Below are 55,587 nucleotides of genomic sequence, written 5' to 3' on the forward strand. Positions count from 1 at the left end.
GAACGGTGCCTTTTCGATGCTCGACAGCCTACTGGCACCCGGTGCCAACAGCGGCGAACAAACCATGAGCGATCGCGCCGAACAGGCCGGTTTTGTACTGGAAGGCGAGCTTACGCTGTGGGTCGAAGGTGAAAACGACTGCGTCACTCTCGGCCCCGGCGACAGCTTCCACCTGGCCAGTTTCGCCCATTGCCGCTACGCCAACCTGACCGACCTGCCCGCCCGCGTGCTGTGGGTTTACAACTAGGAGCTACACCCGTGAAAAGCCATTCCTCTGCGTTGCTGGCCGAAGTACGGAGCTTTCGTCAGAACCATCCCGATGTGCGCTACGTCGACCTGATTGCCCTGGACATTCCCGGGCATTTCTACGGCAAGCGCTACCCGGTGGAGATGCTGGAAAAAGTTGCCGCCGGCAGCCCATTGAAGCTGCCGCAGAACGCTGTGCTGCTGGGGGTCCAGGGTGGGCTGTTCAAGATTGGCGACTACTGCTTCAACGACGGCGACCCGGACGCCAACCGGCGCCTGGTGCCCAGCACGCTCAAGCCGGTGAGCTGGGAATCACAGCCCCTGGGGCAGATGCTGATCACCTCGGATGGCACCGAAGCGCCCATCGAATTCGAACCCCGCGAGGTACTGGCCAAGGTATTGGAGCGTCTGCATCACAAGGGCATTCACCCGGTGGTGGCGTTCGAATTGGAGTTCTACCTGTTCGATAAAAAACTCGCCGACGGCCTGCCGCAATTCGCCCGCGACCCGCTGAGCGATGACGCCGACGACCAGCCCAACCTGCATATCGAACGGCTGTCGCGTTTCAGCGAGGTGCTCGACGACATGGCGCAAACCGCCAAGGACCAGGGCATCGACATCACCGTGATTACCGCCGAGCTGGGCCCCGGCCAGTTCGAGATCAACTTCGGCCACCTCGACGACGGCCTGCGCGCCGCCGACTGGGCCGCCCTGTTCAGCCGCAGCACCCGCGGGGTGGCGCTCAAACACGGGTACCGCGCCAGCTTCATGGCCAAGCCATACCTACAATACCCCGGCAGCGGCATGCATGTGCACGTCAGCCTGTATGACGGCGCCGGCAATAACCTGCTGGCGGCGCACCAGCAACAACCGCTGCGCCACGCGGTGGCGGGCTGCCTGGAGTTGCTGCCGCACTGCATGCCGATCTTCTCGCCCAACCACAACGCCTTCCGCCGCCTGGGCGGCACAGTCAACGCGGCGACCCGTGCCAGCTGGGGTTTCGAAGACCGCGACGCGTGCGTGCGCATCCCCGACTCCGATCCACGCAATCTGCGCATCGAACACCGCCTGGCCAGCGCCGACGCCAACCCGTATCTGGTACTCGCGGCGATCCTGGCAGGTTTGGAACATGGCCTTGAAACCCAGCGCGAGCCCTTCGCCCCACTCAACGAAGACCGCAACAGCGGCGCCGACTTCCCCCTGGAAATGCTCGAGGCCGTACGCGCCATGAGGCACCAACCGGTATTGCGCGATAAGCTGGGCGCCGAATTCGTCGACGTGTACTGCGAGAACAAACGCCAGGACCACTTGGCTTTTCAGCAAGAGATCCATGCGCGGGAATACCGCTGGTTTCTCTAACCCCTCTGATGGAATCACCGATGACCGAGCAAAGCGCCCCAGCCCTCAAGGAAATCTTCAACGTCGAGCGCCTGCAACACATCGCCAGCGAAATGACGGCGGTGTACCCGGCATTCGACGCCAAGGGTTTCCTCACGCACGCCACGGCCGGGCTGGCCGAGTTGTCGGTGTTGCAACGCATGGCGCGGGTCAGCGAAAGCCTGCATGCGGTAATCCCACTGGCGTACCCGCAAACCCTTGAACTGCTCTACGCCCTGGCACCGCGCCTGAACAGCAGTTTTGTCAGCCTGTTCCTGCCGCACTTCGTGGCCAGCTACGGGCAGGATGACTTCAAGCGCTCCATGGCCGCACTCAAGTATTTCACTACCTTTGGCTCCTCCGAATTCGGTATCCGCCAGTTCCTGCTGCGCGACTTCCCGCGCACCCTCGCAGTGATGCAAACCTGGTCGCAGGACGCCAACGAGCACGTACGCCGCCTCGCCAGCGAAGGCTCGCGCCCGCGCCTGCCCTGGTCGTTCCGCCTGGCCGAAGTCCAGGCCAACCCTGAACGCTGCGCGTCGATCCTCGACAACCTCAAGGCCGACCCCAGCCTGTACGTGCGCAAATCGGTGGCCAACCACCTCAACGACATCACCAAAGACCACCCCGACTGGGTACTCACGCTGATCGAAGGCTGGTCGCTGGACAACCCCCACACCGCCTGGATCGCCCGCCACGCCCTGCGCAGCCTGATCAAACAAGGCAACACCCGTGCGCTGACGCTCATGGGCGCCGGGGCGAAAGCCGAGGTGAAGCTGCACCAACTGAGCGTGACCCCCGCGGTGATCAACCTGGGTGAGCGGATCAACCTGTCGTTCAGCCTGGAATCCACCGCCGACACCGCGCAGAAACTGGTGGTGGACTACGCCATCGACTACGTGAAAAGTGCGGGGCACAGCGCAAAAAAGGTGTTCAAGCTCAAGGCGTTCACCTTGGGCGCGGGTGAACAGCACAGCCTTCGGCGCGAGCAACATATCCGTGAGCTGACCACTCGCAAGCACTATCCGGGACGGCATGTCGTGCACGTGTTGGTGAATGGGGAAAGGCTCGGCAGTGCCGAATTTGAATTACGTGCCTGAACAAGTTGCTTAGAGAAATGCCTCTGAAACAGGCGTTCCAGACAGCACCAGCGACGAACATCCAAACAAGGCGCAGAAAACGTTCAAGTTTGTATCATCAGTAATGGCATTTAGCCTTTAATCTGAGGCATTATCCCAACCATATATAAGGTTATTGGAAGGGAGTTCTGTTATGGCCTGGTCGCTGGCACTCAATTTGGATGAGCAGGTCTACCCGCTTAGGATCGTGCAGCGCGTGGTCTATAGCCTCGCCAAGGATTTCTCCTTTTTGGTGCGCCATGAGCATACGCAATGGGTGCTTGAAGTCACGCCGAATGATTCATCCAATCTGCTGGGCTACGCTGCTGACACGGCCAGAGCCATGATCCTTCGCCATCTGAATGATTTCGCACTCCGCGACCAGATTGCACTGGAAACCCGCGGTTTAAGGGAGCTTCTCGCCAGTGTCGCCTTGAAAGAGTGCGGCTACTGAAATGTCTGTCGCCCTGATTGCCAAGCAAACCGATTACCGATTGCTCCCGTTTCGTTTCATGCGAATGCCTGAAGTCGGCGACTCACAAGTACTGATCACGGCAGACACGGGAGAGTACCTGTTTGTGAAAGACAGTGACCTGCCTGGGATCGTACATAAACGTCTCGATCGTCAGTCAGCCTTGTATAAAGACCTACTCGCACGTCATTTCATTTACGAGCCGGAAATACACACGCCCTTTCCAGAAATGGCCGCGCAGATTCGCAGCCGCAAGAACTTCCTCTTCGGAGGCCCGGCACTGCATTTGTTTGTGGTCACTTTGCGATGCAATCACACCTGCCAGTACTGCCAAGTATCCCGCGCCCCGCTAGGCGACCATGCACATGACATGTCTGCCGAAGATGCCATGCACGCAGTCGATCGATTATTCGAGTCTCCCTCGCCGGTGCTCACCGTAGAGTTTCAGGGCGGCGAGCCCCTTCTGGCATTTGACCGGGTCAAACAGATCATCGAGGCCGTGAGTGCTCGCAATGAAACCGAACACCGCAGTATTCAGTTCATTATCAGCAGCACGTTGCATCACCTCACAGACCCGATCCTGGCGTTTGCCAAACAGTACGCTGTGCAATTTTCAACGTCCCTGGACGGCCCGGCTTTTTTGCACAACGCCAACCGCCCCACCCCGGAAAAAAATGCCTATGAGCGCACACTTGAGGGTATCCATCGCATACGCGATGTCCTAGGCCATGACGCCGTGTCAGCACTCACCACACTGACCTCAAGAAGTCTGGAGCACCCGAAGGCAATCATCGACGAATACGTCAAGCAAGGGTTCAAGAGCATCTCCCTCAGGCCGCTGAGCCCCTACGGATTTGCCAAGAAGTCCAGCGAGCGCTTGGACTATTCGATTGACCAATACTTGAGTTTTTATACCGAGGCGCTGAGTTACCTGATTCAACTCAACAGCGAAGGAACCTACTTGAGCGAGGGCTATGCCTCGTTATTGCTCGGCAACATGCTCACGCCGTTCTCGAGTGGCTATGTCGATTTGCGCTCACCATTGGGCGCCGCGGTGGGAGCATTGGTCTACAACTACGACGGTGACGTATACCCCTCTGATGAGGCACGTATGCTGCTAGAGATGGGCGAAAGCGGATTGAAGCTGGGTACTGTCCGCCAGCCGTTGAGTGAACTGTTGCACTCGCCGGTTGTGAAGCAACTCTTGGACGCCGGAATAGCAGAGGCATTGCCGGGCTGTTCCGATTGCGCATTGGTGCCTTATTGCGGCGCAGACCCTATCGAACACTTCGCCCGCCAGGGGGACCCGATAGGGCATCGATCCTTCAGTACGTTCTGTCAAAAAAATACGGCACTGCTTACCCACCTGTTCGGGTTATTACGCAATGGGGATCACTCGACCCAGCGAGTACTGATGTCGTGGCTGGCACGCCGCTCATTCAGTGATCTAGCGCAGCCAGGATACGGAGGCTGAGATGCTCAGACTGGATACGCAATTTGAGATTCAACACCTCGACACGGCACGCCTGCTCAAAGTCATCAGCGTTAACGAGTTGATCGAAAAAGGCACAAACGGCTGCGCCGGCGAAGCCAGCTTCAACGACCTGCTGCTATGGCTGACACTCGAAGAAGTGCTTGAGCAACCCACACTGCTGACACTGCCAGTCGCTGGCATCTTGCTCGTCGATGGCGCGCTTGCGACCGATTACCCAGGAATCATCCTCACGGCCCCCAAAGACAAGCGAGTGGTTCAACCAGGGGATGTGATTGCGCTGTCACCGGCTTCGAATGTCGTCAGGGTGCTTTATAGACGCAACGCCAACAGCAACCTGCTGTTCATCACCGACAGATGCAACAGCCAGTGCCTGATGTGCTCGCAACCCCCTAAGGACGTCGACGACTACTGGCATGTCGAAGAAAACCTGCGGCTGATTGATCTGATGGATAAAGGCGATGAACAAATAGGTATCAGCGGTGGCGAACCGACGTTGTACGCCGACGGCCTCCTAGCACTGATCAAAAAAGCCAGTGAGGTCTTGCCGGAGAAATCGCTGCACATTTTAAGTAACGGACGCCTGTTGGCGCAGGCAGGCTGGCTGGCCTGTCTCAACGAAATCCAACACCCACGCCTCACGTGGGGTATCCCGCTGTATGCCGACAATGCGGCAGACCATGATCATGTCGTGCAAGCGCCCGGGGCGTTCAGCGAGACCATGAAGGGGCTGTACAACCTTGCTCGTGCCGGTCAAAACATCGAAATCAGGATTGTACTCAGTCATTTGACGACATCACGGCTACCTGAGCTGGCGCATTTCATTTTCCGCAACCTGCCGTTCGTGCAGCACATCGCAATGATGGGAATCGAGAATACGGGGCTTGCAAAGAAGAATTACGACGTCTTATGGATCGACCCGTTGGACTATCAAGACACACTCGCAAGCGCCTGCCATTTCCTCGATATCCGGGGGCTGAGTGTGTCGATCTATAACTTGCCGTTGTGTGTACTGGATCCATCGCTGAAACGGTTCTACCGGCAAAGCATTTCCGATTGGAAGAATCTGTTTATCGACACCTGCAAATCCTGCACAGCCAAACACTACTGTGCCGGTTTCTTCAAATCTCACTCCCTTCGCTGGCAGAGCCGAGGCATTCGCCCGCTCAATCTGAACGAAGGCATCGACTACGCAAGGAGCGCTTCATGACACTGATGGACCGTTGGAAAATGCTGATCAGCCAAGGCGTCGCGCTGGTTCCCGTCGCATTGAGCCCCTTGGCCTATGCCAATCAAGTCGCATTGACCCAGCCTGAATGGACGACGACAGATAAATCACCTGTCTTCAACAACACACTCAACGCCCCCGACGCCGTCAATATCTACGCGGCACATCGCTCCCACAGCTCCCACAGGTCACATAGTTCCCACAGCTCGCACTACAGTGGCTCGGGTGGTTACAGCGCCCCACGCAGCTACACGCCACCGGCTTCGGCCTACAGCGCCCCCTCTACGACAACCAACCGTTTCAGCGGATCAAGCGGCCGTGCTGCGTCTACAACACCTTCAGCAGCGCCAGCCAGAACATCTGCTACACCTGATCGAAACCAGTTGGTCATGCGCGTGCAGACGGCATTGATGGTCAAGCGGTATTACAGCGGCAGCATCGATGGTGTTTTAGGCAATAGTACCCGCGGAGCATTGATGGCTTTCCAGGCGGACTCGAACTTGCAGAATCATGGCCGAATGGACACGCCGACGCTGAATGCACTGGGGATTGCGATTCCCTAGTCGATTTCGAAATACCAGACGCAGGAATGCTCAAAAGAAGGCTCTAGAACGGGCCTTTCAGCAACATTGATTGTCGAACAATCCTGGCCTTCCCCGTTGCGATCCATTATCATCCGGCGCCTTCTCGCTACCTGCCAGGTAGCTGTTTCAATGTGTCACCCGAGGCGCCCATGTACCGTTTTTTGTTTCACCGCCCTTTGATTGCCATCAGTCTGGGGCTTGTTACCCCAGCCGTTTTTGCCGCATTGCAACCCTTGGCCGAAGCCCCGCTGGCCAGCGACACTGAGCTGCATTGCCACTTCAATCGTGACGCCAGCACCGACTGCACCACCACTTACCAGTACACCATTCTCAAGCCCAGCGGTCGCGAGATGCTCTCGCGGATCGACTTCGATTACTCCGAAGGCGATACCTTCGAAGTACTCGGCGCGCAATCCACCCAGCCCGGTGCCAAGCCGGTCGCCCTGGCGGACACGCAGATCGATACGCGCACCGCGCCCAACCCGGACCAGGGTTTCAGTCGCGACAAGCAGACCTCCCTGGCCTTCCCCAACCTGCGCGTTGGCACTCAGATTCGCTACACCGTGCGCGAGCATCACCCCGCCAAGCCGCTGATGACGCAGTTTCATTACGCCCTCAAGTTCGGCCCCAGCGCAGCCCGGCGCGACCACTTCAAGGCACGCTTTACTGCCGAGCGGCCGATCCAGTGGCGCAGTGAAGGGTTCGACGGTTTCCAGGTGACGCCATCAGCCAACGGCAAGACCCTGGACGTGGTGCAAAAAGCCCCGACTTTTCTGAACTACATCAACGAATCCCCCAACGCTGCGCTGCTGCACATCCCACGCATCGAGGTGGGCAGCGCCCTGGAACGCCAGGCGTATTTCGGCGATCTGGGCCAGCGCTACAACCAGATCCTCGGAGCCAACCTGCCGCCGCAAAGCGCCGCTGCCGTCGCCGCCGTGCGCAACCTGGCGCCGGCCGAGCAGGTTGCCCGGTTGATGCAGCACATCAACGATCACTATCGTTACCTCGGCGACTGGCGCGCCACGGAACGCGGTTATGTGCCGTTCAACCTGGCAGAAATCGAGCAGCATGGGTATGGCGACTGTAAAGACCTGGCGATCCTGTTGACCGCCCTGCTCAAGGCCAGCGGCATTCACGCCGAAACCGCCTGGGTCAGCCGCGGTGATCTGGCCGAGTCGTTGCTGATCCCCGGCACCCACGCGCCAAACCACGCCATCGTGCGCGCCCAGGTGGACGGCCAGGTCTGGTGGCTGGACCCGACCAACCCGGTGTTTGCCCCAGGCCAGACCATGCCCGACCTCCAGGACCGCTGGGTGCTGGTCAATGACGCCCAGGGCCAGGTGCGCGAGGAACATATCCCGTTGGAACGTGCCGAAACCACCCTGCGCCTGAATAAACAGGTGCACTACGACCAGCAGGGCAACGCCACGATTCAAGCAACCCTCGCCTTCAGTCGCCTGCCGCTGATGCAACTGAGTGTCGCCGACCGCCAGCAAGGCGCCACCGCCACCGACCAGAACATCTGCGCCAACTTCGGCCACGAGATCAGCGACTGCCGCGTCTCCCGCGCAGCCACAGGTTTTGTCGTACACGACGGGTATAGCATCACGGCCAACATGAGCGACCAGCGTGCCCTGGAAAAACTGGGGAACGACTACGTCTACTCCGATGAGTCGCTCAAAGGCCGCTGGGATACCTTCATCGACTACCGCCGCCAGGGGCAGCAAGCCGACCTGGACCAGGGCAATCCGCAAACGAACGACTACACCATTACCCTGAGCGGCGGGCAGATGGAAAAGACCATTCCCGGCTGCCAGGTACGCTCGCCGTGGTACGACCTGGACCTGGAAGGCAAGCGCGAGGATGGCGTCTTGCGCTATCACTATCGCCTGAGCCAGAAAATGCGCTGGCTGACCCACGATGAAATTGTCAGCGCGGCGTTTGGGAAGATGGTCGACGATGCACGGGCCTGTGCGGAGCAGGTGCATCAGGTGGTGAAACTCTAAACCGTCCTGACACACCAAAATCAAACTGTGGGAGCGGGCTTGCCCGCCCCCACAGGTTTAATCCGGTTTCAGTCAGTTGGTTTCGCCGAGCAGCAACCCTTGCTCCCGCGCGCACAACTCCACCACGTAATCCCACAACACCCGCAGGCGCACCGACTTGTGCAGCTCCCGGCGCGAACTGATCCAGTAGCTGCGCTGGATGTTCTCTGCCGGCAACAACGGCACCAGGTCCGGGTCGCCAGCCGCCATGAAACACGGCAACACGGCGATCCCCAGCCCCGAACGCGCCGCCTGGTGCTGGGCGATCACACTGGTGCTGTGAAACACCACCTTGGGGTTGCGGCAGAAGCTGCTGAGGAATTTCAGCTCCTGGCTGAACAGCAAGTCGTCCACATAGTCGATCCACGCGTGCGCCGCGAGATCTTCACGCTTTTCAATCGGCGGACTGCGGTCCAGGTACGCGCGACTGGCGTAGAGGGCCAGGCGATAGTCGGTGAGTTTGCGCGTGACCAGTTGATCGACACTGGGGCGTTCCAGGTGGATGCTGATCTCCGCTTCACGGTTGAGGATGCTGACAAAGCGCGGCACGGCCACCAGCTCCACTTCCAATCCAGGGTAGCGATCAAACAACCCTCCCATGCGACTGGCGAGGAACATCACCCCCAGGCCTTCGGCGACGCCCAAGCGGATCTTGCCCAACGGCGCAGCGCTATGGGTGAGTTCGTCTTCGGCCAGCAGCGCGACGTTCTCCATGGCTTCGGCGTGCTTGAGCAGCGCTTCGCCGGCTGGCGTCAGCTCGTAGCCCTGGGCGTGTTGCACGAACAACGCGGTGCCGAGGCTCTTCTCGATGGCCTCGATATGCCGGGCGACGGTGGCGTGGGTGGTTTTCAGGCGCTGTGCGGCGGTGATCAGGCGGCCACTGCGTTGCAACTCGAGAAAATAGCGCAGGTCATTCCAGTCGAACATGACACCTCCATTGCATCAGCCTGGGCGGCGCTGTTTAAAAACGCACAGCAGCTGGGTAAAAACTAACATTTTTAAGACGAAAACTAACAACTAGGATGGGGGTAATAAGAAAAACAAGCGAGCCCTTCAGATGCCCACTGCAACTGCTGAATTCGACTACATCGTCGTCGGCGCCGGCCCCGCTGGCTGCCTACTGGCCAATCGTCTGTCCGCCAACCCCGCCCACCGCGTGCTGTTGCTCGAAGCCGGTGGCCGCGACAACTATCCCTGGATCCACATCCCCGTCGGCTACCTGTTCTGCATCGGCAACCCGCGCACCGACTGGTGTTTCAAGACCGAAGCCCAGGAAGGCCTGCAAGGCCGTGCATTGAGTTATCCACGGGGCAAGGTGTTGGGTGGCTGCTCGTCGATCAACGGCATGATCTACATGCGTGGCCAGGCCCAGGATTACGACGGTTGGGCGGCGGCAGGCAACCCGGGCTGGGCGTGGGACGATGTGTTGCCGCTGTTCAAGAAAAGCGAAAACCATTTTGCCGGCAGCTCGCCATTTCACAGCGATGGCGGTGAATGGCGTGTCGAACAACAGCGCTTGCACTGGCCGATCCTCGATGCGTTCCGCGATGCAGCGGCGCAAAGCGGCATCGCCAACACCAACGATTTCAACACGGGTGACAACGAAGGTTGCGGCTACTTCCAGGTCAACCAGAAGGCAGGTGTGCGCTGGAATGCGGCCAAGGCGTTTCTCAAGCCGATCCGCCAGCGGCCCAATCTCACTGTGCTGACCGGCGTGGAAGTCGATCGCGTGCTCCTGGAAAACGGCCGCGCCTCGCAAGTGGTCGGCCGCCAGCTGGGCCAGTCGTTGAACTGGAAGGCACGCAAGGAAATCGTGTTGTGCGCCGGCTCAGTCGGTTCGCCAGGCATTTTGCAGCGTTCGGGGATTGGTCCTTCCAACGTGCTCAAGCCGCTGGGCATCAACCTGCTGCATGAATTGCCCGGCGTCGGCGGCAACCTGCAGGATCACCTGCAACTGCGCCTGATCTACAAACTGGAAAACGCCCGCACCCTCAACCAGATCGCCGGTTCCGTGTGGGGCAAGATGGGCATGGGCCTGCGCTACCTGTATGACCGCAGCGGCCCACTGTCGATGGCGCCCAGCCAACTCGGCGCGTTTGCCCGCTCGAGCCCGGAGCAGACCTCGGCCAACCTTGAATACCATGTGCAACCGCTGTCCCTGGAGCGCTTTGGCGAACCGTTGCACGGGTTCCCGGCGTTTACCGCCTCGGTCTGCGACCTGCGTCCGCAAAGCCGTGGCCGTGTGGACATCCGCTCGGCCAACCCGGCAGATGCGCCGCTGATCCGGCCCAATTACCTCAGCCATCCGCAAGACCTGCGGGTGGCTGCCGATGCGATCCGCCTGACCCGCCGCATCGTCGCCGCGCCGGCCCTGCGCCCGTTCAAGCCGGTGGAATACCTGCCCGGCGACGCACTGCAAACCGAGGACGAACTGCACGAAGCCGCCGCGCGGATCGGCACCACCATCTTCCATCCGGTGGGCACCTGCCGCATGGGCAACGATCCGGATGCCGTGGTCGACGCCCAACTGCGCCTGCATGGCGTACCCGGCCTGCGCATCGCCGATGCCTCGATCATGCCGCGCATCACGTCCGGCAATACCTGTTCACCCACGCTGATGATCGCGGAAAAAGCCGCACAGCTGATCCTTTCGCCGAATACAAGGAGCCTTGCCCCGGAGAGAGAACTGGTCCATGCAATCTGAATAGCGGCGCCACACCTGGCGCCGACAGTGGAACAACAATAAATAATCACTGTGAGGGCTACCCGATGTCAGAACATGTTCAAACCCTGGGCTCGGCGGCAGACGCGAGCACCGGTAACGATTCCAAGAAGGTCATCTTCGCCTCGTCCCTGGGGACGGTGTTCGAGTGGTATGACTTTTTCCTTTACGGCGCCCTTGCGGCGGTGATCAGCAAGCAGTTCTTTGCCGGGGTCAACGACACCACGGCCTTCATCTTTGCCTTGATGGCCTTTGCGGCCGGCTTTGTGGTGCGGCCGTTCGGCGCACTGGTGTTCGGTCGCCTGGGCGACATGATCGGGCGCAAATACACGTTCCTGGTGACCATCATCTTGATGGGCGTGGCGACGTTCTGCGTGGGCTTGTTGCCGACCTATGCGAGCATCGGCATTGCGGCGCCGATCATCCTGATCGTGCTGCGCATGCTGCAAGGCCTGGCACTGGGCGGCGAATACGGCGGCGCGGCGACCTATGTGGCCGAGCATGCCCCGGCGGGCAAGCGCGGCTTTCATACCAGCTGGATTCAATCCACCGCGACCATCGGCCTGTTGCTGTCGCTGCTGGTGGTACTGGCCTGCCGTTACTTCACCGGCGACCAGTTCGAAGTGTGGGGCTGGCGTATTCCGTTCCTGTTTTCCATCGTACTGCTGGGCATTTCCACCTGGATTCGCATGAGCCTGCACGAGTCGCCGGCGTTTCTGAAAATGAAAGAGGAAGGCAAGGCGAGCAAATCGCCGATCCGTGAGTCGTTCGGCAAGTGGGAAAACCTCAAGGTGGTGCTGATCGCACTGTTCAGTATCAACGGCGGCCAGGCGGTGACCTTCTACGCGGCGCAGTTCTATGTGCTGTTCTTCCTCACCCAGTTCCTGAAAATGGACCCGGCCCTGGCCAACATGTTGTTGATCATCAGCGTGGTGATTGGCGCACCGTTCTTTATCTTCTTCGGCTGGCTGTCGGACAAGGTCGGGCGCAAGCCCGTGCTGATGCTCGGCCTGCTGCTGGCGACCGCGCTGTACTTCCCGATCTTCAAGAGCCTGGCGCACTACACCAACCCGGCCATGGACCAGGCCAGCCAACAGGCACCAATCACCGTGCTGGCCGACCCGGCCACCTGCACCTTCCAGTTCGACCCGGTGGGCAAGGCCAAATTCGACAGCCCATGCGACAAGGTCAAGACCTTCCTCGTCAAGCAGGGCCTGCCCTACAGCAGCGCCGCCGCCCCGGCCGGCAGCCCGGTGCAGGTCAGCATCGGCGAAGTGCGCATCGACGGTTTTGACGAAGCGGCCCTGCGTGGCGCGGTGACCCTGGCGGGCTACCCGAGTTCGGCGGACGTGGCCCAGGTCAACAAAACCATGGTGGTGGTGCTGATCGTCGCGCTGATCCTGATCGCGGCCATGTGCTACGGCCCGCTGGCGGCGTTGATGGTGGAACTGTTCCCGACGCGCATCCGCTACACCTCGATGTCCCTGCCCTACCACATCGGCAACGGTTGGTTTGGTGGGTTCCTGCCGACCGTGTCGTTTGCGTTGGTGGTGTACACCGGGGATATTTTCTACGGCCTGTGGTATCCGGTGGTGGTGACCGGGGTGAGCCTGGTGGTGGGGATGATCTGCCTCAAGGAAACCCGGCACGTGGACATCGACAATAACTGAGGGCCCCCTGAACACGGGAGATTCCCCGTGGAAGCGGGCTTGTGTGGGAGCAGGCTTGCCCGCGAAAGCAGTGGATCAGTCAAACATGTATTGGCTGACCCGCCGCCTTCGCGGGCAAGCCCGCTCCCACATTTGTTTTGCGGTAACCACACAAATTGCTGTACATCCATACAGATAATGGTTGATCAATGCCCGCTGACTGAGCATCCTGCACAGCATCAACCCGATCTGATGTGATGACCATGCGGCTGTACCTCTGTGAAAAACCCTCCCAGGCCAAGGACATCGCGGCCGTGCTCGGCGCCAGTCGTCGCGGCGACGGTTGCTGGCTGGGCAATGGAGTCACGGTCACCTGGTGCATCGGCCACCTGCTGGAAACCGCCCCACCCGATGCCTACGACGAAAAGTACAAGCGCTGGGTGCTGGCCGATCTGCCGATCGTTCCGGAAAAATGGAAGATGCGGGTCAAGCCCAAGACCGCCAGCCAGTTCAAGGCGGTCAAGCGCCTGCTGGGGGAAGCCCAGGAACTGGTGATCGCCACCGACGCCGACCGTGAAGGCGAGATGATCGCCCGTGAACTGGTGGAGCACTGCCGCTATCGCGGGCCGATCCAGCGCCTGTGGCTGTCGGCGCTGGACGACGCATCCATCCGCAAGGCCCTCGCCGCACTCAAGCCCGGTGCCGAGACCTTCAGCCTCTATCACTCGGCCCTTGGTCGTTCCCGCGCCGACTGGCTGATCGGCATGAACATGAGTCGCTTGTTTACCCTGCTCGGGCGTCAGTCCGGCTATCAAGGCGTATTGCCCGTGGGCCGCGTGCAGACTCCGACCTTGCGCCTGGTGGTGGACCGCGACCGCAGCATCGCCGACTTCGTGCCGGTGGCGTACTGGGCCATCGATGTCGACCTGCGACACGCACACATGACCTTTACCGCCCAATGGCGCGCCGCCGAAGATGCCTGTGATGACCAGGGCCGCTGCCTCAACCTGCCATTGGCACAGGAGGCCGCCGCTGGCATGCGCAACGCCGCCAGCGCACGACTGGTCAAGTTGCGCACCGAGCGCATGCGCGACGTGGCGCCCCTGCCCTTCGATCTGGGCACCCTGCAGGAAATCTGTTCGAAAAAACTCGGCCTCGGCGCCCAGGAAACCCTGGACATCGCCCAGTCGCTGTACGAAACCCACAAGGTCATCACCTACCCCCGCAGCGACTGCGGCTACCTGCCGCTGAGCCAGCACAGCGACGCGCCGAAAATTCTCGCGGCGCTGGGCCGTGCAGATGCGGCAGTGAATGAACTGATGCCCCATCTCGACCCGCAACGCCGCTCCCGGGCGTGGAACGACGCCAAGGTCAGCGCCCACCACGGCATCATTCCCACCGGCGCGGGCAAGGATGTCGGGCAACTCACCGGCAAGTACCGTGCGGTGTACACCTTGATTCGCGCACGTTACCTGGCGCAGTTCCTGCCCAACCATGAATACGATCGCACCCAGGCCGACTTCGACTGCGCAGGGCAAGCGTTGCGGGCGGTGGGCAAGGTTGTGATCGAACCGGGCTGGAAGCGCGCCCTGCCGGAAGCCCTGGCGCCGGCAAAGGGACGCGACGTTGCGACACCCCAAGCCTTGCCGCCATTGGTTCAGGGCCAGGATTACGCGGTGGACAAGGTCAACCTCAAGGACCTGTGGACCCAGCCCCCCAAACCCTTTACCGAAGGCGACCTGATCAAGGCGATGAAAAACGTCGCCAAGCTGGTGCAAGACCCGCTCCTCAAGCAAAAGCTCAAGGACACCACCGGCATCGGCACCGAAGCGACCCGTGCCGGGATTATCCAGGGCTTGCTGGACCGTGGTTACCTGGTGAAAAACGGCAAGGCCCTCTCGGCCACCCCGGCGGCATTCAGCCTGATCGACGCCGTGCCCCGCGCCATCGCCGACCCCGGCACCACCGCGATCTGGGAGCAGGCCCTGGACATGGTGCAAAGCGGCGAGATGAGCCTGGAAGAATTCGTCGCCAAACAAGCGGCCTGGATGAGCAAACAGGTGGCACGTTGCAACGGCCTGCGCATGACCATCAGCGGCCCGGCGAGCCCGGCAGGCCGAGGGGCTGCCCCCTGGAAAAAGAAGCGAAAGAGCGCTCCACGCAAGACCGCGGCGGGCCCCAAGCGCGGCAAAAAACCGACAAATGCCGGGTAAAACGGGAAAAAAACCGGTGAATGACGTTTTTCGACGGGTTTAACGCCGCTTTGGACCTTGCTCCAGCGTGAGCCGTCTAGGATTCTGTAGGGGACCCGCTGACTTCCAAACAACAACACCGGAGTGGCCGCCATGAAAACCGTTGCACAAGTGCTCAAAGCCAAGGACCAGAAAAACCAGGAAGTCCATGTCATCAAACACGACCACACCGTGTTTGAAGCGCTGGTCCGCATGTCGGAGAAAAACGTCGGGGCCTTGCCGGTCGTCAAGGATGGCGTAGTGGTAGGCATCATCAGCGAACGGGACTACGCGCGCAAAATCATGCTCAAGGGCCTGTCGTCGGTCACCACGAAGGTCCACGAGGTGATGAGCTCTCCGGTGATCACCGTCGACACCCATAAAAAGGTCGATGAGTGCATGAATATCATGACCGACAGTCACCTGCGCCACCTGCCCGTGGTAGAAGACGGCAAACTGCTTGGGCTGCTGTCCATCGGCGACCTGGTGAAAGAAGCCATTGCCGACCAGGCTGATCTGATCAAGCAGCTGGAGCAATACATCCGCGGCGAATAGGCGACCCCATGCTCGATTGCCTTGAACATCAGGAAGACCACCTCGAGACCCTGCACCGGGCCATGGCGCAACGACGCTTTCTGGTACTGACCGGTGCAGGGATCAGCACGTCTTCGGGAATTCCCGATTATCGCGACAGCGAGGGTGTGCGCCGAGGCAGGGCTCCGATGATGTACCAGGAGTTCCTCGCCACCACGCAAGCCCGCCGCCGTTATTGGGCACGGGCGATGCTGGGTTGGCCGAAGGTGCGAATCGCCCAGCCGAACGCGGCCCATCGGGCGCTGGCAACTCTGCAACAACGCCAGCGCATCAGCGGGTTGGTCACACAAAACGTCGACACCCTGCATGACCAGGCCGGTAGTCATGACGTGATCGAACTGCACGGCAGCCTGCACCGCGTGCTATGCCTGGACTGCCAACAGCGCAGCGAGCGCGACGTGATCCAGCAATTGATGGAGACTGAGAACCCCTACCTGGCCGGCGTCGACGCCGTGCAAGCCCCCGATGGTGACACGCTGCTTGATCCGGCGTTCGAGGAGCGCTTCCAGGTACCCCGCTGCCCCCATTGCACCGGTCAACGCTTGAAACCGGATGTGGTGTTCTTCGGCGAGAACGTCGCCCAAACCACGGCCGCCAAGGCAATGGCGGCCGTGGCGGATGCCGATGGCTTGCTGGTGGTGGGCTCATCGCTGATGGCGTACTCGGCGTTTCGTCTGTGCAAGGCGATGGTGGAGCAAGGCAAGCCGGTGATAGCGATCAACCTGGGCAAGACGCGTGGGGATGAGTTGCTGCAGGTAAAGATCCAGGCATCGTGCGAGCGGTTGTTGCCGTTGCTTGTTGAGCGCTTGAGATAGCAACACCACCACCTGTTTCAACTATGGAGCTGGCTTGTGTGGGAGCTGGCTTGCCTGGGATAGCGGTAACTCAGTTACAGATGTATCAACTGGCTGACCGCTTTCGCGGGCAAGCCCGCTCCCACAGGTGATTGGTGTTGATGGATAGTGAGTATTCGGCTGGAGCTGTCGAGCTTTAGCGAAGCTGCGAAGGCGGCGACACTGTTGGTAGAGGTGTTGCGCCGCAACCCTAGAATCTCCCACAGGGGGTTTGTGTCGAGTGGACCATCCTGGATCCAAGACCACCCACACCAAAAAATGACGCCCAAGTCACATTTCCACGCATCTCCCCGTGTCCACGATGATTTATGTAGTGATCAAAAATAATCACTACATAACCGTTGACGTAACCTTTTTGTCCTTGCATTATCGAGACGTCTCCCGGATCGGGAGCGTTGGCAACAGGTGTTTTGAAAGAGCTCGTCTGACCGCCGAGCTGTTTTTTCCGGATGTGCACTGCCCACAAGGCAGATTGATGAAGCTGACCGGCCCGCAAGGATCGGTACAAGGAGCTCAAACGCTGCTTGTCTTCGTTATGAAACCATTGCGTAGCAGTTCATCAGCAAAACTACATGCATCAGGTTCAAGACCCTGCCCGTATTCGGCAGACAGACGCTGACGCCCGGTTTTCGGAACCGGAGACAACTAACGACGTATCAATTCATAGATCGCCAACTGGTCAAGGGGCTTACACATGAATCTGAACAACCAACCAACTATCGATGAATTGGCTGAGATGTTCGCAGCGCAGAAAGACACTCTCGACGACCATGTCCTGTGGATTGGCAAGTCGGGCGAAGTGCAACTTGACTGCCTGGCGCCCAATACCCAAGAAGCCGATTTTGACCGTAATAACCGTGAGTTGGCAGCGCGCTTGAAGGTGTACCGCCGCGGCCAGGGTTATGTCGGCAAGAAGGCTGCGGCTGATCGCAACTTTATCGAGCAAGTATTCGACACACTTAATAATGCTTGGGCGGCCGTCAAGGACAGCTCGCAAGTTAAAGTGATTGATCGCTACTACTAGAAAGTAACTCGCGCACTACTGTGGGAGCTGGTTTGCCTGCGATAACGGTTTAAACTTCAACACTGTTGTTGAATGTCAAATAGCTATCGCAGGCAAGCCAGCTCCCACACTTGTTTGCGGTGTATTCAGAAAGTTGGAAACCGCCCCTTCGCCGCTTCATCGCGAAAAATATCAAACAGCACTTGCGCCGCCGCCGACAGTTCATGCCCCGGCTTGGTCAGCACGCCAATCGGCCGTTCAATCACCGGATCGTTCAAGGTGATGCAATGGGCGCCCGCCTCCTCCATTTGCCGCGCACACAATGCAGGCACGGCGCTGACGCCCAAACCGCTCGCCACCATCTTGCCCACCGTCGCCAATTGATGGCTTTCCAGTGCTACCGGCAACTTCATCTGCAAGTCGCCCAGGTGTTCTTCCAGCATTACCCGAACCGTTGATGGCCGCTGCAATGTGATGAACGGCTGATCCAGCAGGGTTTTCCAGTCAATTTCGCTGCGCTTGGCCAACGGCGAATCGCCCGGCACCACCGCAATGAAGCGATCCAGATACAGCGGGGTAAACGCCAGTGACGAACCTTCAGCGGGCTCGAACGCCACGCCCAGTTCCACCTGGCGTTCGCGCACCATCTCCAGGACCTGTTCGTTGATCAAGTCATGCACCGTCACATTCACCTGAGGGTAACGCGCGCGGAATATCTTCAGGATCGGCGGCAGCAGGTTGCCGGCGAACGAAGGCATCGCGGCGACTGTCACGCGCCCGCGCTGCAGGGTAAAGCGCTGGCGCAGTTCGTCTTCGGCGTTGTCCCAGTCGGCAATCAACCGGCGAGCCAGGGGCAATAGGGATTCACCTTCAGGGGTCAGCGCGACGTTGCGGGTATTGCGGCTGAACAAGCGCCCACCCAGCCCTTCTTCGAGGCCCTTGATGGTCAGGCTCAGCGCCGATTGGGAAAGGTGCAGGCGCTCGCAGGCGGCGGCAAAACTCAGGCTCTGGGCCACGGCGAGAAAGGCCCGCATCTGTTTAACTGTCATAAGGCTACTCCGGACCACCGCTCGACTATGCAGTTTTTTAAATCAATCAACCTTAAAAAACAACTTAACAAATCAATCCAGCAGCGCAACACTCGGTTCATTGGCTGGCCCACAAACAATAAAAGAGGTGCATATGGCAGGTTTCGATAAACGCGTGGCGTCCTATGAAGAAGCGCTGGCAGGCTTGGAAGACGGCATGACCGTACTTGCCGGTGGTTTTGGCCTGTGTGGCATTCCGGAAAACCTCATCGCCGAAATCAAGCGCAAAGGCACCCGCGACCTGACTGTGGTTTCCAACAACTGCGGCGTCGACGGTTTTGGCCTTGGCGTACTGCTGGAACAAAAACAGATCCGCAAAGTGATCGCATCCTACGTCGGTGAAAACGCCCTGTTCGAAAAGCAGCTGCTCAGCGGCGAAATCGAAGTAGTGCTGACCCCCCAAGGCACCCTGGCGGAAAAAATGCGCGCAGGCGGCGCCGGCATCCCGGCCTTCTTCACCGCCACCGGCGTGGGCACTCCAGTCGCCGAAGGCAAGGAAACCCGCGAATTCAACGGCCGCCCGTACCTGATGGAAGAGTCCATCACCGGCGACTTCGCCATCGTCAAGGGCTGGAAAGCCGACCACTTCGGCAACGTCATCTATCGCCACACCGCCCAGAACTTCAACCCGCTGGCCGCCACCGCCGGCAAGATCACCGTGGTCGAAGTCGAAGAAATCGTCGAACCGGGCGAGCTGGACCCGGCGCAGATCCACACCCCTGGCATCTACGTCGACCGGATCATCTGCGGCACGTTCGAGAAGCGCATCGAACAGCGCACCGTACGCAAATAATCCGCCTCCAGCCCGAACAATAAGGACTCATAAAATGGCTCTGACCCGCGAACAAATGGCTCAACGCGTCGCCCGCGAAATGCAGGACGGCTTCTACGTCAACCTCGGCATCGGCATCCCGACCCTGGTGGCCAACTACATCCCCGAAGGCATGGAAGTGATGCTGCAATCGGAAAACGGCCTGCTCGGCATGGGACCGTTTCCTACCGAAGACACCATCGATGCCGACATGATCAACGCCGGCAAACAGACCGTCACCGCACGCATCGGCGCGTCGATTTTCTCCTCTGCCGAATCCTTCGCGATGATCCGCGGCGGCCACGTCGACCTCACCGTGCTTGGCGCGTTTGAAGTGGACGTAGAGGGCAACATCGCCTCGTGGATGATCCCCGGCAAGCTGGTCAAGGGCATGGGCGGCGCCATGGACCTGGTGGCCGGCGCAGAAAACATCATCGTGATCATGACCCATGCGTCCAAGGACGGTGAGTCCAAGCTGCTCAGCCGCTGCAGCCTGCCGCTGACCGGCGCGAACTGCATCAAGCGCGTACTCACGGACCTGGCGTACCTGGAAATCGAAAATGGCGCTTTTGTCCTCAAGGAACGCGCACCTGGCGTCAGCGTTGAAGAGATTGTGAGCAAGACCGCCGGTAAACTGATCGTCCCGGACCACGTTCCAGAAATGCAATTCCAGTGAGGACAGATCTCATGCAAGACGTCGTGATTGTTGCTGCCACCCGCACCGCCGTGGGCAGCTTCCAGGGTTCGCTGGCGAATATTCCGGCACCGGAACTGGGCGCCGCCGTGATCCGTCGCCTGCTGGAGCAAACCGGCCTCGACCCGGCCCAGGTGGATGAAGTGATCCTTGGCCAGGTGCTGACCGCAGGCTCAGGCCAGAACCCGGCGCGCCAGGCGTCGATCCTCGCCGGCCTGCCCCATGCGGTGCCGAGCCTGACCCTGAACAAGGTTTGTGGCTCCGGCCTCAAGGCCCTGCACCTGGGCGCGCAAGCCATTCGCTGCGGCGACGCCGAAGTGATCATCGCCGGCGGCATGGAGAACATGAGCCTGGCCCCCTACGTATTGCCCGCCGCGCGCACCGGCTTGCGCATGGGCCACGCGAAAATGGTCGACAGCATGATCAGCGACGGCCTGTGGGATGCGTTCAACGATTACCACATGGGCATCACCGCCGAGAACCTGGTGGACAAGTACGGCATCAGCCGTGAAGCCCAGGACGCCTTCGCCGCAGCCTCCCAGCAAAAAGCCGCGGCGGCTATCGAGGCCGGACGTTTTGCCGACGAAATCACACCGATCCTGATCCCCCAGCGCAAGGGCGACCCGGTGGCCTTCGCCGTGGATGAACAGCCACGCGCCGGCACCACCGCCGAGTCCCTGGGCAAGCTCAAACCCGCGTTCAAGAAAGACGGCAGCGTCACCGCCGGCAACGCTTCGAGCCTCAACGACGGCGCTGCCGCGGTACTGCTGATGAGTGCCGACAAGGCCAAGGCCCTCGGCCTGCCGGTGTTGGCACGCATCGCCAGCTACGCCAATGCCGGCGTCGATCCGGCGATCATGGGTATCGGCCCGGTCTCGGCCACCCGCCGCTGCCTGGACAAAGCCGGCTGGAGCCTGGGCGACCTGGACCTGATCGAAGCCAACGAAGCCTTCGCTGCGCAAGCGCTGGCGGTGGGCAAAGAGCTGGAGTGGGATGCGGACAAGGTCAACGTCAACGGTGGCGCGATTGCCATCGGTCACCCGATTGGCGCTTCAGGTTGCCGTGTGCTGGTGACCCTGCTGCATGAAATGATCAAGCGCGATGCCAAGAAAGGTCTGGCGACGCTGTGCATCGGTGGTGGCCAAGGTGTGGCCCTGGCCCTCGAACGCAGCTGATTGGCAAGAGCAACATGGACAAGGCCCGGTTCCACGAAAACCGGGCCTTTTCTTTACCCGCTCTATCTAAATAAACACAGTCCCAGGGTGGAAGCTGTCGAGCCTTAGCGAGGCTGCGAAGGCGGCGGCACTGTCGGTAGAGGTTTTGGCTGAACCACCGCTTTCGCGGGCAAGCCCGCTCCCACAGGTGATCGGTGTTGGCGGGCTGTCAGTGTTCGGCTGGAGATCGCCAAGACACTGCCAATCCCCTGTGGGAGCTGTCGAGTTTCAGCGAGGCTGCGAAGACGGCGGCACTGTTGGTGGAGGTGTTGGCTGAACCACCGCCTTCGCGGGCAAGCCCGCTCCCACAGGTGATCGGTGTTGATGGATAGTGAGTGTTCGGCTGGAGATAGCCCAGGCACTGCCAATCCCCTGTGGGAGCTGTCGAGCTTTAGCGAGGCTGCGAAGGCGGCGGCACTGTTGGTAGCGGTGTTGCGCCGCGCCCATAGAATCTCCCACATTTGATCTTTATTGCCTGTCGGATTGTGGCACCGCAAACACCGCATTCGCCCGCGCCACAACCTTGTCCCCCACCTGCAGGCTCACCGTGGCAAACGCCATCTGCCGCCCGCGCTTGTGATGCTCCAGCTTCACCACAATCCACTCTCCGACCTGCACCGCGCCCAGGTAATCCAAGGTCATGCTTGCGGTGATCAACGGTAACGGCGGCTCGCTGGAAAACGCCATCGCATAACCCATGCCGACATCCGCCAGAGTCGCCAGCACTCCGCCATGCACGGTGCCACGGCCATTGGCGTGACGATTATCGGCGCGCAGGCCGATCTCCAGTTGCAGGCCTTCGCCCCGGCAATACGCCGGCCCCAACAGATCGAGCAGCGGACTGCTGCGGGGCAGCGAGACAAAACCTTCGGGCACGGCGTGGGCGATCATGGCGATTCTTCCTTGGAGTCAGGCTTGAGGTGTACGCCAGACTCATGGCGACAGCCAGCACCATCAACGGTACAAATCCTCCACGATGCTTTGCGTTAATCCCCCAGACCCGCTTTAATCGCCGTCCAAATTTCCCCGCACCTCCCAAGGAACCGCAATGCGCCATCCGGACGGCAAAGCCACACCATTTTTCTTGATCTTGTTCGCAGGCTTGACCCTCGCCGGTTGCTCGCCCAAGGACCACTCCAGCGCCAGGACGATCAACGGTGAACAAAGCCAGGCCGGTGCACAACTGGCCTATGAACACGAGCTGACCCTGGCCCTGCCCGGCGCCCTGCTCGCGCCGCGCATGCAGGCCACGCGCGAGGCCTGCGAGACGGCACGTTTTGGCGCCTGCAATATCCTCGGCATCACCGAGGACGGTAACGGCGGCGAGATCATCCTGCGCATCGCGCCCACCGGCGTGGAGCCGATCGTCGCCATGGCTGCCGAAGGCGGCAAGCTCGGCCAACGCATCACCACCGCCGAAGACCTGGCCGATGCCGTCGCCGATGTACGCCGCCGCCAGGACCGCCTGCAAGCCCAGCAGCAGCGTCTCGACGAGTTGGCCAAGCGCAAGGACATCACCGTCAGTGACTTGATCGCCTTGAGCAAGGAACAGGCCTCCATCGAAAACGAGCTGCAGCAACTGGCGCAGATCGGCGCCAACCAGCAGCGCCGTCTCGACACCAACCGCGTGACCCTGAACTTCCGCTCCGCCGACGGCGCGAACCAGCCGTCACGCTTCAGTCGCATGTTCAGCAACCTCGGTGACAACCTGGTGAACGGCACCGCCGACGCCCTGGAACGCGCAAGCTATGTGCTGCCGTTTGTGATCCTGGCGTTCCCGGTGGTGTGGTTGTGGGTGTGGTTGTGGCGCCGGTTTATCAAGCGCCGCAGCTGATCAGCGCTGCATGCAACGCTGATAGCGCTCATCCACGCGCTTGGCGAACCACGCGGTGGTCAGGTTGCGGGTGATCTTCGGACTCTTGAGCACGATGCCCGGCAGAATCGCCCGTGGCATCGGCTTGCCGGCAGCCTTGTCGGCCAGCGCGAAAACGCGCTTGTAGAGGGTGGTGTCTTCAAAGTCCAACTGCTCACCCTGCTCCAACTGGCTGCGGATGCTCGGGTTACGCATGTCCAGCTTCGCGCCCAGTGAACGCACCGCCAGCTCGGTGGTGCCGGGCAGCAATGAGCCGTAGCGGATCAAATCCCCATCCAACGCCAGTTCGGTGCCAGAGACGCGGCTGACCGCCGCCTGGAATGCTGCGTTGCGGCTGGCGTACCACCCCGCGTTGAAGTCGGCGAAGCGGTACAGCGGCTGGTCGTAGTTCACCGGGTAGCCGAGCAGATGGGCAATGCCAAAGTACATGCCACCACGCCGGGTGAAGACTTCGCGTCGGATCGTACCGTCAACCGTGTAGGGATAACCCCGCGCCTGTTTCTGTGCAAAGTCGATGCTGACTTGCATGGGACCGGCGGTATGCACCGGGTTGAAGCCACCAAACAAGGTGTTGCCAAGGGGCACCATGCTGATGAAATCGTCAAAGATGCCGCTGAGGTCCTTCTCTGTGCGTGCGGCATTCAGGCGGTCGGCGTAGGACTTGCCGGTGGGCGAGCGCAACTGCAAGGCGCTGCGTACCACAAAGGCCGGCACATGGACTTTTCCGGCACGCCGCAGGATTTCATCCCCAGCGATCTTGCCCATGTTCGGCACAGGCGGGTCGACCTGATAGGTGGACTCCTGCTCGGTCACTGCCAGTACGGCGCAGATGTTCTCGGTGCTCGGGTAGATCTTCTGGGTGTCGAAGGCGGTGTAGATGTCCTGAGCCCAACCGTTGCGGTCCGCGAGTTGTGCAGGCAACAAGCGCACAATCTGCGCCTTCACCTCGGCTTCGCTGCGCGCCGGCTGTTGCGGGCCGCGCGAGGTGGAACAACCGGCCAGCACCAGCAATGGGGTGAGGCACAGGATCAGGCGGCGTAGGGACATGGGCGCTTCCTTGAATAACGGCGGGACCGGGTATATCGACCGGCAAGTGTAACCAGGGTTCGCGAACCTGACGCGCTCGCCAACCGGCGCCTATCGTGACAGGATCTGTCATCGACCATTCCTACAAGGAGTTTGAATGCCATGCTCAGCCTGAACTTCCTCGTCACGTGCCTGATTGTGGTGCTGATTCCCGGCACCGGGGTGATTTTTACCGTATCCACCGGCCTCACCGCCGGTAAACGCGCCAGCGTGTTCGCTGCGCTGGGCTGCACCGCCGGGATCATCCCGCACCTGCTGGCCTCGATTCTCGGCCTGTCCGCCCTGCTGCACACCAGTGCCCTGGCGTTCGACATGCTCAAGTATGCCGGCGTCGCCTACCTGCTGTATGTGGCCTATGCCACCTGGAGGGATCGCTCGGCGTTTGCCGTCAGTGACACGCCCACGGTCGCGAGTGCGCGCAGCCTGATGCTGCGCGCCTTCTTGATGAACATTCTGAATCCGAAGCTGACCATTTTCTTCCTGGCCTTTTTGCCGCAGTTCGTCGCGCCGGGCAGCACTTCACCTAGCGTGCAGCTGCTGGTACTGAGCGGCGTGTTCATGGCGATGACATTTGCGGTGTTCGTGGCGTATGGCCTGCTGGCCAATGTCTTTCGGCGCGCGGTGATCGAGTCGCCACGGGTGCAGAACTGGCTGCGTCGCAGTTTTGCGGCGGCCTTTGCGGGGTTGGGGTTGAATCTGGCGTTTGCGCAGCGCTGATAGGCAACACAAAACAATGTGGGAGCGGGCTTGCTCGCGAAAGCGGAGTGTCAGTCACTAGATCTTTTACTGAACCACTGCTTTCGCGAGCAAGCCCGCTCCCACATTTTTAGATCCCGGCCAGGGCCAGGTCCATCGCAAAGTAGGTGAAGATCAAATCCGCACCGGCCCGCTTGATCGAACCGAGGGTTTCGCGCACCACGCGAGCTTCATCAATCGCCCCCGCCTGGGCACCGAACTTGATCATCGCGTACTCACCACTCACCTGGTACGCCGCCACCGGCAAGCGCGAGGCTTCGCGGATGTCGCGGATGATGTCGAGGTAGGCCCCGGCCGGCTTGACCATCAGCGCATCGGCGCCTTCCTGTTCATCCAGCAGCGATTCACGCACGGCTTCGCGGCGGTTCATCGGGTTCATCTGGTAGCTTTTGCGGTCGCCCTTGAGCGCACTGCCGCCGGCTTCGCGGAACGGGCCGTAGAGGGCCGAGGCGAATTTGGTCGAGTAGGCCATGATCGGGATGTGGGTGAAACCGGCGTCATCCAGGGCCCGGCGGATCGCCTGGACCTGCCCGTCCATCGCTGCCGACGGTGCGATCACATCGGCGCCAGCACGGGCGGCGGCTACGGCTTGTTTGCCGAGGTTGACCAGGGTCGCGTCGTTATCGACGTGGGCACCGTGCATCACGCCGCAGTGGCCGTGGTCGGTGTATTCGCAGAAGCAGGTGTCGGACATCACGATCATGTCCGGCACGGCGTCCTTGATGATCGAGGACATGCGCGAGACCAGGCCGCGCTCCTTCCACGTATCGCTGCCGCTGGCGTCCAGGTGGTGGGACACGCCAAAGGTCATCACCGACTTGATGCCGGCGCGGGCGTAGCGCTCGATCTCGGCGGCCAGTTTCTTCTCAGGGATACGCTGCACGCCGGGCATGCTGGTGATCGGCACGAAGTCGTCGATTTCTTCTTCGACGAAAATCGGCAGCACCAGATCGTTGAGGGTGAACTCGGTTTCCTGGAACAAGCCACGCAGCTCCGGGGAGCGGCGCAGGCGGCGTGGGCGGGCTTGGGGGAACTGGCTGGTCATGGCGGTCCTGAAATAGGGTGAAGGCTTTGGGGCGAAAGCTTATGCCCACCGGCATAGGCAACACAAACGCCGAGAGCCCAACAGTGTATTGCGAGGCCCGCAACAATTCATTGATCTAGAGCTGTAGACGCCCTTCAATGCACACCGCGACCGCACCGCCGACCCAGATGTCATCGCCCTGGCGTTCGACACGAATCCGCCCTGCACGCCCGAGGGCCGTGCCCTGACTGACCACATAACGCTCTGGCGCCAAGCCTTCGCCCAGCAGCCATTGGGCGATACCGGCATTCAAGCTGCCGGTGGCCGGGTCTTCCGGGGCGCCGTCTCCAGCGATAAAGCCGCGCACTTCAAACTGCGTGTCCACGTCGTCGCGCACCGGGTCGCAGGGGGCGATCACACCCACCGCCAGACCGAGCAACTGCGAATAGTCCGGCTGCAAACTCAGCACTTGATCGCGATCGGCCAACATCAACGCCAGCCACCCAGCACCATTGTCGACCCACTGGCTGCGCACAACGGCTTCGGGACTCAAGCCCAACCCCAGGCACACTCGCTGCAGCACAGGCGCTTGCACTGGACCGCAACGCAATAACGGCGGAGCAATAAACGCCAGCTCATCACCTTGGCGACGCACACGCACCAAGCCGATCTCGCACTCCTGGACGATGTCCTCGCCCTTGGGTACACCGCCCGCTTGCAACCACGCATGGCACGTGCCCAACGTCGGGTGGCCGGCGAACGGTAGTTCCTGCACGGTGGTGAAAATTCGTACCCGGTAGTCGGCGAGAGGATCACGCGGTGTCAGCAAAAACGTGGTTTCACTGAGGTTGGTCCAATTGGCGAAATCGGCCATCTGCTGGTCCGTCAGGCTGTCAGCGCCAAGCACCACAGCCAGCGGGTTGCCCTTGAGGGGCACGTGGCTGAATACATCCAGTTGTTTGAAATCGAAAATCGGCATGCTTCAGCTCGGAATATTCAGGCCACGGATCACCGCCGGGCGGGCCACAAAGCCGTCCAGCGCGCGCAGTACGTTAGGGAAGTCGGCGATACCCACCAGGTCGCCTGATTCGTAGAAGCCGATCAGGTTGCGGATCCATGGGAAGGTCGCGATGTCGGCGATGCTGTAGTCGTCGCCCATGATCCAGGTGCGACCCAGCAGGCGCTGCTCCAGCACCGCCAGCAAGCGTCGGGACTCGGCGGCGTAGCGGTCGCGCGGGCGTTTGTCCTCGTAGGCCTTGCCGGCAAACTTGTTGAAGAAGCCCAACTGGCCAAACATCGGCCCGATGCCGCCCATCTGGAACATCAGCCATTGCAGGGTTTCATAGCGGGTGGCCGGGTCCTCGGAGAGCAACTGGCTGGTTTTTTCCGCCAGGTAGATCAGGATCGCGCCGGACTCGAACAGCGCCAATGGCTGGCCGCCGGGGCCGTCGGGGTCGATGATCGCGGGGATCTTGTTGTTGGGGTTCAGGGACAGGAACTCGGGGGACAACTGGTCCTGGGTCTCGAAGCTGACCTTGTGCGCCTCATAGGGCAGGCCCAACTCCTCAAGCATGATCGAGACTTTTACCCCGTTGGGCGTAGGCAGCGAGTACAGTTGCAGGCGTTCGGGGTGTTGAGCGGGCCATTTGCTATTAATCGGGAAGCTGGCAAGCGAGTTCATCGGGAAATCCCCTGGCGCAAAGCCCCCATGATAGTCATCTTCCCGGTGTCCTGCTTGGGTCATCAATGCGCAACATGCGCTGGCTATTATCCCGCGCAGGCGAACCAATGCGCCCTTGCGCACTCTTAGCTGCGCTTGAACGGTGAATGGAGGCACCTTGCTGTAACGACAGGAAATACCGCAGGACGCCCTTGGCGTCACTGGGGCCGGGCTTGTCCGCCCTCACTCGATGCACTGAAGACTCCAGACCAATGACAATCAAGCCTCCGTGCCTTGCGTTACGCCTGAAACGCTATTCATACATCATGTTGCCGCTGTTGCTGGTCGGCGGCGCCATCGGCCTGACCCTGGAATCGCGCACCAGCCGTGCCGAGCAGGTAGACGGCGTGCAAACCCTGGTCTTCCTGCGCCACGGCGAAAAACCCGCCGGCGGCTTGGGCCAACTTAATTGCCAAGGCCTGAACCGGGCGATGAACCTCGCCACGGTACTGCCGGAAAAATTCGGCAAGGCCAACTTTGTGTTCGCCGCCAATCCGACGCGCAATGTCGAGGAAGGCGAGTTCGATAATTCCTACAGCTACATTCGCCCCCTGATGACCATCAGCCCCAGTGCCATCAAACTCGGCCTGCCGGTGAACATCAAATTTTCGGCAAACGACACCAGTGCCCTCGCCGATGAACTGGTGGAAGACAAGTACCACAACGCCACCATCTACACCGCCTGGTCCCACGGCTACCTGCCGGAGTTGATCAACAAGGTGGCGAGTGAAGCGTCGGGCGAAAAACACACCATCACCGACGACTGGTCCGGCAGCGACTACGACACCCTGTACGTGCTGACCTTGACCTGGCACAACGGCAAAGCGTCACTGCTGAGCCGCAACTACAAGCAAGGCTTGAACAACGGCGAAGAATCCTGCCCGGAACCGACGCAGGTGAGCGCTGACTCCTGACAATCGGGCCTTGTAGCGAGCGTGCTTGCCCGCGCCTGGCTGCGAAGCGGCCCCAATAAAAACGCCGCATTCTGTCTGACAGAATGCGGCGTCGGGTTTCAGGGCCGCTTCGCAGCCCAGCGCGGTAAACGTTACTGACGGGCTGCAAGTAAGCGCTTGTGGCGATTGCGTCGAGCGATGTTCAGGCACTCGATCACTGCCGAGAACGCCATCGCTGCGTACACGTAGCCTTTTGGCACATGGGCGCCGAAGCCTTCGGCGATCAGCGTCATGCCGATCATGATCAGGAAGCCCAGGGCCAGCATTACCACGGTCGGGTTGTCGTTGATGAACTTGGCCAGCGGTTCAGCCGCCACCAGCATCACGATCACCGAGGTCACCACGGCGATGATCATGATCGGCAAGTGCTCGGTCATGCCCACGGCGGTAATGATGCTGTCGATGGAAAACACCAGGTCCAGCAACAGGATCTGGCCGATGGCCGCCGCGAAACCGATGGTCACCGTATTGCCGACGCTGACCTTCTCCTCGGGCTCCGGGTCCATGCTGTGATGGATCTCGGTGGTAGCCTTCCACACCAGGAACAGGCCGCCGGCGATCAGGATCATGTCCTTCCACGAGAACGCCTGGCCGAACACTTCGAACACCGGCGCCGTCAGTTGCACGATGAACGCGATGGTGCTCAACAGGCCCAGGCGCAATACCAGCGCCATGCTGATGCCGATGCGCCGCGCCTTGGCCCGGTGCTGCTCAGGCAGTTTGTTGGTGAGGATCGAGATAAAGATCAGGTTATCGATGCCCAGCACGATTTCCATGACGATCAACGTCGCCAATGCCACCCAGGCGGTGGGGCTGGCGGCCAGCTGTAAAAGGTAATCCATAGGTCAGTCCTGAGGTTGTGCCGGGGAATTAGGTTTCTTGGGTGTCGGAAGCGTCTTCAGCTTCTTTTTCCTGCTTCTCAGGCTTGATCAAGCCTTGTGTCGCTTCACTCAACGCCTGCTCGGCGGCCTTGTGGGTGTCATCGATCGCTTGCTTGGCCGACTCGGTGGCCTTGCCCAACACCTGCTGGGCGCTTTTTTCGACCTGATCGCAGCCGCTGATCACCACCAATGAAAGCGCAAGCAACGATGCCGCGCCCAGGGAATTGAGTTTCATGATGTATTCCTCGTTAGAACCATTGGGTCCAAATAGTGGCCCCGCGATAGCGAGGCATTCTATGCAGGTGAACAGTTCAGAAAAATTCGTATTTTTCTCACGTATACTTCGGTTTTCACGAAGTGATAGTCAGCATGCTCAATTACCGCCAATTGCATTACTTCTGGGTCGTGGCCAAGACGGGCAGCATCGTGCGCGCCTGCGAGCAACTGAACCTCACGCCCCAGACCATCAGCGGGCAGATCAGCCTGCTTGAGCAAACCTTTGGCATCGCGTTGTTTCAGCGGGTCGGCCGCCAGCTGGAGCTGACCGAAGCCGGGCGCCAGGCCCTGCCCTACGCCGAGCAGATGTTCCAGACCGGCAATGAATTGGAGGCGATGCTGCGCGCGCAGCCCAATGAGCAGCAGATCCTGTTCCGCGTCGGCGTGGCGGATGTGGTGCCCAAATCCATCGTCTACCGCCTGATTGCGCCGACCATGGAGCTGAGCGAACCGATCCGCATCACCTGCCGCGAAGACAAACTCGAACGGTTATTGGCTGACCTGGCGATCCAGCGCCTGGACCTGGTGATTTCCGACAGCCCGATGCCAACGCACCTGGACATCAAGGGCTACAGCCAGAAATTGGGCGAGTGCGGGATCAGCTTTTTCGCCACCCAGGCGTTGGCTGACGCCTACAGCGGCACCTTCCCACAGTGCTTGCAGGGGGCGCCGCTGTTGATTCCGGGTGCAGAAACGGTCGTACGCAGCCGTTTGCAGCGTTGGTTCGCCGAACAGCAGATCCAACCCAGGATCATCGGCGAGTTCGACGACAGCGCCTTGATGCAGGCCTTCGGCCAATCCGGCAGCGGGATTTTCATCGCCCCCAGCGTGATTGCCGATGAAGTGGTGCGCCAATACGGCGTGGCGTTGATTGGCCAGACCACGGCGGTCACCGAGTCGTTCTACGCGATCTCGGTCGAGCGCAAGGTCAAGCATCCCGGCATCGTGGCGATTACCGAAGGTGCCAGGCGGGAGTTGTTCACCGCCCTGCCCTGATGCCTATGTGGCGAGGGAGCTTGCGCCCTCGCCACAGCAGGCCAACAGCCATGAATCAGGCATAGTTCGGCGCCGATTTGACGCTCATCAGCCACAGGGCCAGCAGGATCGACACGAGGATAAACCCGGACGCAGCAAAGCCCAGGCTGCCAAGGCCCAGGGTGTCGATCACATGCCCGCCCACCAGCGCGCCTAAGCCGATGCCCAGGTTGGCCCCGGCGATGTTCAGCGAAGCGGCGAACGCCGGCGCATGGGGCGCGGCCTTCATCAAGCGCACATGGCTGACCAGGAACATTGCCGCCTGGGTCACGCCCCACACCGCCATCGCGGCCGCCAGGCCGATGGTGGAATGAATCGCCGGCACCAACGCAACCATGCCAGCGATCATGAAACCGCAGAACACCATGGACGCAATCAGCGGGTGACGATCCACCGCACGCCCACCCAACGAGTTGCCGATCAACCCGACCGCGCCAAAGCCCATCAAGCACCAGCCCACCAGCGTGCCGTCGAACCCGGCCAGGCGTTCAAGGATGTCCGCCAGGTAGGTATAAGCGGTGAACATGCCGCAAAACACCAGGATCGACAGCAGGATATGCCCCTGCATCAACGGGTTGCGCAGGATCTTGAACTGCGAGCGCAGCGTCACTTCGGCATTTTTCGGCGCAGTCACCGGCAGGTAGATAAACAGCAGCAACGCCTTGGCCAACGCCACCACCGCGAGGATGGCAAACGCGCTGCGCCAGCCGAACATATCGGAGATCAGCGTGCCCACCGGGATGCCGAACACGGTGGCGCAGACAATGCCGAAGCCGATCTTCTCGATGGCACGCCCGGCGTACTCCGGGCCGACGATGTCCACTGCGGTTTCACTGGCCAGGGCCCAAAACACTGGCAAGCCCAGCGCCGGAATCAACCGCGCCAGGGCCATCACCCAGATGTTCGGCGCCAGCGCAGCCACGGTATTGGCCACTCCGAACAGGATCAGGATGCTGATAAACAGGCGCTTGCGTGGGAAGCGCGCGCAGTAGGCCGTGAGAAACGGCCCGAATGCCGCGACGGTAAACGCGAACAAGGTCACCAGCAGCCCGGCTTGGGACACGCTGACATGCAGGTCCCGGGCGATGGACGGCAGCAGGCCGACGATGACGAATTCCGTGGTCAGCACGGTAAAACCGGCGGCCGACAGCAGCAGGATGGGGAACAACATGAAAACTCCAGAAACGACGACAGCAACGACAGCCCGAAGGGCCCGCTGACAGATGGGAAAGGTGAGAGGCGGGAATCTTAACAGAGTATGTCCGGCTTTGCCGAAGCGCCGCCGGTGCGGGTGACGGAATGCCGCAGCAGCGAGGACATTTCCTACGACATGCTAGACTCCGCGGCTGCTTCCTACAGCCCTTTCTGCCTGCAATGCTGCGCCCTACTAAAAAAATCAGAGACAACTGTTTATGACTGCTGCCCCTTCCCTGCTCCAGCGCCTGACACGTGTCAGCCTGGTTACACAAATTGTCATCGGTTTGATCGCCGGCATTCTGCTCGCGCTGTTGGCGCCCCAAGCGGCACAAGCCACCGGGTTTATCGGCAAAGTGTTTGTCACCGCGCTCAAGGCCGTGGCGCCAATCCTGGTGTTTGTGCTGGTAATGGCGTCGATCGCCAACCATAAACACGGCCAGGAAACCCATATCAAACCGATTCTGTTCCTGTACCTGCTTGGCACCTTTGCCGCCGCCGCGGTGGCGGTGATTGCCAGCATGTGGTTCCCGTCGCCCCTGGTGCTAATCACCCATGACACCTCCGTCAGCGCCCCCGGCGGTATCGGCGAAGTGTTGCAAAGCCTGCTGTTGAGCGTGGTGGACAACCCGGTCAGCGCGCTGATGAACGCCAACTTTATCGGCATCCTGGCGTGGGCCATCGGTATGGGCATCGCCATTCGCCATGCCGGTGAAACCACGCGCACCGTGCTGGACGACCTGTCCAACGGCGTGACGTTGATCGTACGCGTGGTGATCCGCTTCGCGCCCCTGGGCATTTTCGGCCTGGTCGCCTCGACCCTGGCCACCTCCGGTTTCGGCGCCCTGCTCGGTTACGCGCACCTGCTGGTGGTGCTGATCGGTTGCATGCTCTTCGTGGCGCTGGTGATCAACCCGGCCATCGTGTTCTGGAAACTGCGCCGCAACCCCTACCCACTGGTGCTGATGTGCCTGCGCGAAAGCGGCATCACCGCTTTCTTCACCCGCAGTTCGGCGGCGAATATCCCGGTCAACCTGGCACTGAGCAAGCGCCTGGGCCTGCATGAAGACACCTACTCGGTGTCGATCCCGCTCGGTGCCACCATCAACATGGCCGGCGCCGCCATCACCATCACCGTGCTGACCCTGGCCGCCGTACATACCCTGGGCATCGCCGTCGACCTGCCCACCGCCGTGCTGCTCAGCGTGGTCGCCGCGATCTGCGCCTGCGGTGCTTCGGGCGTGGCCGGAGGCTCGCTGCTGCTGATCCCGCTGGCGTGCAGCCTGTTTGGCATCCCCAGCGAGATCGCGATGCAGGTAGTTGCGGTCGGTTTCATCATCGGCGTGTTGCAGGATTCGGCGGAGACCGCGCTGAATTCGTCCACCGATGTACTGTTTACCGCTGCGGCGTGCCTGGGCAAGGAAGAACAACCGGCCTGACCTGCGCGCACAAAAAAGCCGGGGCGGTTCTTGAGTGAACCGCCCCGGCTTTTTTTTGGCCGCTTAGAACGCGCCCATGTAATCGCGCTTGCCCACTTCCACACCGTTATGACGCAGCAGCGCGTACGCGGTGGTGACGTGGAAGAAGAACTGCGGCAGGCCGTAGGTCAGCAGGTAGGACTGGCCGCTGAAGCGCTTCTCTTTCGGCGTGCCAGGGCGGGTGATGATCTCGATGCCTTCCTTGCCGTCGATTTGCTCAGGCTTGAAGGTGTCGAGGAAGGCCAGCACCTTGGCGATCAGGGCTTGCAGGTCGGCGAAAGTCACTTCGTTGTCTTCGTATTTCGGCACTTCGACCTCGGCCAGGCGTGCGGAAACGCCCTTGGCGAAGTCCACGGCGATCTGCACCTGGCGCACCAGTGGGAACATGTCCGGGAACAGGCGCGCTTGCAGCAAGGCGTTCGGCTCGATGTTCTTGGCTGCAGCGTGGGCTTCGGCCTTGGTCAACACACCGCTCAGGGCGGTGAGCATTTGCTTGAAGACTGGGATGGAAGCGGCGTACAGGGAAATAGTCATGGCAGTCTCATGGTGATGGCACGGTTTGAACAGGCGACGATTATAGACCGCCCGCTCGCTTGTCTTTTATTTTTTCCGGCTTACGCTAGGCACTTCACTGCATAGGGAAAGCGCGATGACCGCCGAGCACGACACCGACACCCCTGAGCCGCGCCTGAACAGCACGGAAATCCGCATCCTGGGCTGCCTGATCGAAAAACAGGCGACCAACCCGGAAACCTACCCCCTGACCCTCAACGCCCTGGTGCTGGCCTGCAACCAGAAGACCAGCCGCGAGCCGGTGATGAACCTCAGCCAAGGCCAGGTCGGCCAAAGCCTGCGCGCACTGGAAGGCCAGGGTTTTACCCGCCTGGTGATGGGCAGCCGCGCCGACCGCTGGGAACACCGCGTGGACAAGGCGCTGGAACTGGTGCCGGCCCAGGTGATCCTGACCGGGCTGCTGTTTTTGCGCGGCCCGCAAACCGTCAATGAACTGCTGACCCGCAGCGGGCGCATGCACGACTTTGAAGATGCCGAGCAGGTCGTGCATCAGCTGGAACGCCTGATAGCCCGCGGGTTGGCGCTGTTGGTGCCGCGTCAGGCGGGGCAGCGGGAAGATCGCTATACCCATGCGCTGGGGGACCCGGCAGATATTGAGGTGATTATCGCGGCGCGAGGCAATCCGGTGGAGCGTGGGAGCACGGTTTCAGCCGATCGCATTGAAGAGCTGGAAGCACGGATTGCCGCACTGGAAGAACGCCTGACCCAGCTGGAACAGGCATAACCCCCCTAAATGTGGGAGCGGGCTTGCTCGCGAATGCAGTGTGTCAGTCACCGGAGATGGTGGCTGAACCACTGCATTCGCGAGCAAGCCCGCTCCCACACAAGCCCACTCCAACATTAGAGCTTCGGGGGGCCTTAGGTTCGGGCGAAGGCGACCGCCGCCTGGAACTGCTCGTCTGTAGGCCGCACCCCGGTGTACAGCACAAACTGCTCCAACGCCTGGATCGCAATCACTTCCAGCCCGGTAATCACGCGCTTACCCTGGGCACGTCCACGCACGATCAGCGGCGTTTCGGCGGGGATCGCTACCACATCGAACACAGTGTCCGCCGCATCGATTGCCTCGGCATCAAACGCCAACCCATCCGCCTGCGCCCCGCCGGTCATGCCGATGGGTGTCACGTTGATCAGCATCTGCGGGCGTGCGTCGCCCAGGTCCGCCTGCCATTCGTACCCGAGGTTGCGTGCCAACGCCCGGCCCGCCGCTTCGTTGCGCGCCACGATCAGGCCATTGCTGTAGCCACCGTCACGCAGGGCGCTGGCCACGGCCTTGGCCATGCCGCCGCTGCCGCGCAGGGCGAAGGTCGAGTCTGTGGGTACCGCATGCTTTTTCAGCAGTTGTTCGATGGCGATGTAGTCGGTGTTGTAGGCCTTGAGATGGCCATCGGTGTTGACGATGGTGTTGAGCGAGTCGATGGCTTGAACCGAATCGTCGAGTTCATCCACTAAGGCAATGGCAGCCTCCTTGAACGGCATCGACACCCCGCAACCGCGAATGCCCAGCGCCCGGATACCACCGATCGCGCCGGGCAAATCCCGGCTGCTGAAGGCTTTATAGTAGAAGTTCAGACCCAGCTGTTCGTACAGGTGGTTATGAAAACGCAGGCCAAAATTCCCGGGACGCGCCGACAGCGACATACACAGTTGGGTGTCCTTGTTGGGGTGCATTTGCATGGAAAACTCCTCTGAGTAAGCAAATCGGTACAGACCTTACACAACCTTTACCTAGCGGCCGTGCTGTTTTCTTGAAATACGTTGTCTTAAAAGTATCCCCGCGACAATCCTTGAGTCTATTGATTGCAGACCACAAGCGCAGGGGCTAACCGAGGAATGACCATGATTCGTACAATCCCCAAGATCGCCTTGCTGGTTGGCGCACTCGCGATGGCAGGCCAAGCCTCCGCCCACGGTGGTGGTGGATGGGGTGGCCCGGCCGTATTGGGTGCTTTAGTCGGCGCCGCCGTCGTAGGCTCCGTGGTCGCCAGCCAGCCGCGTGAAGTCTATGTGCAGCAGCAACCGGTGTACGTCCAGCCGCAGCCGGTGTATGCAGCTCCGCCGCCGGTCTACTACGCACCGCCACCGCCGGTGTACGTGCAACAACAGGTCTACTACCGCCCGGCGCCGGTCTATTACGGTCCTCCGCGTGGCTACTACGGCCCTCCGCACGGCTACTACGGTCGCGGCTGGTAAGCGCCAATTGTCTGAAACAGGCCTCGCCCACCCCGCGGGGCCTTTTTTTTGCATGGAAAGTCTGGATTCATCGCGCCAAGGTCGCTGTGAGGACAATGGTCGAGGCGCAATCGCACATCATCAACACCATTGTCTACTTGCTCGAACGGGGCTCGCGCTGTCATGTTTATGTCACGACACACTCTCACTATCGAGCCTGTCCACCCAATAACAACAAGGACGACTGACCATGCCCACACAAAACCCGCACCATACCGCTGGCCTCTGTACGTCCAGCAAGGTCTATAGCGCGCTTACCGAACTCAAGCACCTGGAAGGCCACCGCAGCGCCAAATTCCTTGCGTTGCTCGCAGAAAGCCTGGTGCGCAAGGGCTTGCTCAGCGAGCAGGAAGTGGTGGTGATGCTCGATCAAGTGGTGGACTGACGCGTCCCGTCAATGTCCACTATCGAGACAGGTGATTTTTCCCCGGTCCCTGCGCCGCGTAAGGTGACGTCCATAGCGATTGGAGGTTCTTATGCCCACTGTTCAAATCATGTCCGTCATCGGCAGCGCCGTCCCCGCCCCCCTGCGTGAGCTGGGCTTGCTGGCCTGCTGGTATGTGGTGCGCGATGGCGAGCCTATCAGCGGCCCGCTCACTTCATTGTCCGCCGCCGAAACGCAGCTGCAACATGCGTCAAACTTCAAGCTGCACGCCTGAGCCTCATGGCAACGGCAACTTGACCCGCGGCTTGCTCTCCACGAACAGCGCCCAGCTGGACATGAACAACGCCGCCACCAGCGGCCCGATCACGAACCCGTTCAGGCCGAACACCGACAGGCCGCCGAGGGTCGAGATCAGGATCAGGTAGTCCGGCATCTTGGTGTCCTTGCCCACCAGGATCGGCCGCAGCACGTTGTCCACCAGCCCGATCACAAACACCCCGAACAAGGCCAGCACCACCCCCTGCCAGATCGAACCGCTCAACAGGAAGTAGGCGGCCACCGGTCCCCACACAATCCCCGCGCCCACCGCTGGCAACAGCGACAGAAACGCCATCAGCACCGCCCAGAGCAAAGCGCTGGGAATGTCCAGGAACCAGAAGATCAACCCGCCCAGCGCACCTTGGGTCACGGCCACCAACACGTTGCCCTTGACCGTGGCACGCACCACCCGATTGAACTTGAGCTGCAACCGACGCTTCTGTGGCTCGGCCAACGGCACCGCCGTGCGCACTTTGCGCACCAGATCAGGGCCGTCGCGCAACAGGAAAAACAGCAGATACAGCATGATGAAAAAGCTCACCAGGAAATCAAACGTGCCCTGGCCAAAGCTGAACGCCTGGGACGCAAAAAACTGACTGCCCTGCATCGCGCTCTTGACGATCTTCTCGCGCAGCCCTTCCAGGTTGCCCATGCCGAAGCGGTCCAGCAGGTGCTGGAAGTACGGCGGCAGGAAGTTCTTGAACTGCTCGATATACCCGGCCACGTCCAGTTTGCCGCTTTCGATGTTTTTATAGAGCGTCGCCCCCTCTTGCACCAGCAAGGCACTGGTGATGATCACCGGCAAGATCGCGATCACCAGGCACACCGTCAAGGTACTCAGGGACGTCAGATTGCGGTTCCAGCCAAAGCGCTGCTGCAGACGGCGCTGCATCGGCGCAAAGATGATGCCGAGGATCACTGCCCAGAACACCGCGCCGTAGAACGGCAGCAAGATCCAGATAAACGCGATGGTCACCAGGCCCAGCAGTAGCAGCAAGGTCTTGAATTGCAGGTTGGTTTGATTCATGTCCGGTCCATGTCAGAAAAACAGAGGACCTGTGTAGGCCCCTGCTGCTTAGTCCACGCCCAGTGCCACGAGTGCCCTCTTTGTTGCAAGGCTAGACCCAGATCAATAAACCACAGACCGACTTGCTCTACCCTGCCGCACTTTTTTGACTCAAGTGCTCACCATGCCCCCTGTTATCGCCCCCGAATTGCTCGCCCCTGCCGGCACCCTGAAGAACATGCGCTACGCCTTCGCCTACGGGGCCGATGCGGTCTACGCCGGCCAGCCGCGCTACAGCCTGCGGGTGCGCAACAACGAGTTCGACCATGCCAACCTGGCCCTCGGCATCGACGAAGCCCATGCGCTGGGCAAGCGCTTCTACGTGGTGGTCAACATCGCACCGCACAACGCCAAGCTGAAGACCTTCCTCAAGGACTTGGCCCCCGTGATCGCCATGGGCCCGGACGCGCTGATCATGTCCGATCCCGGGCTGATCATGCTGGTACGCCGACATTTCCCACAGATGCCGATCCACCTGTCGGTGCAGGCCAATACGGTGAACTGGGCCAGCGTGGAGTTCTGGCAACAACAAGGGATCTGCCGGGTGATCCTGTCGCGGGAATTGTCCCTGGAAGAGATCGGCGAAATCCGCCAACAGGTGCCAGCCATGGAGCTGGAAGTGTTTGTGCACGGGGCGTTGTGCATGGCCTATTCCGGGCGCTGCCTGCTCTCTGGCTATATGAACAAGCGCGACGCCAACCAAGGCACCTGCACCAATGCCTGCCGCTGGAAATACCAGGCCACGCCGGCGGTGGAAAACGCCACGGGGGACATCGTCCAGCAATTCCAGCCGACCCTGGGGATCGGCGCACCGACCGACCAGGTGTTCCTGCTCCAGGAAGCCAACCGTCCCGACGAGCAGATGCCCGCCTTTGAAGACGAGCACGGCACCTACATCATGAACGCCAAGGACCTGCGCGCGGTGCAGCACGTGGAGCGCCTGACCCACATGGGCGTGCACTCGCTGAAAATCGAAGGCCGTACCAAGTCCCACTTCTACTGCGCACGCACCACCCAGGTGTACCGCCGGGCGATAGACGACGCGGTGGCCGGGCGTGAATTTGACCGCAACCTGATGACCGACCTGGAGTCCCTGGCGCAACGCGGCTACACCGAAGGCTTCCTGCGTCGGCATGTGCACGACGAATACCAGAATTACCAGAACGGCAGTTCAGTTTCGGAGCGCCAGCAGTTTGTCGGGGAATTCACCGGCGAGCGTCGGGGCGAGCTGGCCGAGGTGAAGGTGAAGAACCGTTTTGCCGTAGGCAATCATTTGGAATTGATGACGCCTGCGGGAAATTTCCACTTCGACCTGGAGATGATGCACAACGCCAAAGGCGAAGCCGTCGAGGTGGCGCCGGGGGACGGGCACACGGTGTATGTGCCGGTCCCGGCGCAGATGGATCTGCGTTTTGGTCTGTTGATGCGCGATGTCTGAACAGGCCTAGGCTGTGTGCTGCCCGGGCTCAGATCCGGAACTGCCCGACCAACTGCCCCAAGCGCTGGCCCAGGTCCGCCAGGCTGCGCGAGGTCTGGGCGCCCAGTTGGGTCTCGTCGGCCACGCTGTCCACCGCCACGGCGATCTGATGCACGCTGCGGTTGATCTCTTCGGCTACGGCCGTCTGTTCTTCGGCGGCGCTGGCGATCTGCGCGTTCATCGAATTGATGGTACCGATCAACTGCGCCATGGTGTCCAGGGACGCGCCGGCCTGGTTGGCCTGTGCCGAGGTGCCGTCGCCGGCATCGCTGGAGCGGCGCATCGCATCCACGGCGGCTTCCGTGCCCTTTTGCAGGCGGTCGATCATGCCCTGGATTTCCTGGGTGCTGGTCTGGGTGCGGCTGGCCAGGGCGCGTACTTCGTCGGCGACCACCGCAAAACCACGCCCGGCCTCCCCCGCCCGTGCGGCTTCGATCGCGGCGTTGAGTGCCAGCAGGTTGGTCTGTTCGGCGATAGAGCGGATCACGCCAAGCACGCTGACAATCGATGACACGTCCTGTTGCAGGCTGTCGAGGGACACGCCACTGCTGCGAATATCGCTGACCAGCGCGTGGATCTGCGCGATGCTGCCGTCCACCACGCGCTTGGCAGCCTGACCTTCGGCGTCGGTCTGTTGCGCGGCAACGGCAGCGCCCTGGGCACTGCGCGCCACTTCATGGGCGGCCGACGACATCTGATTGATCGCTGTCGCCACCTGATCGGTTTCGTGGCGTTGGCGCTCCATGGCCTGCTCGGAACGCTGGGCCTGGTCGGAAACCTGGCTGACCAGCCCGGTGAGCTGCGCCGTCATTTCAGTGATCTGGCGCACCAGGCCATGGATCTTGTCGACAAAACGGTTGAACGCCCCGGCCAGATCGCCCAATTCGTCCTGGCTGGTGATGGCCAGGCGGCGGGTCAAATCGCCTTCGCCGGCGGCGATGTCATCGAGGTTGGCTTTCATCAGGTGCAACGGCCGCAGGATGGTATTGGCCACCACCAGGCCCACGGCAGCAATGACCAGCAGCACCACCACCGCCACGCCGAGGATGCTCAACAACACGCCTTCCATGCGCGTCTTCACCTTGGCTTCGACCACCGCCACCTGGGCTTCGATACCGTCCAGGTTCACCGATGTACCAATGACCATGTCCCATTTGGGCAGGTATTCGGTGTAGCCCATCTTGGGCACCAGTTCGGTCTGCCCCGGCTGGGTCGAGCTGTATTGCAGGTAATGGGTGCCGTCCTTGCCGACCTTGACCAGGTCGCGGTTGACGTACACGCCGTTGGGGTCGCGGTTGTCCTTGAAGCTCTTGCCCACGCCGTCGGGGCTGTTGCCCTTGAACAGGCGGATGGTCTCGGAGTCGTAGCCGAAGAAGTAGCCGTCCTTGCCATAGCTGGTGTTGGACAACAGCTTGACCACCTCGGCGCGTGCGCCGGTATCACCGGGGGCGGCTGCGTCGTAGAGCGGCTTGATGGTGGTCATGGCCACTTCGACATAGCTTTGCAGGGTGGCCTTGGCGTCGTTGAGCAGGCGCTGGCGGGTTTCATCCACCTCGTTGCGCGCCTGGCCCTGGAGAATCCACACCGTGGTCAGGCTGATGACCACGGCAAACAGCAACACCGGCACGACAGCTAGGCACAAGACTTTGGCCTTCAGGCTCAGACGCATGGTTTTTCTCTCTTATTAGGGGCGACTTGAGAGGTTAACGGCTGCGCAGGAAATAACTGTAGTGAGCGGGCTTGCCCCGCGCTGGGGGGCGAAGCCGCCCTAAATCCAGCCACCGCGGTCCTCCTGAAACACCGAGGCGGACCGGTTGGGGCGGCTTCGCCACCCAGCGCGGGGCAAGCCCGCTCACTACAATCAGCGGTGTTAGAGGGTCATTGCGGCCAACCAGCCGAAGGCCAGCAGCGGAATGTTGTAGTGCAGGAAGGTCGGCACCACGGTGTCCCAGATGTGGTGGTGTTGGCCGTCGATGTTCAGGCCGGAGGTCGGGCCCAGAGTTGAGTCCGACGCGGGCGAACCAGCATCGCCCAACGCGCCAGCGGTGCCGACGATGCAGACGATGGCCATCGGGCTGAAGCCCAACTGCACACACAACGGCACAAAAATCGCCGCCAGGATCGGCACCGTGGAGAACGACGAACCGATGCCCATGGTCACCAACACCCCCACCAACAGCATCAACAACGCACCGACGCCACGACTATGGCCGATGAACGCCGCCGAGGCTTGCACCAGCGAGCGCACATCGCCGGTGGCCTTGAGCACTTCGGCAAAGCCCGAGGCGGCGATCATGATGAAGCCGATCATCGCCATCATCTTCATGCCTTCGGTGAACAGGTCGTCGGTGTCGCTCCAGCGCACGATGCCCGACACCGAAAAGATCAGGAAACCCACCAGCGCGCCGATGATCATCGAGTCCAGCCACAGCTGGATGATGAACGCCGAGGCGATCGCCAGGCCGGCCACCAGCAGGGTCAGCGGGTTGTACTGCACCGCCACTTGTTCGACCCGTTCGATTTTCTCCAGGTCGTACACGCGCTTTTTGCGATAACTGACAAACACCGCCACCAGCAGGCCTACAACCATGCCCAGTGCAGGCAGGCCCATGGCGTGGGTGACGTTGACCTGGCTGATGTCCACGCCGCTCTTGGCCACGTTGGCCAGCAGGATCTGGTTGAGGAAGATGTTGCCAAAACCCACCGGCAGGAACATGTACGGCGTGATCAGGCCGAACGTCATCACACAGGCGATCAGGCGGCGGTCCAGTTGCAGCTTGGTCAGCACGTACAGCAGCGGCGGCACCAGCAACGGGATAAACGCGATGTGAATCGGCAGGATGTTCTGCGAAGCAATTGCCACCACCCACAGCAGGCCGATCAGCAGCCATTTGACGTGGCTGCCGCCGCTGGCTTCCTGGCGGTCCACCAGCATCAGCGCCTTGTCGGCCAAGGCGTGGGCCAACCCGGATTTGGCAATGGCCACGGCGAACGCGCCGAGCAAGGCGTAGGACAACGCCACGGTGGCGCCGCCGCCCAACCCGCCATTGAAGGCCTTGAGCGTGGCGTCGATGCCCAACCCGCCGGTGAGACCACCGACCAGCGCGCCGACGATGATGGCGATGACCACATGCACGCGGGACAGGCTGAGCACCAGCATGGTGCCGACCGCGGCAATGACTGCGTTAATCATGGATACCTCAAGCAGAAACATAAAAAACAGGCATGCCCGCGCCAAGACAGGCCAAGGGTGGCTGCCAGCGTGCAGGCTTGAAGGAGGTCTTATTAGAGGGCGCGCACTTTGCCGCAGGTGGGGCTGCATGTCAAAAAACCAGCTTTGTAGCGAGCGAGTTTGCTCGCGCTGGAGTGCGCAGCGCTCCCAGCCTTTTTTGGGGCCGCTACGCAGCCCGGCGCGAGCAAGCTCGCTCACTACAGGGCAAAATTCAATTGAACGTTTAAATAATAAAGATCGAGAAAGATCGGCCGATAGCCTGATTCACTGTGTTTTAAGGTTAAGGATGCTCCTCGATGTCCCTCAGACAGCTGTCCATTCAATGGAAAATCACCCTGCTCGCCGGCCTTTGCCTGCTGGGAATCGTGACCCTGCTGGTGGGTCTGTCGCTGTATCGCATGGAGCAGAGTTCGCAGCAGGTCAAGGCGTCCAGCATGCAGATGCTCGACGAAGCGGCCCAGGCGCGTATCGAGGCCCAGGGTGAAGGGCAGGCACTGGGCATCCGTCGCCAGTTCATGGACGCCTATCAATACGGTCACGGCTTTTCGCGCCAGGTGCTGTTCTTGCGTGAACAGGCAGAAAAGCGCTTCCTCGACGCCTTCGACACCCGCGAAGACCTGACCCGCCAGGTCAAGGCCGCATTGCAGGCCAACCCGGACCTGCTCGGCCTGTCCCTGGTGTTCGAAGCCAACGCGCTGGATGGCAAGGACGAACTGTTCGCCAACCAGGCCGAGCTGGGCAGTAACGACAAGGGCCGCTTCGCCTTGTACTGGTCGCAGCCAACCCCCGGCAAACTGGAGTCGATGGCCCTGCCGGAAAGCGATATGGCCGACACCAGCATCGGCCCCAGCGGTGAAAAAGCCAACGCCTGGTTCACCTGCCCGCGCACCACCCTCAAACCGTGTGTGATCGAGCCCTACTTCTATGTGATCAACGGACAAAACGTGCTGATGACCAGCATCGTTTTCCCGCTGATGGTCAACGGTAAAGTCGTCGCCTCGCTGTCGGTGGACATCAACCTCAACAGCCTGCAGGCCGTGAGCCAGCAGGCCAGCCGCAAGCTGTATGACGGCCAGACCCAGGTCAGCATCCTCAGCGCCACCGGCCTGCTCGCTGGCTACAGCCCGGATGCGAGCAAGCTCAGCCAGCGCCTGGATCAGGTCGATAGCGCCAGCGGCGCGCAACTGATCGGTTTCTTGGCCAGCGGCACGCAGATCCGTAGCCTGCGCACCGACCACCAACTCAAGGTGCTGGCACCCTTCGCGCCGATCCCCGATGGCAAATCGTGGGGGGTGTTGCTGGATGTGCCGGAAAAAGTCCTGGTCGCTCCCGCCGAAGCACTGAAAACGCAGCTGGATGCCGACAATGCCAGGGGCACCTTGCTGGAGCTGGGCCTGGGCTTGTTGGCAGCGGTCGTCGGCCTGATCCTGGTGTGGCTGATGGCCCGCAGCGTGACCCGGCCGATCCTCGGCGTGGCGCACATGCTTGAAGACATCGCCAGCGGCGAAGGCGACCTGACCCGTCGCCTGGCCTACGACAAACAGGACGAACTCGGCCAACTGGCCGGCTGGTTCAACCGTTTCCTCGACAAACTGCAACCGATCATCGCCGAGGTGAAGCGCTCGGTGCAGGACGCCCGTGGCACCGCCGACCAATCCGCCGCGATTGCAACGCAAACCAGCGCCGGCATGGAGCAGCAGTATCGCCAGGTCGACCAAGTGGCCACCGCTTCCCACGAAATGAGCGCCACCGCCCAGGACGTCGCCCGCAGCGCGGCCCAAGCGGCGCAAGCGGCCCGCGATGCCGACCAGGCCACCCGCGAAGGGCTGACCGTGATCGACCGCACCACCACCAACATTGGCAACCTGGCGGCCGACATGAGCACCGCCATGGCCCAGGTCGAAGGCTTGGCCGCCAACAGCGAGAAAATCGGCTCGGTGCTCGAAGTGATTCGCGGCATTGCCGAGCAGACCAACCTGCTGGCCCTCAACGCCGCCATCGAAGCCGCCCGCGCCGGCGAAGCCGGTCGTGGGTTTGCGGTAGTGGCCGACGAAGTGCGCAACCTGGCACGCCGTACCCAGGAATCGGTGGAAGAAACCCGCCTGGTGATCGAACACCTGCAAAGCGGCACCGAGGAAGTGGTGGGGTCCATGGGCAACAGCTATCGCCAGGCCCAGGGCAGCGTCGAACAGGTCGGCCAGGCCGTCACCGCCCTGCGCCAGATCGGCGAGGCGGTCACGGTGATCAGCGACATGAACCTGCAAATCGCCAGCGCCGCCGAAGAGCAAAGCGCGGTGGCCGAAGAGATCAACAGCAACGTCGCGACGATTCGCGATGTGACCGAGTCGCTGTCGGAACAGGCCAACGAATCGGCGCGGGTCAGCCAGGCATTGAACAGCCTGGCGAATCAGCAGCAGGGCTTGATGGATCAGTTCCGGGTCTGAATGAGCGGCACCGGCCCTGATCCTTAAACAAATCTAATGTTGGAGCGGGCTTGTGTGGGAGCGGGCTTGCTCGCGAAGGCGGTGGGTCAGTAACAGATGCAGTGTCTGACCCACCGCCTTCGCGAGCAAGCCCGCTCCCACATTTTGATCGGTGCTGTGTCAGCCCTGCCGCTTGGGCAACTCGATCAAAGCCTTCAGACCGCCCAACTCGCTTTCCTGCAACTGCAACATCCCGCCCCATACCTCGACGATATCCCGCACGATCCCCAACCCAAGGCCATGTCCATCGATTTGTTCGTCCAGGCGCGCGCCACGGCTGAACACCTGGTCACGCTGGATTTCGGGGATACCGGGGCCATCATCGTCCACCGCCAGCCAGAAACTGTGCGCTGTTTCGCTGACGGTCAAACGCACATCGGCATCTGCCCATTTGCAGGCGTTGTCCAGCAGGTTGCCCAACAGCTCCAGCAAGTCGGCACGGTCCCACGGCAGGTGCAGGCCGGGCGCTGCGTGGTAGCTCAGGTCCAGGTGGTCGCCGTGGATCATGGTCAAGGTGGCCAGCAGGTTCGGCAATTCCTGATCACAGTCGAACAAAGCGCCAGGCAGGGTTTCACCGGCCAGGCGCGCACGATTGAGTTCGCGGTTGAGGCGCTGCTGCACCTGTTCCAACTGCTCGCGCAGGAGTTTGCCGAGTTCAGGGTGATCCTTGAGCGCCTCGCTGGAAGCCGCACTCAGCAACACCGCCAGCGGGGTTTTCAGGGCATGGCCAAGGTTGCCCAGGGCATTGCGCGAACGTTTGAGACTGTCCTCGGTGTGCGCCAGCAAGTGGTTGATCTGCGCCACCAGCGGCTCCAGCTCCTGTGGCACCTGGGTGTCGAGCTGCGAGCGCTGGCCCTGTTGCAACTGGGCGATCTGGTTGCGCGCGGTTTCCAGCGGGCGCAAGGCGCGACGCACCGTGACCCGTTGCAGGATCAGCACCAACAGCAAGGCGGCCAGGCCCAGTACCAGACCGATCTGACGCATCAGGCGAAAGCTTTCGCGCACCGGCGTGTAGTCCTGGGCCACGCTGATGGAAATCGACTGGCCGAAGCGCTTGTAGTCCTCACGCAGCACCAGCAGTTGCTGGCCTTCCGGTCCCAGTTGCAGGTTGCCCTTGAGCCCGGCCTCGGGCAGGTGCGGCAGGTCCTGGTCCCACAAAGAGCGCGAGCGCCAGTGTTTGTCGGCAAAATCAATGCGGAAATAGTGCCCGGAAAACGGCCGCTGATAGGCCGGCGACACGCGCTTCTCATGCAACTCCAAACCGTCCGGGCCACGCACCAGCGCGACCAGCAGGCTTTCACTGTCGTTACGCAGCCCCGATTCCAGGTAGCGCTGCAGACCCGCTTCGAACAGCCACAGACTGGTTTGCGCCAACGCGATGCCGACGATCACCATCACACTGACCAACCCCAGGCTCAGGCGCCGCTGGATCGACCTCATGCAGGGCTGGCGCCAAAGCGGTAACCCTGGCCGCGCCGGGTTTCGATCACGCTGCGGCCCAACTTGCGGCGCAGGTGGTTGACGTGGACTTCGAGCACATTCGAGTCGCGCTCGGTTTCGCCGTCATAGAGATGCTCGGCCAGGTGGCTTTTCGACAGGATCTGCTCGGGGTGCAACATGAAGTAGCGCAGCAGGCGGAATTCGGCGGCGGTCAGTTGAATCTCCGCGCCATCGCGCAGCACGCACTGGCGCCCTTCATCCAGGTGCAAGCCGGCGGCTTGCAAGGTGGGTTGGTTGGCGTGGCCGTGGGCGCGGCGCAACAGCGCCTGGATGCGCAAGTAAAGTTCTTCCGGGTGAAAGGGTTTGCTCAGGTAGTCGTCGGCACCGGCCTTGAGCCCTTCGATGCGCTCGGCCCAGGAATCGCGGGCGGTAAGGATCAGCACCGGGATGGACAAGGCGGCTGCACGCCATTGTGCCAGCACCTCGAGCCCCGGCAGGCCAGGCAGACCGAGGTCGAGGATAATCAGGTCATAGGGCTCGCTGCGGCCTTGATACGCTGCGTCGCGGCCATCAGCCAGCCAGTCGACGGCATACCCCTGGCGCTGCAGGCCAGCCAGTAACTCGTCGGCCAGCGGGACGTTGTCTTCCACCAGAAGCAGGCGCATCAGTCTTCCTCGTCTTTGATCAGCACACCCGTGCTGGCGTCCAGCTTGATCTCGCGCACCACGCCCGCCGCGGTGACCAGTTCCACTTCATAGGCGTACTGGCCGTGCTTTTTCTCAAGCTCGGCCTCCAGCAAACGCGAGCCGGGGTGACGCGCCATGGCTTGTTGCAGCAACTGCTCCAGCGGCAGGATCACCCCTTGCTGGCGCAGTGCCAAGGCTTCGTCCTGATCCAGGTCGCGGGCCGTCAGGCTTGAGCAAAAAACCAGCAGGGCCAGCGCAACTGCACTGCCGGCGCGTCGATATACCTTCATTACGTTTCCTGATGATTCTTGAGGACATGCCCGGTCAGCGCGTCCAATTCAACGTCCCATTCAATGCCGTTGGGGTCTTGCAGCTCGACCTGGTAGAGGTACCTGCCGTATTCCTCGTCCAGGTCGGTGTCGAGCACGGTTGAACCGGGATGCAGCGCCAAGGCCGTGGCCTCCAACTGGTCAAAGGCGACAATAGTAACAGTGCCGGGCAATTTCAGCGTTTTGTCGGGGTCCACTGCACCCGCCTGTGCCGCCACGACGGCGGTGATAGCGGCGACCAGCACTGTGAGGCGCTTCATAGGGAGTCTCCGTTTCAAGGTGTTTTCCTACGCCGGCCACCCTACCTGCAGCAACTTAACTGAAACTGAATTGCCACCATGGCAATTGCCGACAAGCCTCTTTACCCATCATCGTGCGAGATTTCCTATACTGCCCCGCTCGCTTCAACAGAGACCGGTATGACAGCCATCCACATCAAGTTTCCCGCCCTGACCCTCAAGGCCGGTAAGCGGGCCTTTACGCGTATTCGTGAACAAGGCCTCAAGCCGGCCGACGTCGGCATCCTGCCTGGCGCAGCCGGTGGGCCCAAGGCGCTGGGTATCCAGGGCCTGGACCTGGCACTGTTTGGCGATTGGCTGGCGCGTGCGCCCCGCGAACGAGCGCTGATCGGCGCGTCGATCGGCTCCTGGCGGTTTGCCAGCGCCTGCCTGCCCGACCCGGTGCAAGGCCTGCTCGACCTCGGCCGCTTGTACAACGAGCAGCGTTTCGCCAAGGGCGTGACCATGGCCGAAGTCAGCCAGAGCTGCCAGCGCATGCTCGACGATCTGCTGGCCGGACGCGATGCACGGGTGCTGGACAACCCGGACTACCGCCTGAACATCATGGTGGTCAAGAGCCACGGCCTGCTCGCCGATGACCACCGCGGGCGCCTCGGGCTGGGCCTGTCGTCGGTGATCGCCGATAACCTGCGCGGCCGTGCGCGGTTGTCGCGGCATTTCGAGCGGTTGATCATCCATGACCCGCGCCAGGCGCCACCCGTGCATCCGCTGCAGGATTTCCCGTCGCGCTTCCTGGCCCTGGAACTCGGCAACCTGCGCCAGGCCCTGCTTGCCTCCGGCTCGATCCCCATGGTCATGCAAGGCGTGCGCGACCTGCCCGGTGCCGGCGCCGGCACCTACCGCGACGGCGGCCTGCTGGACTACCACCTCGACCTGCCCTACCACGGCGACGACATCGTGCTGTACCCGCACTTCACCGACCGGGTCATCCCCGGCTGGTTCGACAAAGGCCTGCCATGGCGGCGCAGCAACCCAACCGGCTTGCAGGACGTGTTGCTGCTCGCCCCGTCCCGGGACTACCTGGCTCGCCTGCCCCACGGCAAGCTGCCGGACCGCAGCGACTTCAAGCGCTTCATGGGCGATGACGCGAGCCGCAACAAATACTGGCAAACCGCGATGAGCGAGAGCCGGCGGCTGGGGGATGAATTTCTGACACTGGCCGATAACGACCAATTGGGCGAGCACCTGCACGCCCTTTGACCCAGCGGTATGCGCGGCGGCGGGTCAAGCTGTTAAACTCGCCGCCTGCCAGATACCTGACCGAGCTGAAAATACTGTGGAAATCTTCAAAGATTCCACGGTAGCCTCCCGCCTAAAACCCTCCAGTATCAAACACCCCCTTAAAACCCCGCATCCAAAGCCATCCGCGTATCATCGCGTACCACTCAATACCTTCCCAATGCGACTTGGTTAGTACATTATCCAGTACATCAGGAATAGTTTTGAGAGGATGTACTAGTGGCGCTCACGGACACCGCAGCCAGGCAGGCAAAGCCGAAGGATAAGGCATACACCCTCCCCGACTCTCTGGGGCTTTCTCTATATGTGGCTACCAGCGGCATCAAGAGCTGGCACTTTCGTTTTACGTGGCTTGGCAAACAGGCAAGGATTTCGTTTGGAACCTACCCGGAAACGGGCCTGAAGGACGCGCGATCACAGCGAGATGAGTCGCGGGAAGATATTGCGCGCGGAATAGACCCGCGCGAATCAAGAAAGGAAAAAAAGGCAGGATTGATAGAGGCTGGTGGCCGGACGTTCCGCAAGGTGTACGACGAATGGCTGGCCTTCAGGAATGGAAGCATCTCGCCGGGCACATATCGCATCATCAGCAACCTGATGGAACTCGACGTGCTGCCAACCTTTGGCCCCCGACAGATCGATAGCATCAAGCGTGCCGACGTTATCAGCCTGATACGGCGCATAGAAAAGCGCGGCTCCGTGGTCACAGCGGTGAAGGTCAGGCAGCGTATGGGCCAGGTGTTCAGCTACGCGATTGCCGTTGGACTCATTGAAGCAAACCCAACCGCCGAAATGCACGCCGTCACAGAGAAAGGCGCGCAGAACAGGCCGCACCCGTTCCTTCCCTTCAGCGAGCTTCCGAAGACCATAGCCACCATTCAGCAGTGCGTTTCAGGTCATCAGCTGCGCTCGGCAATCATGCTGATGATCTATACAGCCTCCCGCCCTGGCGAGGTTAGGCACGCCGAGTGGTCGGAGATTGATCTTGATGCCGCCACCTGGACAACCCCAGCCCCGAAGATGAAGGCGCGACGAGAACACGCCGTCCCACTGCCGACCCAGGCCGTGGCCCTACTGAAAAGCATGCTGCCCATCACTGGCGGTCAACGCTATGTATTCACGAATCGCAGTGATCCTACTGCGCCCATCGGCACCAACTATGCCAACAACGTCATGGACCTGTGCGGGTTGACTGGCAAGCAGTCACCCCATGGGTTCCGCCACCTGTTCTCCACAGAAATGAACGGACGCGGATATAACCGCGACTGGATCGAGCGGCAGCTCGCCCATGCGGACAGCAGTTTCATTCGTGATGTGTACAACCACGCCGCATATCTGGAGCAGAGGCGGGAGATGATGCAGGAGTGGGCCGATACGGTGTCATCTGAAGAAAGCGGCGCATAAGTCCTCCCCGGCGTCCTGCCGACGAACACCAACCCACAAACCTGACACATCCTGCGTTCGCTTGTAGAATCGCCCCGCTGTCGCAGGCAAGGCAGGCCGGCGGAAATAACCAAGCGCCATAGAGAAGGCGCCAAAGGGTCAGAGAATCAACGGAGCGACCAACAAAGACGCCGTTGTACTTAGCAAAAGATAGCGATACCATACCCACACAATCCTCATGGTGTAAGGGGATGATAGATAGAGAATAGGGACGTCGCATGTATGCAGTTGGGCTTATAATTTCTTTCAAAATCGCTCTGTTAATATCGCTTTTTTTAGTGTTATCGGGGCTAAGAGCTGAGGCAGAGTACTTCAGAAAGCTCGGAGTGAGCGACTCTAAGATCAAGCGATTCTACAGAGAAAATTTAGTTTCTTCGTCTGTGACAGTGGCCCAAGTTACTCTGGTTGTCGGGTTTGTATTCTCGTTTATTTCCCTAACTACGATCTGGACAATTTCCTGATACATATTGGGAAATGCCTTGGGCTCAGCCGTGACGAGCCCTTAACGCAATCACGGCCCCCCCCTCCAACGGCGTCCTGCCGAGAGAACACAATCCCTTATTGACGCATCGAATCAAAGCTTCGCTCACAAGCAAGTCCAGCTATTCTGGCGCGGTCATACGCGACCGCCAACTCTCCCGCTCTTTTGTCAGCCCGTTGGAGCAGGTCGGAGAGCACCATTGCGGCGCGGGTGGCTGACGCGCCTCGCTGGGCAGCTCCGGAATCGCCGCAGGCAGTGGCGGCAAACTGGGTGGCTTCGACATGCAGCCGGTCACCAGCAGCATCAGCGGTGCCAGCATCCACAGCTGCAGCCTTGTTCTGTTCTCGCGCATTGCTTGCCTCCTTGTTCACTGACGCCTGGCGGCGTTGTTCTTCTTTCCTGGCCTCGTCGCCGGCGCCTTTGAGTGCGACGGCATGGTCCCGCTCGATCTCTGCCAACTGTTCGCCGTAGCGCCAGTCCTGCACCTGCCAGGTGCCGCCGGCGCTGATCACCATCGCCAGCAGGATCGCGACCAAGATCTGCCAGGACGTCATGCCAACGCCCGCCGCACGCCTTCCGCCAGCACCGCGTCGGGATAGGCATACCCGGCGTTCTCGTGATGGATGATCGCCTTGACGAAGCCAGCCATCACCAGCGCCTGGGTCAGGTCGACATCCGCCCCAGGCCGGGTGCCGGTGTTCGCCTCCACGGCGCGCACGTAGGCAGCGGTATCGTTCTCCACCGCCGGTGCCCAGCGACTGATGATGGCCTTCACCGTCTTCAGTCCGTGCTTGCGCTGATAGGTCAGCAGCAACTTGCCCAGGGCGCGGATACCGTTCTCGGCAGTGTCGAACCGGGCGAAGCGCTTCTCGATGGCTGGGTCTGGCTTGAGTTGGCCCTGCCATTGGTTGACGGGGTTGTAGTCGATGTTGCCGGGGTTGCGGTTGCGCACCCCACGGGTTTCGGTGGTCGGCATGCTTTTCTCCAGACAAAAAAATACCCGCTCATGGCGGGTGTGGATGCGGTTTGAGCGTCAAGCTTCAATCGGGGCCGGGAGCGGGTAGCGCGCCTTGATTGTCGTCACCAACTCAACCCAGGCGGAAAAGTCCGGCACAGCACCTTGAACAAGCGCGTCGTAGGCGATCTCAAGTCTCAGTGGATCAGACTCTTGCTGATAGGCTGCGCGGCGCTGAGAGTGGGCGGTTGCAAGGGAGGACTGATATTCGACAGCGCGCTTCTGTTCGGCGGTCACTGCCTGGCTGAAGTCGATCATTGCGCGATCTCCTGGAGTGCTGGTTTCTGATCAAAGTCTGTTGGGAGCGAAACGCGCCCTTCCGGCGGGTTCGTGATACTGGCCGGGTACCATGAGGCCTGGCCTCCGCACGGGCCGACGGGCATGGTGATCGTTACGATCAGGTTCCCATTCACACGCTCGACGGCGTCGTTGATCCATTCACAATCCACGGCTTCGGCAGGAAGCGTTGCCCCGTCCGGCAGGGGGCCGAAATCAAGAGCAACACCATTGATGGTCAGCGAATCGCCGCGCTTGAAGATTTCCAGACTCGCATCGGAACGGGTTGATACCAGGTTAATGATCATTTCCATTTACCTATCGCCAAGTAATTGCAGCTGAAATTGCGAGAGGCCACGGAGGCAGACGAAAGCATCATAGGCACGCCAAGGCTTGTCGTACTGCCACCATTACCGTCCCATGTTAGAACCCCTGAACTGTAGGACTGGCACATAAATGTCGGCGCAGCGATAAAGGCAGATGGGAAGGTAATCGTCGCCGCGTAACCGTAGAAAAGCGACCCGGTTACGTTCGTTACAGCACAGGTGCGCGTAACCAATCCAAAGCAGATCTGCGTGCCATCTGCGAATCGGATGTAGGTACCGTTTGCGTTTGTACCTGTTTCGAATATCGCGCCAGACGTCACGATGCCGACCAGATCAGCATATGCACCAGTTTTCAGGCCGAGCGCGGCGCCGGCGCCTGCAGCTGTCGTTGATCCAGTACCCCCCTTTGTGACGGGCACAACATTCTCGGTGGACACCGAGCCCAGACCAGCCAGAGTACCGCCCCACTGCTGAATCATCGCCCGGGCCTGATCTGCCAGGTCCTTGGTGTAACCCTGCACAGGCGTGAGGGAGTAGCCCCCCGCCGCGTTCGTCGCTCCACGATAATTCGGTGAGATCGAAAGCACCGTATTGCTGACAACGTTGGTGACCTCGTACCAGCCGCCATCAGGACCGAGAAACGCGTCGCCTACTCGGCAGTTGGCGACAAAGGATGTGCCGGTGCCTGTAACGGTATTGGAATTCAAAGTTACAGCAACGGTGCCGGCTCTATACCATGGCATGTTTTTCTCCAGACAATAAAAAAATCCGCTTAGCGCGGCATAGCGAATCAAATAGATATAAGCGTTGCGTATTATGTAGCAATCTTACCAAATACGGCTTGGAGCAATAGGTAAAATGGATTTGAAACTGTTGTAACACTGAATCTCAAAACGGACGATGCAAAATCGTATCTAAGTCCCGTACCGCGGGACTCGTTATTTGCTCCCATCATTGGCATTCTTGCATTGTTTATCATGAGATAATCGCCAAGAGTGTAGTCCATCGTAATCGAATACCAATTGGTCGGCAAACCCTGAGAGCTATAGGTTGTATGTGTATAAGTCCAGTTTTGAACTGAGCGCGTAAAAATTACGGCCTGTGTGCCTGAATCAAATATCTGCTTAGATTCTGCATCCCACATACGGAAACCATAGGACGTTATAGGCGTGGAGGAAAATGCCGCCACAAATATATCGCCAGAGTGAGCTTGTCCCGAAACAACAGTGGCGCTGCTCCAGGCTCCAGCGGAACCGCCTAAGATAACGCCCAGCTGTATAAATGACCCGTTATTCAGAGGTCGTATAAAAACAAGCGGAGGCTCTTGAGTAGTTACGGCGTTCTGAAACGTGACGGCTACGTTCGCGGTATAAGCACCCTTGTGAAACACGCAAAGTCTGGCGTATCCCGAGTCAAGAGATACCACGCCTGAATCATTGACAACTGATAGACCATATTCCATCAAGCCCACCTCGCGACCATTAATCGCATCGTCGCCTGTGAGTACGAGTCACTAGGGTTAGATGCAAGGTAGTTTCTAACATAAGCAACCTCCTGCCCAATTTGACACTCAAGCTGCCTGTTGTCGGCAACCTGAGAAGTATCATTGTTAATTGGCAGCAGGAAGCAAATTGAATTACTTGGGGTACACCCAGGAACAGAAAATTCTTTTTGACTCCTCGGCGCCCCCGCATAAGAGACCAGCACGGAAAGCACGATTCTATACGTGGAAAAACTGGTATCAAACTCGAGAGTTCCGTTCGATGACCACAGCCGTAATCCAGAACTCATTCGGTTTGATCTCCTAGCTGTATGCGCTTCACATTGTTGTTATCAAAAAATCTGAGCGACCGATTCGTCATTATTGATCGCCCCTGCCCCGGGGCAACTCCGTTGATTTCAAACGTACCGTCCTTTTTGAGAATCCACCCCTGCTGACCAGCGATGTAGTTCGTAGAGCTGATGTACTCGCCGATCTTGGCGTTGGTGATCGTGCCGTCCTGGATGAATGTAGGCCCCAGGAAAAGCTGACCGTTTTGCGCCACAAACGGGGTGGAAATCGCGCCGCCTTCCAGTGTATTTACCAGCGCAAAACGATCAGCGCTCACCAGGAACTGGCTTTGCAACAAGCCGTCGGCGTTCTGCTCGATGCCCAGGCCGATCCCGGCCGCCACGTACTGGCCGTTGGCGTTGACCTGCATCTTCACCGCCCACATCGTGGACAACTTGCCGTCGGTGTCGGCTTGAGCCCTGGCGGTGACTTGGATTGACGCCTTGTTTTTCCACTCGTTGACTGCGCTGGCCAGATCTCCCTCATCAGTGCCGTCGCGAGCACCGCCAGCGATGGCTTCGAGCGTAGTGGACTGGGATGCAACCGAGTTGTTGGTATCCGCAAGTGACTGCGTGACGGTCTGCACGGCAGCAGTATTGGTATCTACGCTGCTTTTCAGCTGGTCGATACGCTCAGCGGTTGCCAGCTTGTCGGTGGCCACCACCTGCTCAAGCGTGGTCAATGCCGCCTTGTTCGCCCCCACCGCCGCATCCAGCGACGTAGTGCGTTCAACCATTGCCAGGTTATCGGAAGCC

General features: G+C 60.6%; 55 protein-coding genes and 3 pseudogenes (2 of these 58 cut by a window edge). 31 read left to right on the plus strand and 27 right to left on the minus strand.

Annotation, left to right across the window (positions count from 1 at the left end; all coding sequences use genetic code 11):
* The 8 genes from LIY36_RS14435 to LIY36_RS14470 all read left to right on the plus strand — a co-directional run.
* Positions 1–247: the final stretch of a helix-turn-helix domain-containing protein gene (locus LIY36_RS14435; protein WP_192300370.1), read on the plus strand. 311 nt of this gene lie to the left of the window's left edge; the window shows 247 of its 558 coding nt (coding positions 312–558); its start codon lies off the left edge, out of view; the stop codon is at positions 245–247.
* 11 nt (positions 248–258) lie between these two features.
* A complete protein-coding gene (locus tag LIY36_RS14440) occupies positions 259–1,605 on the plus strand; it encodes a glutamine synthetase family protein (protein ID WP_226456059.1) in 1,347 nt (448 codons plus the stop codon).
* A 20-nt stretch (positions 1,606–1,625) separates the two neighbouring features.
* Positions 1,626–2,723 (plus strand): DNA alkylation repair protein, encoded by a 1,098-nt coding sequence (locus tag LIY36_RS14445; protein WP_226456060.1) that lies wholly within the window; start codon positions 1,626–1,628, stop codon positions 2,721–2,723.
* 172 nt (positions 2,724–2,895) lie between these two features.
* Positions 2,896–3,195 (plus strand): His-Xaa-Ser system protein HxsD, encoded by a 300-nt coding sequence (hxsD, locus tag LIY36_RS14450; protein ID WP_192300367.1) that lies wholly within the window; start codon positions 2,896–2,898, stop codon positions 3,193–3,195.
* A 1-nt stretch (position 3,196) separates the two neighbouring features.
* Positions 3,197–4,687 (plus strand): His-Xaa-Ser system radical SAM maturase HxsB, encoded by a 1,491-nt coding sequence (hxsB, locus tag LIY36_RS14455; RefSeq protein ID WP_226456061.1) that lies wholly within the window; start codon positions 3,197–3,199, stop codon positions 4,685–4,687.
* A gap of 1 nt (position 4,688) precedes the next feature.
* Entirely contained in the window at positions 4,689–5,915 is a 1,227-nt protein-coding gene (hxsC, locus tag LIY36_RS14460; protein ID WP_226456062.1) for a His-Xaa-Ser system radical SAM maturase HxsC, read from the plus strand.
* On the plus strand, positions 5,912–6,496 hold the full coding sequence (gene hxsA, locus LIY36_RS14465; RefSeq protein ID WP_226456063.1) for a His-Xaa-Ser repeat protein HxsA: 585 nt from the start codon (positions 5,912–5,914) through the stop codon (positions 6,494–6,496). Before hxsC ends, hxsA begins: the two co-directional genes overlap by 4 nt.
* A 170-nt stretch (positions 6,497–6,666) precedes the next feature.
* Positions 6,667–8,526: a DUF3857 domain-containing transglutaminase family protein gene (locus LIY36_RS14470; protein WP_226456064.1), complete on the plus strand. Its 1,860-nt coding sequence runs from the start codon at positions 6,667–6,669 to the stop codon at positions 8,524–8,526.
* A 72-nt stretch (positions 8,527–8,598) separates the two neighbouring features.
* Here the strand turns inward: LIY36_RS14470 and LIY36_RS14475 are convergent, their stop codons facing one another.
* Complete coding sequence (locus tag LIY36_RS14475) at positions 8,599–9,492, minus strand: LysR family transcriptional regulator (RefSeq protein ID WP_226456065.1); 894 nt, start codon at positions 9,490–9,492, stop codon at positions 8,599–8,601.
* A 130-nt stretch (positions 9,493–9,622) separates the two neighbouring features.
* On the opposite strand from LIY36_RS14475, the gene LIY36_RS14480 reads away from it, so the two are divergent.
* From LIY36_RS14480 to LIY36_RS14505, 6 genes are all read left to right on the plus strand, one after another.
* Complete coding sequence (locus tag LIY36_RS14480; protein WP_226456066.1) at positions 9,623–11,269, plus strand: GMC family oxidoreductase; 1,647 nt, start codon at positions 9,623–9,625, stop codon at positions 11,267–11,269.
* Positions 11,270–11,334: 65 nt separating this feature from the next.
* Positions 11,335–12,957: an MFS transporter gene (locus LIY36_RS14485; RefSeq protein WP_226456067.1), complete on the plus strand. Its 1,623-nt coding sequence runs from the start codon at positions 11,335–11,337 to the stop codon at positions 12,955–12,957.
* Between the two features lie 242 nt (positions 12,958–13,199).
* Entirely contained in the window at positions 13,200–15,149 is a 1,950-nt protein-coding gene (locus LIY36_RS14490; protein ID WP_226456068.1) for a DNA topoisomerase III, read from the plus strand.
* Between the two features lie 132 nt (positions 15,150–15,281).
* Entirely contained in the window at positions 15,282–15,722 is a 441-nt protein-coding gene (locus LIY36_RS14495) for a CBS domain-containing protein (RefSeq protein WP_024074507.1), read from the plus strand.
* Positions 15,723–15,730: 8 nt separating this feature from the next.
* Positions 15,731–16,576: an NAD-dependent protein deacetylase gene (locus LIY36_RS14500; protein WP_226456069.1), complete on the plus strand. Its 846-nt coding sequence runs from the start codon at positions 15,731–15,733 to the stop codon at positions 16,574–16,576.
* A gap of 733 nt (positions 16,577–17,309) precedes the next feature.
* Complete coding sequence (locus LIY36_RS14505) at positions 17,310–17,639, plus strand: hypothetical protein (RefSeq protein ID WP_226456070.1); 330 nt, start codon at positions 17,310–17,312, stop codon at positions 17,637–17,639.
* A 125-nt stretch (positions 17,640–17,764) separates the two neighbouring features.
* Here the strand turns inward: LIY36_RS14505 and LIY36_RS14510 are convergent, their stop codons facing one another.
* Positions 17,765–18,667 carry a LysR family transcriptional regulator gene (locus LIY36_RS14510; protein ID WP_192300357.1) on the minus strand — a complete coding sequence of 301 codons (903 nt, stop codon included), beginning with the start codon at positions 18,665–18,667 and terminating at the stop codon, positions 17,765–17,767.
* Positions 18,668–18,800: 133 nt separating this feature from the next.
* Here LIY36_RS14510 and LIY36_RS14515 point away from each other — a divergent pair, with 133 nt between their 5' ends.
* Genes LIY36_RS14515 through LIY36_RS14525 form a run of 3 tightly spaced genes read left to right on the plus strand, consistent with a single transcriptional unit; the run spans position 18,801 to position 21,386 of the window.
* Entirely contained in the window at positions 18,801–19,499 is a 699-nt protein-coding gene (locus LIY36_RS14515; RefSeq protein WP_192300356.1) for a CoA transferase subunit A, read from the plus strand.
* A 34-nt stretch (positions 19,500–19,533) separates the two neighbouring features.
* A complete protein-coding gene (locus tag LIY36_RS14520; RefSeq protein ID WP_192300355.1) occupies positions 19,534–20,193 on the plus strand; it encodes a CoA transferase subunit B in 660 nt (219 codons plus the stop codon).
* 11 nt (positions 20,194–20,204) lie between these two features.
* Positions 20,205–21,386 (plus strand): acetyl-CoA C-acetyltransferase, encoded by a 1,182-nt coding sequence (locus LIY36_RS14525; protein ID WP_192300354.1) that lies wholly within the window; start codon positions 20,205–20,207, stop codon positions 21,384–21,386.
* Between the two features lie 507 nt (positions 21,387–21,893).
* Here the strand turns inward: LIY36_RS14525 and LIY36_RS14530 are convergent.
* Positions 21,894–22,316, minus strand: a complete 423-nt coding sequence (locus LIY36_RS14530; RefSeq protein ID WP_192300353.1) for a PaaI family thioesterase — start codon at positions 22,314–22,316, stop codon at positions 21,894–21,896.
* Positions 22,317–22,473: 157 nt separating this feature from the next.
* On the opposite strand from LIY36_RS14530, the gene LIY36_RS14535 reads away from it, so the two are divergent.
* The gene (locus tag LIY36_RS14535; RefSeq protein ID WP_226456071.1) at positions 22,474–23,259 is read left to right on the plus strand and encodes a DUF4349 domain-containing protein; all 786 of its coding nucleotides are present in this window, start codon (positions 22,474–22,476) and stop codon (positions 23,257–23,259) included.
* Here the strand turns inward: LIY36_RS14535 and LIY36_RS14540 are convergent, their stop codons facing one another.
* On the minus strand, positions 23,260–24,345 hold the full coding sequence (locus LIY36_RS14540) for a DUF1615 domain-containing protein (protein WP_226456072.1): 1,086 nt from the start codon (positions 24,343–24,345) through the stop codon (positions 23,260–23,262). It abuts the gene before it with no gap.
* A 141-nt stretch (positions 24,346–24,486) separates the two neighbouring features.
* Here LIY36_RS14540 and LIY36_RS14545 point away from each other — a divergent pair, with 141 nt between their 5' ends.
* On the plus strand, positions 24,487–25,101 hold the full coding sequence (locus LIY36_RS14545; protein WP_226456073.1) for a LysE family translocator: 615 nt from the start codon (positions 24,487–24,489) through the stop codon (positions 25,099–25,101).
* A 109-nt stretch (positions 25,102–25,210) separates the two neighbouring features.
* Here the strand turns inward: LIY36_RS14545 and hemB are convergent, their stop codons facing one another.
* The 3 genes from hemB to LIY36_RS14560 all read right to left on the minus strand — a co-directional run bounded on the left by hemB (position 25,211) and on the right by LIY36_RS14560 (position 27,845).
* Positions 25,211–26,185 (minus strand): porphobilinogen synthase, encoded by a 975-nt coding sequence (gene hemB / locus LIY36_RS14550; RefSeq protein ID WP_226456074.1) that lies wholly within the window; start codon positions 26,183–26,185, stop codon positions 25,211–25,213.
* A gap of 115 nt (positions 26,186–26,300) precedes the next feature.
* On the minus strand, positions 26,301–27,143 hold the full coding sequence (locus LIY36_RS14555; RefSeq protein ID WP_192300348.1) for a PhzF family phenazine biosynthesis protein: 843 nt from the start codon (positions 27,141–27,143) through the stop codon (positions 26,301–26,303).
* A gap of 3 nt (positions 27,144–27,146) precedes the next feature.
* Complete coding sequence (locus LIY36_RS14560) at positions 27,147–27,845, minus strand: glutathione S-transferase N-terminal domain-containing protein (protein ID WP_226456075.1); 699 nt, start codon at positions 27,843–27,845, stop codon at positions 27,147–27,149.
* Positions 27,846–28,096: 251 nt separating this feature from the next.
* Between LIY36_RS14560 and LIY36_RS14565 the strand changes: the two genes are divergently transcribed.
* A complete protein-coding gene (locus LIY36_RS14565) occupies positions 28,097–28,798 on the plus strand; it encodes a histidine phosphatase family protein (protein ID WP_192300346.1) in 702 nt (233 codons plus the stop codon).
* 131 nt (positions 28,799–28,929) lie between these two features.
* Here the strand turns inward: LIY36_RS14565 and LIY36_RS14570 are convergent, their stop codons facing one another.
* Complete coding sequence (locus LIY36_RS14570; protein WP_192300342.1) at positions 28,930–29,679, minus strand: TerC family protein; 750 nt, start codon at positions 29,677–29,679, stop codon at positions 28,930–28,932.
* 28 nt (positions 29,680–29,707) lie between these two features.
* The gene (locus LIY36_RS14575; RefSeq protein ID WP_192300341.1) at positions 29,708–29,953 is read right to left on the minus strand and encodes a hypothetical protein; all 246 of its coding nucleotides are present in this window, start codon (positions 29,951–29,953) and stop codon (positions 29,708–29,710) included.
* Positions 29,954–30,087: 134 nt separating this feature from the next.
* Here LIY36_RS14575 and nhaR point away from each other — a divergent pair, with 134 nt between their 5' ends.
* Entirely contained in the window at positions 30,088–30,990 is a 903-nt protein-coding gene (gene nhaR, locus LIY36_RS14580; RefSeq protein WP_192300340.1) for a transcriptional activator NhaR, read from the plus strand.
* Positions 30,991–31,045: 55 nt separating this feature from the next.
* On the opposite strand, the gene LIY36_RS14585 is transcribed toward nhaR, so the two are convergent.
* Positions 31,046–32,200, minus strand: coding sequence for an MFS transporter (locus LIY36_RS14585; protein WP_226456076.1), 1,155 nt, complete (start codon positions 32,198–32,200; stop codon positions 31,046–31,048).
* Positions 32,201–32,441: 241 nt separating this feature from the next.
* Here LIY36_RS14585 and sstT point away from each other — a divergent pair, with 241 nt between their 5' ends.
* The gene (gene sstT / locus LIY36_RS14590; RefSeq protein ID WP_226456077.1) at positions 32,442–33,662 is read left to right on the plus strand and encodes a serine/threonine transporter SstT; all 1,221 of its coding nucleotides are present in this window, start codon (positions 32,442–32,444) and stop codon (positions 33,660–33,662) included.
* A gap of 63 nt (positions 33,663–33,725) precedes the next feature.
* Here the strand turns inward: sstT and LIY36_RS14595 are convergent, their stop codons facing one another.
* The gene (locus tag LIY36_RS14595) at positions 33,726–34,235 is read right to left on the minus strand and encodes a DUF1993 domain-containing protein (RefSeq protein WP_226456078.1); all 510 of its coding nucleotides are present in this window, start codon (positions 34,233–34,235) and stop codon (positions 33,726–33,728) included.
* 115 nt (positions 34,236–34,350) lie between these two features.
* Between LIY36_RS14595 and LIY36_RS14600 the strand changes: the two genes are divergently transcribed.
* Entirely contained in the window at positions 34,351–34,998 is a 648-nt protein-coding gene (locus LIY36_RS14600) for a YceH family protein (RefSeq protein WP_192300336.1), read from the plus strand.
* Positions 34,999–35,132: 134 nt separating this feature from the next.
* Here LIY36_RS14600 and LIY36_RS14605 read toward each other — a convergent pair whose 3' ends face one another.
* On the minus strand, positions 35,133–35,951 hold the full coding sequence (locus LIY36_RS14605; protein WP_226456079.1) for a shikimate 5-dehydrogenase: 819 nt from the start codon (positions 35,949–35,951) through the stop codon (positions 35,133–35,135).
* 156 nt (positions 35,952–36,107) lie between these two features.
* Here LIY36_RS14605 and LIY36_RS14610 point away from each other — a divergent pair, with 156 nt between their 5' ends.
* The 3 genes from LIY36_RS14610 (at position 36,108) to LIY36_RS14620 (ending at position 37,165) form a co-directional block, all read left to right on the plus strand.
* Positions 36,108–36,467 (plus strand): hypothetical protein, encoded by a 360-nt coding sequence (locus LIY36_RS14610; protein ID WP_122490077.1) that lies wholly within the window; start codon positions 36,108–36,110, stop codon positions 36,465–36,467.
* A gap of 229 nt (positions 36,468–36,696) precedes the next feature.
* Complete coding sequence (locus tag LIY36_RS14615) at positions 36,697–36,891, plus strand: hypothetical protein (RefSeq protein WP_192300334.1); 195 nt, start codon at positions 36,697–36,699, stop codon at positions 36,889–36,891.
* A gap of 91 nt (positions 36,892–36,982) precedes the next feature.
* Entirely contained in the window at positions 36,983–37,165 is a 183-nt protein-coding gene (locus LIY36_RS14620; protein WP_226456080.1) for a hypothetical protein, read from the plus strand.
* Positions 37,166–37,168: 3 nt separating this feature from the next.
* On the opposite strand, the gene LIY36_RS14625 is transcribed toward LIY36_RS14620, so the two are convergent.
* On the minus strand, positions 37,169–38,236 hold the full coding sequence (locus LIY36_RS14625; RefSeq protein ID WP_226456081.1) for an AI-2E family transporter: 1,068 nt from the start codon (positions 38,234–38,236) through the stop codon (positions 37,169–37,171).
* 163 nt (positions 38,237–38,399) lie between these two features.
* Between LIY36_RS14625 and trhP the strand changes: the two genes are divergently transcribed.
* A complete protein-coding gene (gene trhP, locus LIY36_RS14630; protein WP_192300331.1) occupies positions 38,400–39,713 on the plus strand; it encodes a prephenate-dependent tRNA uridine(34) hydroxylase TrhP in 1,314 nt (437 codons plus the stop codon).
* Between the two features lie 28 nt (positions 39,714–39,741).
* Here the strand turns inward: trhP and LIY36_RS27835 are convergent, their stop codons facing one another.
* From LIY36_RS27835 to LIY36_RS14640, 3 genes and pseudogenes are all read right to left on the minus strand, one after another.
* On the minus strand, positions 39,742–40,563 hold the full coding sequence (locus LIY36_RS27835) for a methyl-accepting chemotaxis protein (RefSeq protein WP_442962216.1): 822 nt from the start codon (positions 40,561–40,563) through the stop codon (positions 39,742–39,744).
* A 36-nt stretch (positions 40,564–40,599) separates the two neighbouring features.
* Positions 40,600–41,421 (minus strand): annotated as a pseudogene (locus tag LIY36_RS27840) (cache domain-containing protein); the annotation flags it as partial.
* Between the two features lie 201 nt (positions 41,422–41,622).
* Entirely contained in the window at positions 41,623–42,942 is a 1,320-nt protein-coding gene (locus LIY36_RS14640; RefSeq protein ID WP_226456185.1) for a Na+/H+ antiporter family protein, read from the minus strand.
* Between the two features lie 1,481 nt (positions 42,943–44,423).
* Here LIY36_RS14640 and LIY36_RS27845 point away from each other — a divergent pair.
* Together LIY36_RS27845 and LIY36_RS27850 are read left to right on the plus strand one after the other, a co-directional pair.
* A pseudogene (locus tag LIY36_RS27845) lies at positions 44,424–44,570 on the plus strand (HAMP domain-containing protein); the annotation flags it as partial.
* A gap of 348 nt (positions 44,571–44,918) precedes the next feature.
* A pseudogene (locus tag LIY36_RS27850) lies at positions 44,919–45,428 on the plus strand (methyl-accepting chemotaxis protein); the annotation flags it as partial.
* Positions 45,429–45,587: 159 nt separating this feature from the next.
* On the opposite strand, the gene LIY36_RS14650 reads toward LIY36_RS27850, so the two are convergent.
* From LIY36_RS14650 to LIY36_RS14665, 4 genes are read right to left on the minus strand one after another with little or no spacing between them, the layout of a single operon-like run.
* On the minus strand, positions 45,588–46,907 hold the full coding sequence (locus LIY36_RS14650; RefSeq protein WP_226456084.1) for a sensor histidine kinase: 1,320 nt from the start codon (positions 46,905–46,907) through the stop codon (positions 45,588–45,590).
* Positions 46,904–47,572 carry a response regulator transcription factor gene (locus LIY36_RS14655; RefSeq protein ID WP_226456085.1) on the minus strand — a complete coding sequence of 223 codons (669 nt, stop codon included), beginning with the start codon at positions 47,570–47,572 and terminating at the stop codon, positions 46,904–46,906. The genes LIY36_RS14650 and LIY36_RS14655 overlap by 4 nt, the downstream gene beginning before the upstream one ends.
* Complete coding sequence (locus LIY36_RS14660; protein WP_192300326.1) at positions 47,572–47,883, minus strand: PepSY domain-containing protein; 312 nt, start codon at positions 47,881–47,883, stop codon at positions 47,572–47,574. Before LIY36_RS14660 ends, LIY36_RS14655 begins: the two co-directional genes overlap by 1 nt.
* Entirely contained in the window at positions 47,883–48,182 is a 300-nt protein-coding gene (locus LIY36_RS14665) for a PepSY domain-containing protein (protein ID WP_226456086.1), read from the minus strand. The genes LIY36_RS14660 and LIY36_RS14665 overlap by 1 nt, the downstream gene beginning before the upstream one ends.
* Positions 48,183–48,341: 159 nt before the next feature.
* Between LIY36_RS14665 and LIY36_RS14670 the strand changes: the two genes are divergently transcribed.
* A complete protein-coding gene (locus LIY36_RS14670) occupies positions 48,342–49,421 on the plus strand; it encodes a patatin-like phospholipase family protein (protein WP_226456087.1) in 1,080 nt (359 codons plus the stop codon).
* Between the two features lie 258 nt (positions 49,422–49,679).
* Positions 49,680–50,864 carry a tyrosine-type recombinase/integrase gene (locus LIY36_RS14675; RefSeq protein ID WP_226456088.1) on the plus strand — a complete coding sequence of 395 codons (1,185 nt, stop codon included), beginning with the start codon at positions 49,680–49,682 and terminating at the stop codon, positions 50,862–50,864.
* 597 nt (positions 50,865–51,461) lie between these two features.
* Here LIY36_RS14675 and LIY36_RS14680 read toward each other — a convergent pair.
* The 7 genes from LIY36_RS14680 to LIY36_RS14710 all read right to left on the minus strand — a co-directional run.
* Positions 51,462–51,938, minus strand: a complete 477-nt coding sequence (locus LIY36_RS14680; RefSeq protein WP_226456089.1) for a DUF2514 family protein — start codon at positions 51,936–51,938, stop codon at positions 51,462–51,464.
* Complete coding sequence (locus LIY36_RS14685) at positions 51,935–52,360, minus strand: structural protein (protein ID WP_226456090.1); 426 nt, start codon at positions 52,358–52,360, stop codon at positions 51,935–51,937. Before LIY36_RS14685 ends, LIY36_RS14680 begins: the two co-directional genes overlap by 4 nt.
* A gap of 57 nt (positions 52,361–52,417) precedes the next feature.
* Positions 52,418–52,657, minus strand: coding sequence for a hypothetical protein (locus tag LIY36_RS14690; RefSeq protein ID WP_226456091.1), 240 nt, complete (start codon positions 52,655–52,657; stop codon positions 52,418–52,420).
* Complete coding sequence (locus LIY36_RS14695) at positions 52,654–52,983, minus strand: hypothetical protein (protein ID WP_226456092.1); 330 nt, start codon at positions 52,981–52,983, stop codon at positions 52,654–52,656. Before LIY36_RS14695 ends, LIY36_RS14690 begins: the two co-directional genes overlap by 4 nt.
* The gene (locus LIY36_RS14700; RefSeq protein ID WP_226456093.1) at positions 52,980–53,795 is read right to left on the minus strand and encodes a phage tail protein; all 816 of its coding nucleotides are present in this window, start codon (positions 53,793–53,795) and stop codon (positions 52,980–52,982) included. Before LIY36_RS14700 ends, LIY36_RS14695 begins: the two co-directional genes overlap by 4 nt.
* Before the next feature lie 20 nt (positions 53,796–53,815).
* Positions 53,816–54,463 carry a hypothetical protein gene (locus LIY36_RS14705; RefSeq protein WP_226456094.1) on the minus strand — a complete coding sequence of 216 codons (648 nt, stop codon included), beginning with the start codon at positions 54,461–54,463 and terminating at the stop codon, positions 53,816–53,818.
* 325 nt (positions 54,464–54,788) lie between these two features.
* Positions 54,789–55,587 carry the 3' portion of a phage tail protein gene (locus LIY36_RS14710; RefSeq protein WP_226456095.1) on the minus strand. 2,969 nt of this gene lie beyond the right edge of the window, so 799 of the gene's 3,768 nt are visible here — the last part of the coding sequence; the start codon falls outside the window, past its right edge — the gene reads right to left on this strand; its stop codon occupies positions 54,789–54,791.

Source organism: Pseudomonas sp. AF03-9, from assembly GCF_020515815.1.
Classification (GTDB): domain Bacteria; phylum Pseudomonadota; class Gammaproteobacteria; order Pseudomonadales; family Pseudomonadaceae; genus Aquipseudomonas.

Excerpts from the sequence above, each read along its gene's own strand:
- LIY36_RS14445 (WP_226456060.1), top strand. The coding sequence starts at position 1,626 with ATGACCGAGCAAAGCGCCCCAGCCCTCAAGGAAATCTTCAACGTCGAG.
- hxsD (WP_192300367.1), top strand. The coding sequence starts at position 2,896 with ATGGCCTGGTCGCTGGCACTCAATTTGGATGAGCAGGTCTACCCGCTT.
- hxsB (WP_226456061.1), top strand. The coding sequence starts at position 3,197 with ATGTCTGTCGCCCTGATTGCCAAGCAAACCGATTACCGATTGCTCCCG.
- hxsC (WP_226456062.1), top strand. The coding sequence starts at position 4,689 with ATGCTCAGACTGGATACGCAATTTGAGATTCAACACCTCGACACGGCA.
- hxsA (WP_226456063.1), top strand. The coding sequence starts at position 5,912 with ATGACACTGATGGACCGTTGGAAAATGCTGATCAGCCAAGGCGTCGCG.
- LIY36_RS14470 (WP_226456064.1), top strand. The coding sequence starts at position 6,667 with ATGTACCGTTTTTTGTTTCACCGCCCTTTGATTGCCATCAGTCTGGGG.
- LIY36_RS14475 (WP_226456065.1), bottom strand. The coding sequence starts at position 9,492 with ATGTTCGACTGGAATGACCTGCGCTATTTTCTCGAGTTGCAACGCAGT.
- LIY36_RS14480 (WP_226456066.1), top strand. The coding sequence starts at position 9,623 with ATGCCCACTGCAACTGCTGAATTCGACTACATCGTCGTCGGCGCCGGC.
- LIY36_RS14485 (WP_226456067.1), top strand. The coding sequence starts at position 11,335 with ATGTCAGAACATGTTCAAACCCTGGGCTCGGCGGCAGACGCGAGCACC.
- LIY36_RS14490 (WP_226456068.1), top strand. The coding sequence starts at position 13,200 with ATGCGGCTGTACCTCTGTGAAAAACCCTCCCAGGCCAAGGACATCGCG.
- LIY36_RS14495 (WP_024074507.1), top strand. The coding sequence starts at position 15,282 with ATGAAAACCGTTGCACAAGTGCTCAAAGCCAAGGACCAGAAAAACCAG.
- LIY36_RS14500 (WP_226456069.1), top strand. The coding sequence starts at position 15,731 with ATGCTCGATTGCCTTGAACATCAGGAAGACCACCTCGAGACCCTGCAC.
- LIY36_RS14505 (WP_226456070.1), top strand. The coding sequence starts at position 17,310 with ATGAATCTGAACAACCAACCAACTATCGATGAATTGGCTGAGATGTTC.
- LIY36_RS14510 (WP_192300357.1), bottom strand. The coding sequence starts at position 18,667 with ATGACAGTTAAACAGATGCGGGCCTTTCTCGCCGTGGCCCAGAGCCTG.
- LIY36_RS14515 (WP_192300356.1), top strand. The coding sequence starts at position 18,801 with ATGGCAGGTTTCGATAAACGCGTGGCGTCCTATGAAGAAGCGCTGGCA.
- LIY36_RS14520 (WP_192300355.1), top strand. The coding sequence starts at position 19,534 with ATGGCTCTGACCCGCGAACAAATGGCTCAACGCGTCGCCCGCGAAATG.
- LIY36_RS14525 (WP_192300354.1), top strand. The coding sequence starts at position 20,205 with ATGCAAGACGTCGTGATTGTTGCTGCCACCCGCACCGCCGTGGGCAGC.
- LIY36_RS14530 (WP_192300353.1), bottom strand. The coding sequence starts at position 22,316 with ATGATCGCCCACGCCGTGCCCGAAGGTTTTGTCTCGCTGCCCCGCAGC.
- LIY36_RS14535 (WP_226456071.1), top strand. The coding sequence starts at position 22,474 with ATGCGCCATCCGGACGGCAAAGCCACACCATTTTTCTTGATCTTGTTC.
- LIY36_RS14540 (WP_226456072.1), bottom strand. The coding sequence starts at position 24,345 with ATGTCCCTACGCCGCCTGATCCTGTGCCTCACCCCATTGCTGGTGCTG.
- LIY36_RS14545 (WP_226456073.1), top strand. The coding sequence starts at position 24,487 with ATGCTCAGCCTGAACTTCCTCGTCACGTGCCTGATTGTGGTGCTGATT.
- hemB (WP_226456074.1), bottom strand. The coding sequence starts at position 26,185 with ATGACCAGCCAGTTCCCCCAAGCCCGCCCACGCCGCCTGCGCCGCTCC.
- LIY36_RS14555 (WP_192300348.1), bottom strand. The coding sequence starts at position 27,143 with ATGCCGATTTTCGATTTCAAACAACTGGATGTATTCAGCCACGTGCCC.
- LIY36_RS14560 (WP_226456075.1), bottom strand. The coding sequence starts at position 27,845 with ATGAACTCGCTTGCCAGCTTCCCGATTAATAGCAAATGGCCCGCTCAA.
- LIY36_RS14565 (WP_192300346.1), top strand. The coding sequence starts at position 28,097 with ATGACAATCAAGCCTCCGTGCCTTGCGTTACGCCTGAAACGCTATTCA.
- LIY36_RS14570 (WP_192300342.1), bottom strand. The coding sequence starts at position 29,679 with ATGGATTACCTTTTACAGCTGGCCGCCAGCCCCACCGCCTGGGTGGCA.
- LIY36_RS14575 (WP_192300341.1), bottom strand. The coding sequence starts at position 29,953 with ATGAAACTCAATTCCCTGGGCGCGGCATCGTTGCTTGCGCTTTCATTG.
- nhaR (WP_192300340.1), top strand. The coding sequence starts at position 30,088 with ATGCTCAATTACCGCCAATTGCATTACTTCTGGGTCGTGGCCAAGACG.
- LIY36_RS14585 (WP_226456076.1), bottom strand. The coding sequence starts at position 32,200 with ATGTTGTTCCCCATCCTGCTGCTGTCGGCCGCCGGTTTTACCGTGCTG.
- sstT (WP_226456077.1), top strand. The coding sequence starts at position 32,442 with ATGACTGCTGCCCCTTCCCTGCTCCAGCGCCTGACACGTGTCAGCCTG.
- LIY36_RS14595 (WP_226456078.1), bottom strand. The coding sequence starts at position 34,235 with ATGACTATTTCCCTGTACGCCGCTTCCATCCCAGTCTTCAAGCAAATG.
- LIY36_RS14600 (WP_192300336.1), top strand. The coding sequence starts at position 34,351 with ATGACCGCCGAGCACGACACCGACACCCCTGAGCCGCGCCTGAACAGC.
- LIY36_RS14605 (WP_226456079.1), bottom strand. The coding sequence starts at position 35,951 with ATGCAAATGCACCCCAACAAGGACACCCAACTGTGTATGTCGCTGTCG.
- LIY36_RS14610 (WP_122490077.1), top strand. The coding sequence starts at position 36,108 with ATGACCATGATTCGTACAATCCCCAAGATCGCCTTGCTGGTTGGCGCA.
- LIY36_RS14615 (WP_192300334.1), top strand. The coding sequence starts at position 36,697 with ATGCCCACACAAAACCCGCACCATACCGCTGGCCTCTGTACGTCCAGC.
- LIY36_RS14620 (WP_226456080.1), top strand. The coding sequence starts at position 36,983 with ATGCCCACTGTTCAAATCATGTCCGTCATCGGCAGCGCCGTCCCCGCC.
- LIY36_RS14625 (WP_226456081.1), bottom strand. The coding sequence starts at position 38,236 with ATGAATCAAACCAACCTGCAATTCAAGACCTTGCTGCTACTGCTGGGC.
- trhP (WP_192300331.1), top strand. The coding sequence starts at position 38,400 with ATGCCCCCTGTTATCGCCCCCGAATTGCTCGCCCCTGCCGGCACCCTG.
- LIY36_RS27835 (WP_442962216.1), bottom strand. The coding sequence starts at position 40,563 with ATGACGGCGCAGCTCACCGGGCTGGTCAGCCAGGTTTCCGACCAGGCC.
- LIY36_RS14650 (WP_226456084.1), bottom strand. The coding sequence starts at position 46,907 with ATGAGGTCGATCCAGCGGCGCCTGAGCCTGGGGTTGGTCAGTGTGATG.
- LIY36_RS14655 (WP_226456085.1), bottom strand. The coding sequence starts at position 47,572 with ATGCGCCTGCTTCTGGTGGAAGACAACGTCCCGCTGGCCGACGAGTTA.
- LIY36_RS14660 (WP_192300326.1), bottom strand. The coding sequence starts at position 47,883 with ATGAAGGTATATCGACGCGCCGGCAGTGCAGTTGCGCTGGCCCTGCTG.
- LIY36_RS14665 (WP_226456086.1), bottom strand. The coding sequence starts at position 48,182 with ATGAAGCGCCTCACAGTGCTGGTCGCCGCTATCACCGCCGTCGTGGCG.
- LIY36_RS14670 (WP_226456087.1), top strand. The coding sequence starts at position 48,342 with ATGACAGCCATCCACATCAAGTTTCCCGCCCTGACCCTCAAGGCCGGT.
- LIY36_RS14680 (WP_226456089.1), bottom strand. The coding sequence starts at position 51,938 with ATGACGTCCTGGCAGATCTTGGTCGCGATCCTGCTGGCGATGGTGATC.
- LIY36_RS14685 (WP_226456090.1), bottom strand. The coding sequence starts at position 52,360 with ATGCCGACCACCGAAACCCGTGGGGTGCGCAACCGCAACCCCGGCAAC.
- LIY36_RS14690 (WP_226456091.1), bottom strand. The coding sequence starts at position 52,657 with ATGATCGACTTCAGCCAGGCAGTGACCGCCGAACAGAAGCGCGCTGTC.
- LIY36_RS14695 (WP_226456092.1), bottom strand. The coding sequence starts at position 52,983 with ATGATCATTAACCTGGTATCAACCCGTTCCGATGCGAGTCTGGAAATC.
- LIY36_RS14705 (WP_226456094.1), bottom strand. The coding sequence starts at position 54,463 with ATGGAATATGGTCTATCAGTTGTCAATGATTCAGGCGTGGTATCTCTT.